This window comes from Maribacter corallii, assembly GCF_047345415.1.
In the GTDB taxonomy this organism is placed as follows: Bacteria; Bacteroidota; Bacteroidia; order Flavobacteriales; family Flavobacteriaceae; genus Maribacter_C.
Genome location: NZ_JBLFEP010000003.1, coordinates 171,809 through 229,479, shown reverse-complemented (window position 1 = coordinate 229,479; position 57,671 = coordinate 171,809). Strand labels below are relative to the sequence as shown.

The window sequence follows — 57,671 nt, the reverse complement described above, 5'->3', positions numbered from 1 at the left end:
GTGGCCACGGGTTCCGTCGAAATCATTGGCGCTGTGATAATCAGGCAACCTCTCTCGTCCTTCGTAAACTGCACATTGGGCATGGCGGAAAAATGCGAATTACCGGTATTGATCTCGCGAACGGCGATATGGGTAATGGTCTCGGTCATACCATAGGTTTCATAAACTCGTGTAGATTTTGTACCTACTTGTTGGCGCAACGGATCAGAAAGCGGGGCTCCGCCAACGATCAACGTTCTAAACTGTTCCATTTTGTTAATGGAATTTCCTAATTGTAGGGGTACCATGGCGCCGAAGTCATATTCCTTTTCAATTTGAGCTAAAGGATACGAACTGGAACGGACATAATCAAGTTCTAGACCCAATACCATCGCCCTAACCAACATCATTTTACCTGCGATATATTGGGCGGGAAGACATAAGAGTGCCCTATCACCTGCTTGTAAAGCAAAATAGGTGCCGGTGGCCAAGGCCGAATGAACCATCTGCTGTTTTTGTAGTTGAATCACTTTGGGGGTACCGGTGGAGCCCGAGGTCTTGACCGCTATCGTATTTTTTGGGTTCAACCAGTCCAGTAGAAAGTTTCCAATCGATCTTTCATATAGCTCACCTTCCTTTATCAAGCTATAGGCCACTTCCTTTAGTGCCTCTAGATTATAGCCTACCCCATTCAACTTGAATTTGGAGTGAATATCCCTATAACTCCTGTTGACTTCCATCGGCTGAAGTTGCGATTGCGTTTTTAGCAAGGAATGTTTCCTCATCGACAACTTTTCCAAAGAGGCGTTCTTTCCAATTCGTCCAGCCATATTTCTTTGAGAAAACGATCAATAAAATGGGATAGATCACCAACACTGGTACAAAGATGTCCCAACCCAAAACCGGTTCTGAGATATCACGATATATGGAATCGGTTTGAAATGCCGTCCAATCGGCCGTCACCAAAAGAGCGGTTGTCAGATTGTTGGCGGCGTGAAATCCGATGGGCAATTCCAATCCCTGATCCATAAGGGTCAAGATGCCCAGAAAAAAACCCGTCCCGATATAATAGACCATGATGCCATAGCCTAATTTTTCTACCTCGGGGTTCAAAATGTGCATTAGACCAAATAGTATCGAAGTAAAGAACAAGGGCACCCATCTATTTTTGGCCAAAAGCCCAATACCTTGCATCATATACCCCCTCAAATAATATTCTTCCATACTGGTCTGAATAGGAATCAGCACAATGGAAATGGCGGCTAGAATCAAAAAAGGCTTCAGGTTAAAATTAAATTGGTAATCTTCGGGGGCCAGTTGAATATCTATAAATACAAAGGCTATCGAAATAAGTGACCAAAGAATGAAGGCAAAAAAGATTCGGCCCCAATCGACTTTTTTTCGAGACGTGGTGAGTTCTTTAATCGGTTGTTTGTGCACTAATTTTATCCAGATAAACAAACAAGCCAGACCAATAGCAAATGTCAAGAGCATCAAAAAGAGAAAGAGGTTAGATCCCAAAGCTTCTGACATCAGTGCCACATCGCCGCTGGCCAAAATCTCCATGACGTTCGATTTGGTGAATAGGGCTGCCATGAGGGGGGCGGCACCGAATATCTGCCAACAAAAAAATATGACTCCGATACCCAAAAGATAGCGCCAAAATTCATGTTGGCTCTTATATGCCTGTTCTATATACATAGTTCTTCAATTAAATTGGTTCTCCAAGGCGTATTGTAAGGGTCGTAAGATAATGTTCCTTTTGAAACCTTCAAAGGGCTTTCGATGTTATTGGTAAACAGGCTTCCTGTGCCCAGGCCTTGGGGCAAGGCGTTCTTTAAGGTGAACGTCCATTGTGCGATGGCGTTCAAACCGATATTACTTTCCAACGCGCTGGTGACCCACCATCCGATATTCAGTTTACTGGCCAAGGCAATCCACTCGGCACTACCTTTATATCCTCCGACCAGACTTGGCTTCAAAATGATAAATTGGGGTTTAATATGGCGTAGTAGTTTTGCTTTATGTTCTACGTCAAAAATCCCGATAAGTTCTTCATCTAAAGCAATATTCAAAGGGGTCTGAGCACATAGATCACTCATCGCCGATAACTGTCCTTGTCGTATCGGCTGCTCAATCGAATGCAGATCCAATTCGGCCAGTGTCTTAAGTTTGGAAAGGGCATCCGTTTTCGAAAAAGCACCATTGGCATCTACCCGTAGTTCTATCTCTTCTTTAGGAAATCGGTCTCGAATTGATTTCAAGAGACTGACCTCCTTGTCAAAGTCGATCGCTCCGATCTTCATTTTGATACAACCGAAACCTTCTTGTAATTTTTGCTGTATCTGCTCCTTCATGAAAGCTTCATCGCCCATCCAGATGAGTCCGTTGATCTCAATGGAGCGTTTGCCTTTTGTGAAGTCCGAAGGAAAAAGTTCAAAAGGGTGGTCCGAAGCCAATGATAAAAAGGCCTGTTCTATGCCAAATTGAATACTTGGAAATTTCCGCAATGCTTCCCATAGGGCATCCTTTCCTAAATGGATATGGTCACACACCCACTTTAAAGTCTCCTCATACTCAGGCACATCATCAATACTCAATCCCCTTAAAATGCCACATTCCCCTATACCATACCGTTCATTGTGGTTCACTATTAAAAACCAACTTTCCTTTTGCGTGAGCACTCCGCGTGAAGTTCCGCTAGGTTGCTTAAAATCGAGAACGTATTTTTTATAGGTGGCCTTCATTGGATAGCGTCAAATTTAACCATATTTTGGGCCATAAATCAGATAACATGGCAAAGATCGACGGCAAAACAGTATGGATAACCGGGGCCTCTTCAGGAATCGGCGAAGCATTGGTCTATGCCCTGGACAAAAAAGATTGCAAGCTCATTATTTCCTCTAGGAAAAAAGAGGCCCTGGAACGCGTGAAATCGAATTGCATCCATAAAGAGAACATCGCCATCGTTCCCATGGATCTGGCCGATATCACCGCTATGCCCGAAAAGGCCAAGCAGGCATTTGAAGTATTCGGTAGCATTGCCATTCTAATTAACAATGCCGGAATCAGTCAACGCTCGGAAATTGCCAAGACCGATATCAGTGTGTACAAAAAACTCATGGATATCAACTATTTGGGCACGGTCGCCTTGAGCAAGTCGGTACTGCCCTACTTCATACAGAACTCAAGTGGGCATTTCGTGACGGTTTCCAGTTTAATGGGAAAGTTCGCTGGTCCGCAACGTTCGGGCTACTGCGGCGCTAAACATGCACTACACGGTTTTTTCGACGTGTTACGAATGGAGCATGAAAGCGATGGAATCGATGTCACAATGATATGCCCCGGGTATGTGCAAACCAACATAGATAAAAACGCCCTAACTGCGGATGGAAGTCCACAACGTACGCATGATGCCGAAAACCAAAACGGATTACCGGTAGACGTATTCGCAAAGAAGATGATACGGGCAATAGAACGAAAAAAATACGAGGCGTATATGGGTGGCAAAGAGGTAATGGGGGTCTATGTGAAACGATTGTTTCCTAGACTCTTGCACCGACTTGTACTGCGTAGCACGAAATGAAAATGGGGATTATTTGAAATTGAACCAAAATCGAACGCCCTCAGAGGTTTTATCGATATTCAATTTAGATTGTAATTGGTTGACCAAACGGTTCATCAATCGTATTCCCATAGAGGCATTCGTTCGCTGATCGGTATCTTCCGGCAGTCCTACTCCATTATCGGTATATTCGAAAAAACCATCTTGGTTCGCTATCTTACGTAAGTGGATATAGATTTTTCCGTTATCTTCATTTTTGGGGAAAGCGTACTTGAACGAGTTCGATACCAGTTCATTGAGAATCAGTCCGAAGGGAATGGCCCTATCAATATCCAGCTCGACATCCTCTGCATCTACGGTGATATTAATATTGTGTCCTCCTTTTTTATAAACGGATTGTACACTATTGATCAAACTCTCGATATATCCTTGCATTTCAATGACCGATAGATCATCATGTTGGTAGAGTTTTTGATGGATCAAGGCCATCGCCTTTACCCTACTCTTTCCTTCCTCTAAAGCCTCAATAGCGGCCTTGCTTCGTGTGTTTTTGGTTTGCAGACTCAAAAGACTTGATACCATTTGAAGGTTGTTCTTAACCCTATGGTGAATCTCTTTCAATAGGGAATCTTTCTCCACAAGCGAGTTCTCTATAATATGCTTTTGTTCTGCAATAAGACGTTGGTTCTTTATACTTTTCAGATAGGCATACACTAGCCCGGCAAAACCCAATAAGGTAAAAATCAAGGAAATGAACACCAAACTGATTTTCTCATCTTTGGCAATCATGTCGCTTCTTGACTTCTCAAGGGCGGCGCGTTGTTCTTCCATCATACGCTGGGCGTTGGCCTTATCTTCACCCACTACGGCGGCCAACTGTTTCTCCCATAGGTCAGACTTGTTCTCTTCTACGGAATCACGAATGCGCATGTTTCTCTTGTAATACTCCGATGCGGTCGCGAAGTTATCGGTCTTATCATAGTACGAAGCCAATAGCCGATTCTTTTTAAGGACATTTTCCAATTTAATGGGTCTCGTACCATCACTGAGATAGTCCGTAGCTTTTTCAAAATCTTCCAATTGTAGATAGCACAGTGCGATTTCCAATTTGTTTTCGACCAGATCCGTGGAGTACTTCCCGGCATTGTATACTTTGATACTATCGATGCTCCTTTCCAAATAGGGCAAGGCCTCGGTGTATTGCTTTAACAATACATGGCATTTGCCTATATTTCCATCGATAATCGCTCTTAAGACCTTGCTTTCCGTTTCTTGTTTTTCCGATTTTTCGGTGATGACATCATTCAGATAGACATTGATGAATCCGTGGGCTTTTTTATAATTGCTGAGCGACGTCGGATACGATTTATCAAGTCTTAAAAAGGTGCCCACATTGTTCCAAAAAACAGCCTGCCCATAATAGTCTTTTTCGCTGACGTTCTTTTTCTCATTTTCAAAATAATCTTTCATGGCATCTCGGTGCAGGCCGAGATTGGAATAGATATCATAAAAGGCGATATTCTCGGTCAGACCGAGCTCTCTTTTCTCTTTTCTGATTTCCATCTGCTTGGCATAGAGTTCCAATTTCGAATAGGTAACATCCATCAATTCAAAAAGTGTGGCCCTGGTATCATCCCCTAGTGACCTCTCGTTTGCATAGAGTTCTTTGGCAATCGCCAAACTCTTGTCATAATCGCCAAGATCATGATGTATTTGAGATTGCACTAATTTATAATGGGTAATGGCTAACGAATCCTTGGTCTTTTCTGAATTGTTCAGATAGACATTAACCGCTTCCAACCAATCATATGCCGAATTTTCATTATAGCGATTTGGGGTGTTGAAGAAAAAGACAAAACGTTCTTCGGAACTTTCAGAGGCCTTGAACATGTTGAAAAAACCCTGAACGGAAACGGCATCGCTTTGCGCTAAAACTGCCGGCGCAAAGAGACCGCATAAAATCAGATAAGCAAGAATCTTGAATGGAACTTTTTTCATATCATACTAACGAACCAAACATACTATTATATCGCGGCTCTACTAAATTTTTGTTGTAAGCCAAATTTGCGATCCGGACCGTTTCCGTTGAATTCAACCTCCGGAACTCTTACAACATTGTTCTCTTTACTAGTTTTGGTTCATGACCATTTTTCAGACTCCGGGGGACTAGGTCCGTAAAAGCCAATAAATAAAGGGCTAACCTGAAAATGAAGCAATCTTCACTTGCACCTTTTTCAACCTTGTTCAATACAAAAAGTAAGATTTTGGGGATCCACTAGTTCTTTTCAAAATTATTGATAAGAATTCAATGTTGATCTACATTGTTGTGTAATGGTTATTTTTTGTTGTGAAAATCAAAAAATAACCAAAAGTGTGTACTTCATCCGATTTTTATGCATTTTATGGAAACGACAAGAAAGTCGAAGGCAAAAATCAAGGTTTAGACTATCACTTGCTTGTGGGTTGCAATTGAACCTTTATGAATTCATCGCTGAAATAATAAACTCTTTAAAGTCTTTTGAAATCGGAATCAGATTGTTGTTGATCATGATGTCTTTGGAATTGATGGCATCAATATGATCTACGTTTACAATATATGATTTATGGGCCCTATAAAATTTATTCTTAGGTAGCTTTTCCAAATAGTCCTTTAGAGGGGATCTGACCAAGAATTTTTTATCAACGGTATTCACTTCCAAATACACATTATCAGCCTTAATAAATTGAATATCCTCAAATTGGATTCGGTAGTAGAGATGTTGTTTTTTGACGAAAATGGAATCTTTCAATACTGAATTCGAAAGGGGCAACTCATCTTGGACCATTTCACTCCCTTGCTTATCAGCTTGGGTACTGTGAGTGAAGTTTGCAAGAGCGATCTCAATAGAGGTATATAGGTCTTGTTGCTCAAAAGGTTTGACCAAATAACCATTGGGTTTGACCGTCTTTGCATTTTCCACCGTAGCTCTATCGGAGTTAGAGGTGACAAAGATGAACGGAATATCGTAATTCTCTCGAATATGTTTACCCAAATCTATACCAGTTCTGTCAGAGGCGAGAATAATATCTATTAAAACAAGATCTACCTTTTGGGTTTTCAGCACCTCTTCTGCCTGCTCGTAAACAATAACGTTGTCCACGATTTCGTAGCCGATTTCTTCGAGCATAGATTGCATATCGTCAGCAATGATGACATTGTCCTCTACGATAAGTATTCTAATAGGTTGTTCCAAAGTTGTTGTGGTTTAGAAGGTTATACTGTAAAATTACAAATTAATTAAAGGTGGTATAAAACAACAGGGAGAGCAAAAAAGTGCTCAAGGCCAGTTTTTTAAGTTCTGGGTCCAATAAGACGGGTTCTTTCGCCCGATATACGTTTCTTATATGAAATGCAATAGGTACAAAGGCTATCAATACAAGCCACTGATACCAATTCGTAAAACTGCTCAAAACAAAGATGAACATGCTCAAAAAACCTGAGGTGAGCAATGCGTAGTGGTAGCGCTTCCCATTTTGGAAACCGATTTTTACGACCACTGTATTTTTATTGGCTTTCTTATCAGATACACAATCACGAAGATTATTCAGGTTAAGTACCCCAACGCTCAGCATACCAATGGTAATGGCCGGTAACCAAGCGAGTACCGTCAAGAATTTAGTGTACAAGAACATCGAGCCCAATACACCTATCAATCCGAAAAAGATAAAAACAAAGATATCGCCGAGACCTTTATATCCATAGGCTGATTTACCTACAGTATACTTTATGGCCGCCCAAATACTCACGAGCCCTAGTGCGGCGAAAAGCAGGAAATAGCCCATATTTTGGAGTCCGAAAGAAGCGTACAATAAGGCCAGTACCAGTGCCAAACTGATTAAAATGGAGATAACAATCCCGGTTTTGAGCGCTTTGCGCGTCAAGCGACCACTTTGTAAGGCACGTGCTGGTCCTATTCTATCAGAATTGTCCGTACCCTTTACCCCATCACCATAATCATTGGCGAAATTCGAGGTAACCTGAAAACTTATAGTGGTAAACAAAGCGAGTATGAATATTAGTAGGTTATTTTTTTCATAAAAATCTGCAAGGGCAGTGCCGACAATAACTCCGGAGATCGATAGAGGTAACGTTCTTGGTCTAGCCGCATTGAGCCATGCACCGATTTTTCGCAAAACTAATAAGGGTCTTCTATTTTTATTCGTTTTCCTTCTTTATACGATGCTACGAAAGCATCCTTAAAACCAATATCAACTAATTCTTTTCTAAACTTTCGCGCTTCTTCCAATGTTTGGAAATTACCAAGTGAATAGGAATAAAACGGATTCGTTTTTACGAACATCGTGTTCGTCAGCGCTTCAGAGGCCAAGGTAACATTGTTATCCACAAACGACTTTACCTGAACTGAATAAATCATTTCCTTTTCCAGGAATTTTTTGGCGAGGTAATACTCCTTTACCAAACTCAATTCTTCGTTTTGTTCCTTTAGATTATCGATCCTTGTTTTGATCGCATCAAGACTATCTATAGACACCAAAAGATTATTTTGTTGTTCCAATCCCCCGCCGCTGCTACTTAATCCTGCCGTGAAGGAAGTAATGGCTAAAGCCCCAATGAAAAAAAGAGTGGTCACCCCTGCAAGTACATTGCGTTGAATCTTACTTTTTTTAAGTTCCTTGTTCTTTATCTTTATTTGGTCTAGAAGACGTTCATTAATGATTTGGGCCTTATCAATGTCCTTGTGCAATTCCAATAAATCACTTTCTTCTATAAATGGCATGTACTGTTGGGTTTAGGGGATGTCTTAGCGCTAAAGTAATTAAAATTCATTGATGGTAATAAAATTTGTACGACCAATGTTGCAAAATTATAAATTTTCGTGGTCTAGCTAATGAAAAGTGATGTCAAACAATCATATTGAATTGATTTCCATTTGCTTATCGATGAACGACACCGTCAAAAAATGGTCCTTCTTTCGAAGTTCGGAAATCGAATTCTCTTGGCGTTCCTCAAAGTATCGGGAAGTTCTCGCCGCCAATGGCCTATTTGGTCTCGATTAAATAAATACCGTCTTTTTTAATCTCTATTTTCCGTGCTTTATACAATGTTCCGATACCCTTTTTGAAGGTCTTCTTGCTCATCTGTAGCTCTTCTTGAATTTCTTCTGGGGCAGATTTATCATTTAACCCGAGAAAACCATTATGATGTTTTAAGGTATCATAGATCTTATTGGCAGCAGGCTCCAGTATACTTTTGCCCAGAGGTTGTAGTGAAATATCGATTTTATGATCGCCACGAATCGCCTTGATTACTCCGGGCATGACATCCCCGACCGAAATTCTTTTAAAGACCTCATTGGCATAGACCAAGCCCTTGTGAAGATTGTTGATGATCACTTCCCATCCTAAATCCGTTTTTCGGGTGACAATAATTTCGACCTCCTCCCAAACACGAACCGTAAGCTCTTCATTACTCAAGAATTTTTCCAACTTATTGGAGGCCACAAGCCGATTGCTCTGCTCGTCTAAATAACAATAGACCACATACCATTGCCCCTCCCTCATCTTGTTGCGCTGTTCGCGAAAAGGAACTAGCAAATGCTTCTCCAACCCCCAGTCGAGAAAAGCCCCGAACTCATTTACTTCGACTACCTTCAACAACTGAAACTCGTTCACCATGATTTCAGGTTCCAAGGTGGTCGCCACCGGACGTTCATCATGATCCAAATAACAGAAGACGGCTATTGAATCTCCAATAGTGTAGTCTTCGGGTACGTACTTTTTCGGCAGTAAAATACCCGAATGGGTACCATCCCCTAAAAACAAGCCAACACTTGTTTCTCTGAGGATTTCGAGTGTATTGAATTTTCCCAGTTCGACCATGGGGCAAAAGTACTGTTAAATTATGGGCATAAAAAAACCATCTGTTCCTTAAACAGATGGTTTTTTGATTTGTTATAACTTCTTAATAAGCGGATTCTTTCTTGAAGTGTCTGCACAACATATAGTAAACGACCGCTCTATGCTTGTTTTTGTTTGAAGAACCATACTTGTCAAGAACACTTTTGATGGCATCCATTAAATCTGAGCTATCACTCATACCTAATTTTTTGATCAAATAATTGTTCTTTACCGTCTCTAATTCTTTTTCATCTCCTCCCGAAACTTTGGAAGCATCCAAATTGTAGATTGATGGTCCTAATCCAATAGTAACTTTTGTTAGCAAATCCATATCTGGCGTCTGACCAAATTTGTCTTTAATATCAGCCGCATACTTTTCGATCAATTCGTCTCTTTTACTCATAATAGTTAGTGTTCTTGTTATATATGGTTAATAAAAGTCTAAGATATAAAATCGAAATAACCAAGCAAAATTTTATCGTTCAAGATTCTGGGAGTAATAACCTCTAATAGGCTTGGCCCTGTTTTTTGCTGAAAAAAGCCCGGTAAAAAACTTAGCACTTCTTTCTCCGATTTCGCCACAAGGTGCGTAAAACCGTACATTTTGCATAAATGTGACACATCATAATTCTGAGTGGTCTCAAAATAACGTTCAAAATTTTCACTATCGTCTTTACCCGGTAGTATTCTAAAAATACCCCCGCCTCCATTATTGATAAGTATGATTTTAAAATCGGGCCTGATATATTCGTTCCACAAACCGTTGCTGTCGTATAGAAAACTGAGGTCACCTGTGATGAGCAAGGTCGGATCTTTATGATAGTGTGATGCACCCACCGCGGTAGATGTACTTCCATCGATCCCACTTGTTCCGCGGTTACAGAAAACCTTTACGCTAGTATCCAGATCAAAAAGCTGCATGTAGCGCACGGTAGAGCTATTGGCCAATTGCACTTGATACGCACTTGGAATATGGTTGCAAATGTGATAAAAGGCCAACATGTCGGAAAACGGAATCTGTTTCAAATACACTTCCCTCCGCTTCCGATAATCATCCCGGATGGAATTCCAATATGGAAAATAGGTGCTTGCCTTTGTTTTCGATTGTTCGAAAAAAGTCTGAAAAAAGCGATTTGGTGCCAGCTTGAAATGGCGCGTTAATGAAAAAAAAGTGTCATAGGCTTTCAGTTCATCCACATGCCAATGTTCTTTGGGTCGATACGCTCTCAGAAAAGCCTTTATCTTTTTGGAAACGATCAGCCCACCAAAAGTGAGCAGAATATCAGGGCGTAATTTATTGAACAGGGCTTCTTTCCTTGGCGATTTCTCAATTGGTGCGACGATACTATCGATACTTGGGAAAAAATTAGAATGATGCAAGTTTGAGGTCGATTCGGTTAATACAACTACCGAGGGGTCATTCCCTAAAAAATCCAAAAAACGTTGCTCAATGGCATTCGGGTGGTTCACCCCCACTAAAACCATCTTTCGTTCGGCCTTGTTCCAGAGATCGGTATAACGGTCAATGTCGGTTAAATCAATCGTATCCGATTCCGCATTGGCGATTTCGAACATCCCGTTCCGCTCTTCAACCACATCATACAACGGCTCTTCAAATGGGGCGTTGATATGTACCGGTAAACCGGTATTCAAAGCGGTATTCAAGCTTCTGTTCAATTCAGCATCATTATGGGCCTGTATGCTTTGTTGGGTCTCTTCCACTCCCCCTGCGTAAATGGACTCGCGCGCATAACGATAAATCCGGTCCGTGGCGTGAACCACATCTTGTTTTAGATTGGCCGAGTACCCGATATGCCTATGAAAAACGTCGTCTTGCCGTATGGTCTGGCCATCACCTACATCTATCTTATAACTCGGCCGATCGGCCGAAATGACCACTAGGGGTATATCGCTATAAAACGCCTCGGCAATTGCGGGATAGTAGTTCAATAAAGCACTGCCGGAAGTACATACGACCGCAACCGGTTGTCGTAATTGCTGTGCAATGCCCAATGCAAAAAAAGCAGCACTCCGCTCATCCACGATACTAAAACATTTGAAAAAAGGATCTTCGGTGAAACCAATGGTCAAAGGTGCATTTCTTGAACCCGGAGAGATTACAATGTTTTCAATGCCCTTGGCCTTGCAGTGACAAACTATGGCTTGCGCCAAGGGAATACTGGAATACTTCATCAGCACAAAAATACGACGCAAACCGCTCTTTACCCAATGCTATCCGAAATACTACTGTGGGGCCAACACTTGTAACATTGTATTGGTCTTGGCTATGGTTTCTTCCCATTCCAATTCCGCATTCGAGTCTTTGGTGATGCCTCCACCAACATAGACGATGGCCGTGTCATCTTGAAGTTGCATACAACGCAGATTCACGAAAAAGATGGTTTGTTCCATAAATGATACATAGGCCCGGTTTTCCTGATTTCTTTTGCGACCGGAAGGCCTCTTTTCGATTCGCGTATTCAGCTCCCCTAAAAATCCAGTGTAGTATGATCGATCATAAGCTTCGTTTGCTGCTATGAACTTTTTACTTAGGGCCATGGGCATACCACAAACAGCAGGGGTGGGATGCAAGGCCTTGACAAGCGCGCCCAAATTTCCTTTTTCATATATAGCGACCAGTTTGGTTCTTAGGTGAAGCAGCGTTCCTGCTTGAATGGTTTCGCGCTCACCTATGTCGAGGTTAGTTACCTTATCCTTTAAAACACTTGCGATATAGCGTGTCACCAATTCTTGCTCTTCGAGTTCCTTCGCACCCCAATTAGCAGGTACGAGTGCATTATACTTTTGGGTGCCTGCCAATGACATGGTAGTCAATCTTTGATTTTCACTTTTCATGAGAATTTCCGGGGTCGCTCCGAGCCAAGTACCTACTTTAGGATGATACCAGAGATAGCAAAAGGCGTTCTGATACTGTTCTAGAAGCCTCTGAAACAACACTAAGGGTGATAAAGTACAAATCACCTCCACCTTTCTAGAGAGCACCACCTTCTCTAGTTCATCCTCTTTGATTTTCTCGATGGCACGGTTGACCAAATCGATGTATGTGCTTTTTGAGGTCGTGTCGACCTCGAAGGACAAGCGCTCTTTTTCATCGGTTTCGACTACATCGAATCGGGCGGTCAGACGCTGGTCGCTATGCAGCAACAGTGTCGGTCGGTCGTTATCAAAGGGCGCAAAGACGAAACCTGATGTCGTGAAATTCGTTAAATGGTGTACTGCATCATCCTCTTGTAAAAGAGCCACTACCTGCTGCTCCTTAGGCATACGGTAGGCCGCAAAAGGTAAATTCTTTGCGTGATGGGCCTTTATTTCATCTAAAAACTCCCCGAACATTTATTTTCTTGGCAAGGCAATAGTGGTCAATTTACAAATCGAGATCAAGTCTCCGTCGGCATTGGTAATCTTAATATCCCACAACTGTGTGGTTCGCCCTTTATGAACTATCGTGGCACGGGCGAAAACCTCTCCATCTCGAACACTCTTTACATGGTTCGCCGAAATCTCAATTCCCCTGACGAACATCTTTTGGGCATCCAAAAATATATAGGAAGCAGTGCTGCCAACGCTTTCGGCCAACGCGACCATAGCGCCCCCGTGCAAAACACCATCGGGCTGATGAACCGACGGGGTAACCGGCATTTTTCCTACCAAAAAATTTTCTCCGACATCTATATATTCTATCTGCAAGGTTTCCATCATCGTATTCTTCGAGGAGGCATTGCAGACCTTCAATATTTTCTCCTTGTATTCGTCCATGGAACTTTTTTTGTAAAATTACGGATTACCGAATCAAAAAAAGACTTTCCTTTATGGTAGTTTTGAATATATGGGCAGACAAGAAAAACAAGTGGGTTACCAAACCACGAATACCTATGAAACCCTTAATGAGGTAACAGGGAAAACCAAAAATGTTTGGATCGTACTTCATGGCATCGGCTATTTGAGTAAATACTTTCTACGCTATTTTGAAGATTTGAATCCTGAGGAAAATTACGTTATTGCTCCTCAGGCTCCCTCAAAATACTATTTGAAAAACGAGTATAAACATGTCGGCGCCAGTTGGCTGACCAAAGAGCGGACGGAACTCGAGGTTCAAAACGTAGTTGCTTATCTGAATGCCGTATACCAGGCCGAAAACATCCCCGAGCATTGCCAATTATATATTTTGGGGTTCTCGCAAGGGGTTTCCATCGCGACGCGGTGGGTGGCCCGCGAGCAAATCAAATGTCGCTCGTTGATTTTGTATGCAGGGGGAATTCCCAATGAACTCACCCCTGATGATTTTTCATTTTTAGAGACCAACAACACTTCGGTTTCTATCCTCGTGGGAAATCGGGATGAATATCTCAATGCCGAACGCCTGCAACAAGAATCCATAAAAATGGAGAAGCTCTTTAAGGGGCGCGCCAAACAGATTATCTTTGAGGGCGGTCATGAACTAAAAAAAGAACTGATACATCAACTCATCTAAATGAAACCGTTTCCGAATCTAGTTACCGACAGACTCTTTCTGAATCAAATAAAGACCACCGATATTCCTTTGATCGTCGCTTATGCGGGAAATATTAAAATTATACAGAATACCCGAACGATGCCTTTCCCTTATTTTGAGGAAGATGCCATTGCCTGGATAAATATGGCCAATCAGGGTTTTAAGGCCAAAGACAATTACATATTCGCCATACGTTCCAAAACGGACGAATCGTTTATGGGCGGAATCGGGCTGACTTTGGATGTTTCGCAAAACCGGGCAGAGTTAGGGTATTGGTTGGCCGAGAAATTTTGGGGCGCAGGCTTTACAACTGAAGCGGTAAAGGCCATATTGCAGTTTGGTTTTGAACAGCTGAAGCTCAATAAGATCATCGCGGTCTATCTGACAACCAATGTTGCTTCCGGAAAGGTTATGATAAAAAACAACATGATCAAGGAAGCGGAATTAAAAGACCACGATTTAAAAAGAGGAAGCACTCTTGAGCAACCCGAATATGTTTCCTTGATCCAATACCGCATACTCAAAGACGAATACGAAAAAATAAAAAACACGTAGTCAATTTGGCCTGACCTCTTCGCTGCTGTAGCAAACGAAGGTTAAAGTTGAATACAGACCGTCTTTCGCTACGCATCGCATTCGATGCTTCTTGATTAGGACTATTTTTTTTGCTCCTCTACAGCCGCTTCGTGATATGTAATCCGACGGGTTTTATAGGTGTTATCGGGGGTAATGATTTCTTTTATCCAATTTCCTGTAGGGTCCAGTTGGTAGACAAACTCTTTCTTTTCAGGTATACCCGAAGTCTCCGACTCTATGTTCAGTAGCATGCCCGAGGCATCGTACTCATATTTTTCGGTACGTTCTATAGTGAACTGCTTCACTTTGGTATTGTAACTGAAGCTTGTCTTTGAGGCCAGGGCGTTCCGTCCGTCAAAAACTTCTTCAGTGGCCAAGTAAGGTTGTCCGTCCAAAAACTGTTTGACCAATACCGTTTTAGAGATGATACTGTCCTGGTCTTTTTTGAACGAAGTGCGAATCGATTTTTCTGGAACCCCATTGAGCGTGTATGTTTTGGTCAACTCTCCCTTCACCAGCTCATATGAAATCAACGTCTCGTCAATCCCCTCGTTATTCATCCTGATAATTCGACGCAGGGTATCATTCGTGTAGAAATATTCGTATTGATCTAAAAACTCCTTATCGTATGAGATGATTTTCTCGGTAATTTTCAGGTTTTCGGTCGAATCAACGGAATAGATATTCGCAATGGAAGAGGCCGGAACAAAAATCTTGTCACGGTAATTTTCAAGACGCTTTTCCATAAGCATTCCCTCAACATATGAATAATGGGTACTGTCATAATCATTGTCATTGTATCGGGTAACCGATTTCGTCAGTAATCCTTCCTCATTGAATTCATATTCCTCTTTCCCATATTTGGTGCTCACCAAACAAGACCTGACGGCCCCTTTTAGATCGAAATCTTCAACGGTAAAAATCCGAATCTCCTGTGCGTTCAACACCCCTGGCCGAAACAAGAAAGCGATAAGAAGTAAAACGATGTAGTTGTTCACCATACTGCAAAATTACTTGATATTCTTTCAACTTAGAACAAAAGGAATGCCAAATCGGTGAACTACCGCAATCGCCTGAAGAGGTGCAAACTGTTTTATCGTCTTACGATCGATTTTAGAAGCCTCGATAAAGAAAAACCCGCTAAGCCATGGCTTGCGGGTTTTGAACTATTCTTGGTCACTTCTTTTATTCAAGTCACCCTTGGTCACCACCTATGGGATTACTTGACTTCTTCAAAATCAACATCCTCAACATTATCACCTTCGGCACCTGCATCGGCAGTTGCCTCGCTCTCAGGAGCTGGACTTCCTTGCGCTTCGGCCTGTGCTTTGTACATCTCTTCCGAGGCCAATTTCCATGCCTCGTTGATTTTCTCTAAAGCTGGAGTCACCACGGCCACATCTTTGCTCTCATACGCTTTCTTTAGTTCTTCCAAAGCATCTTCGACAGGTTTCTTCTTATCATCAGAAAGTTTATCACCGAATTCCTTTAACTGTTTTTCAGTCTGGAAAATCATGCTGTCGGCCTCGTTCAACTTATCAGCCGTTTCTCGGGCTTTTTTATCCGATTCCGCATTCGCTTCGGCATCCGCTTTCATTTTGGCGATTTCCTCTTCGGTTAGTCCTGAGGAGGCCTCGATCCGGATATCCTGCGTTTTGTTTGTCGCCTTATCCGTAGCGGAAACTTTGATGATTCCATTGGCATCGATATCGAAAGTCACCTCAATTTGAGGTGTTCCTCGCTGTGCAGGTGGAATTTCGTCCAAATGGAAACGCCCAATGGTCTTATTGTCAGCCGCCATTTGACGCTCCCCTTGTAGTACATGAATCTCTACAGAGGGCTGATTATCGGCTGCCGTTGAAAATATCTGCGATTTCTTTGTTGGAATGGTCGTATTCGCATCGATCAGTTTAGTGAATACATTGCCCATGGTTTCGATACCCAAAGAAAGTGGTGTCACATCTAGTAACAATACATCCTTTACATCTCCGGTCAATACTCCACCTTGTATCGCAGCACCAACGGCTACTACTTCATCAGGATTCACCCCTTTTGAAGGTGCTTTTCCAAAGAACTTCTCCACGGCCTCTTGAACGGCCGGTATACGAGTAGACCCTCCTACCAATATAATCTCATCAATATCACTTTTTGACAATCCTGCCGCTTTTAGCGCAGTCTGGCAAGGCTCAATCGTTCTTTTGACCAAATCTTCGATCAATTGCTCGAACTTAGCTCTGGTCAAGGTGCGCACCAAGTGCTTTGGGCCTGTGGCAGTAGCCGTTACATAAGGCAAATTAATTTCGGTCTGTGCGGAAGAAGACAACTCTATTTTTGCTTTTTCTGCCGCTTCACGAAGGCGTTGCAAAGCCATGGCATCGTCTCTAAGGTCGATACTTTCGTCTTTTTTGAATTCATCGGCCAACCAATCGATTATTTTTTGATCGACATCATCACCTCCCAAGTGCGTATCACCATCAGTTGATAATACTTCAAAAACTCCATCACCCAACTCTAGGATAGAAACATCATGTGTACCTCCCCCAAAGTCAAAGACAACGATTTTTTGGTCCGTATCCTTTTTGTCCATACCGTACGCCAATGACGCAGCAGTAGGTTCATTGATAATTCGCTCAACGGTCAAACCTGCGATTTCCCCAGCCTCTTTAGTAGCCTGACGTTGTGCATCATTAAAGTAAGCCGGTACCGTGATTACCGCTCTTGAAACATCTTGGCCTAGATAATCTTCGGCCGTTTTCTTCATTTTCTGAAGAATCATTGCCGATAACTCTTGGGGGGTATATAGTCGACCATCAATATCTACTCGAGGGGTATCATTGTCTCCTTTGACTACTTTATAGGGTACACGGTCGGCTTCTTTTTTAGACTCCGAAAACTTATTTCCCATAAAACGTTTGATCGAGTAAATGGTATTATGTGGATTAGTCACCGCCTGTCTTTTGGCCGGGTCACCCACTTTTATTTCACCACCTTCAACAAATGCGATTACGGAAGGGGTAGTCCGCTTACCTTCCGCATTAGGGATTACGACTGGCTCATTACCTTCCATCACGGAAACGCACGAGTTCGTTGTACCTAAATCTATTCCTATTATTTTACTCATTCTATATGTATTTATTAGTGCGTATTATTTTTAAGAATCGCTAAGGGAATGACAAACAATATGCCAAGGATATAAAACTGACAGGTTGTCATTTTGTCGCCCTAGCACACCTCTGAAACGACAGTGGTACAAATCGATTTATTTTCATACTTTACAAAAAACTAAAGGAATCAGCATGGAATCGAACAGACGTAATTTTTTGACAAAAGGACTTTCTTCCGCTGCAGGTATTGCGGCAGCTTCCATACTACCTTTAGAACTGTTCGGTGGACAGGGTACACTAACTGAACCTATAGTATTGCCCAAAGAAAAGCGTGCCGCACCCAAAGACAGCATTCGATTCTCGGTCATCGGCATCAATCACGGACATATTTATGGTATGGTCAATTCATTGATCCAAGGTGGGGGAACCCTAGTTGCAGTCTATGCCAAAGAACCCGACCTGTTGCAGCAGTTTACGAAACGATACCCCGAGGTTCGGATTGCAAAAAGTGAAGTGGAAATCATCGAGGACAATAACATACAACTCATCGCTAGTGCGGCGATACCCGTGGATCGAGCACCAATCGGTATACGGGCGATGAAAGCGGGAAAAGACTATATGGCCGACAAACCAGGAATTGTGACTTTTGAGCAATTCAATGAAGTCAAGAAAGTACAGAAAGAGACCGGGCGCATTTATTCCATTACGTATAGCGAACGTTTGGCCAATCCCGCTTCGGTAAAAGCCGGGGAGCTGGTCAAGGCTGGCGCCATTGGTAAGGTGGTACAACTTATTGGCCTTGGGCCTCATCGTATGCGCCCCGAAAGTCGTCCCGAATGGTTTTTCGAACCTGAAAAAGCCGGGGGCATACTTTGTGATATCGGTTCGCATCAGTGTGACCAGTTTTTATACTATACCGACTCGAAAGAAGCAGAGGTCAGTTTTGCGCAGACCGCCAACTTCAATATACCGAACTATCCCGATTATCGTGATTTCGGTGATATGAGCGTACGTAGCAAACATGCGACCGGTTATATTCGAATCGATTGGTTTACTCCTGAAGGACTGGGTACCTGGGGCGATGGCAGAACCTTTATTTTGGGAACGGAAGGGTATATTGAAATGCGGAAGTACGTCGATATCGCTGGTCGTGAAGGTGGCAACCATCTTTTTTTAGTAAACCAGAAAGAAACCAAATACTTCGATTGCAAGAATGTACACATGCCCTATGGAGAACAATTGGTGAGCGATGTGGTCCATCGCACGGAGACCGCCATGACACAAGACCATTGTTTTTTGGCCACTGAATTGGCCTTAATGGGTCAAAAAATGGCTTTTCAGCTCAATACCTGAGCTAACCCTTTTCGAAAAATTTCCATAGCAATACTCTAAGAATAAACTACCTTTACCCGCTATACAATCGAATACAAATATGGAGTGTATCAGTATCTTCGATATGCTGAAAATCGGTATTGGCCCGTCGAGCTCACATACGCTTGGCCCTTGGCGCGCGGCCGAGCGTTGGATTACGGAACTCAAAGCGGAAGATAGATTCGAATCCGTAGAAAAAATCCAGATTCAGGTCTACGGGTCGTTGTCTTTGACCGGGAAAGGACATGCGACCGATTATGCCTTAATGTTAGGACTTTCAGGGGCCGATCCAGTAACGATGCCGGTAGCCGATATCCATACCATTGTTAAGGAAATCCAACAAACGAAAAAATTGATTTTTGGCGGTGAACGGGTCCTTCCGTTCGATGACCAAAAGGACATCTGCTTCAATAAAAAATTTTTACCCTTTCATGCCAATGGCCTTAAATTCGAGGCATTTCTTAAAAACGGTACTAAAAAATCAAAGAAATACTATTCGATCGGAGGTGGTTTTGTAGTGGTCGAAGAACGTAAAAACGCGAAAAAGAAAAGGGCCACCTTCAACACATTTCCCTATCCCATTCAAAAAGGTGATGAACTTTTGGAGTATTGCCAAAGGGAAAAAAAGATGATCTCAGAGCTGGTTTTGATCAATGAACGCGCGTTGCGTAATGATGGGGAAATCGATAGCCAACTACAAAACGTATGGCATACCATGCTCGAATGCATGTATATCGGTTGTCATACCGAAGGGCAGTTGCCTGGAGGACTCCAAGTACGCAGACGTGCCTTTGAAATGCATAAGCAACTTATGGCCAAGGCGGATAAGTACGATTCTCCGGAAAACTGGTTGCAGACCATTCGCGGGACCGAGGTGAAATTTCGGCAAATCTTAAAATGGGTAAGCTGCTTCGCCCTTTCCGTCAATGAGGTGAATGCCTCCTTGGGCAGAGTGGTTACGGCACCAACAAACGGTAGCGCAGGGGTCATTCCGGCAGTACTGATGTACTATATGGTCATCGAGAACCACGAGGCCGATTTCAAACAGATCAAGCAGTTCTTATTGGTCGCTGGAGAGATTGGCAGTATTTTTAAGAAAGGTGCTACCATTTCAGCGGCCATGGGAGGTTGTCAAGCGGAAATTGGGGTATCATCGGCGATGGCAGCCGGTGCCCTTACCGAGTTGTTGGGCGGTACGCCAGAGCAGGTATTGATGGCGGCCGAAATTGCCATGGAACATCACCTCGGACTCACTTGTGACCCTATTGGGGGACTGGTGCAGATTCCCTGTATCGAGCGCAATTCCATGGGCGCCATTAAGGCGATCAATGCGGCGGAATTGGCCTTGCATTCAGACCCTAAGGATGCAAAAGTTCCATTAGACAAAGTCGTTCAGACCATGTGGGAAACGGCCAAGGATATGAACTCGAAATATAAAGAAACCTCGCAAGGAGGGCTTGCCGTAGGGGTGTTCTTGAGCGATTGTTGATCGTTAAAACCTTCATGGCGAATCTGCGGCATGCTTCCGAACCAGATTCCAATAAAACTCCTTATTTTTAGCGAATCAAAATAAAAATCAATGTCTACTGCCAAAAAAGAGTACAAACGCGTAACGGTCAAATCACTCGTAGAAATGAAAAAGAACGGAGAGAAAATCTCCATGCTGACCGCCTACGACTACTCCATGGCGAAAATTGTGGATGCAGCGCAAGTAGATGTCATTCTTGTCGGTGATTCGGCAAGTAATGTAATGGCCGGCCATGAAACTACCCTGCCCATTACCTTGGATCAGATGATCTATCATGCTTCCTCGGTCGTGCGTGCCGTGCAACGGGCATTGATTGTAGTGGATATTCCTTTTGGAAGCTATCAAAGTGACCCAAAAGAAGCCTTGCGTTCCGCCATTCGAATCATGAAAGAAAGTGGTGCGCATGCCGTAAAGGTAGAAGGGGGAGCGGAAATCAAGGAATCGGTAAAGCGGATTCTTGCTGCTGGAATACCTGTCATGGGGCATCTGGGACTCACTCCACAATCTATTTATAAGTTCGGCACCTACACGGTACGGGCCAAAGAGGAAGCAGAAGCGGCCAAATTGATGGAAGATGCCAAACTCTTGGAAAGATTGGGGTGTTTCGGAATCGTTTTGGAAAAAATTCCCGCAGCACTGACCAAAGAAGTTTCCGATAGTATTTCCATACCTACCGTGGGTATCGGAGGAGGCAAGCATGCAGACGGTCAAGTCTTGGTCATTCATGACCTGCTCGGAATGACGCACGAGTTCAATCCGAGGTTCTTAAGACGGTATATGAACCTGTACGAAGACATGGGTAACGCGATCTCCCAATATGTAAATGATGTGAAAGCTAGGGATTTTCCCAGCGATGAAGAACAATATTAACTTTGGTAGTGTCCCTTTTGGATAACCCCGGTTCGGTCTTGAAAACCTCTTGAAATGTTCAAAAAAGTATTCATTCTGGTTTTGGTGCTGCTCAATATCGGTTGTGACCAGATATCTAAAAATATCGTTCGCAAAACCGTCGAATACCAAGAACACATTTCGCTCATCAGCGATAATTTCATCCTTACCAAGGTCGAAAATAAAGGCGCCATGATGGGTTTGGGTTCCGACCTCTCCCCTACACTCAAGATGGTTCTCTTACAAGGATTACCCATTGTTGTACTTTTGATCCTTCTATTCAGGATTCTTCAAAAACCCAAGATGGACAGCGCATTGGTTTTTGCGTTCGCCTGTGTCATCGGCGGGGGCATCGGTAACCTGATCGACCGAATCGCCCATGGACAGGTCACCGACTTTTTCCATATTGATTTGGGATTCGTTAGAACAGGAATTTTCAATATGGCGGATGTTTCCGTTACTATGGGAGTGCTTCTAATTCTAATTTTGAGTCTTTCCAACCGAAAATTTGAAATGTGAATTGGATAACAAGATTCTTAGAACTTTAGATTATTCGATAGTACTATGGCACAACAATCTAATTCGGAAAACCTTCAAGTACTCTACGAAGACAATCACCTCATCGCAATCAATAAAAGACCGGGAGATATCGTTCAAGGCGATAAGACCGGTGATGTGCCGCTCAGCGAATGGGTGAAGCGTTACCTTAAAAAGAAATACAATAAGCCAGGAAATGTATTTTTGGGCGTGACACACCGGCTAGATCGCCCTACTTCCGGTATTGTTGTTTTCGCGAAAACCTCAAAGGCCCTGCCCCGATTGAATAAATTGTTCGCCGAAAAACAAGCCCGGAAAACCTATTGGGCCCTAGTGAAAAATGCACCGCCACAAAAAGAGGATACCTTGACGCATTGGATGAAACGAAACACAAAGCAAAACAAATCCTATGCCCATCCAAAGGAAGTTATCGACAGTAAAAAAGCGATACTTGACTATCGGCTCATTCAAAAGTTGGACACCTTTTATCTACTCGAAATCAATTTAAAAACAGGGCGCCATCACCAAATACGTGCGCAGTTGTCAGCCATCGGTTGCCCGATCAAAGGAGATCTGAAATACGGGTTTGACCGCAGCAACAAAAATGGTAGCATTCACCTTCATGCACGACGCCTCTCCTTCATACATCCGGTGAAGAAAGAGACCCTGACCCTGACCGCACCCCTACCACAAGATCCGCTTTGGAACGCTTGTTGTTAAATTAATTATATGTAACACCTTAAAACACAAAACCATGTTGAAGAGAACCTTTTTTATAGTGAGCTTAGTATTCGTTGTTTCCTGCGGCAGTTATAATTCGATCGATTCGTTTTACAACGCCCATAAGAACGATGATCAGGTAACCGCGGTACGAGTACCCCAGTTTATGCTTTCCCTTATAGGAAATATTTCCCCGGAGATCAAGTCCTTAATCGGAAACACCAAAGACCTACGCTATATGCAGTTTCCAAGTGCAACCCCGGCCCGTACCCAGTTTCTAAACAACCAAATGAACACCATTACGGGAAATTCATTTATCGAGGTGTACCGTAAAAACGATGATCTAAGACGAAATGTCATCTCGGTACGCGAAAAGAAAAATGCGGTGAAGGAAATCTTGATTTACAACAACAATAATGTCAACGGTTCTTTCCTCTATTTCAATGGTGATTTCGACCCTGAGAAAGTGCGTCAAATGGCACAGAACGAGGATTTTCAAAAAATAGGTGAAGGTCTTATCGATCAATACAGCATGAAGAATCTCAGACCTATTGATCAGATGGAGGATAAGAATTAAACCTGACCCGCCCTTCTATACGACAAAAGGCTCTCCGCTACTACTGCGCTCAAAATCAGTAATCCTCCTATGACCGTTGATAACGCGGGTATCTCGTTGAGAAACAAAGCGCCTATAAGAATGCCGTAGACCGGTTGCACACTACTGATAATGCTGGCTGTGGTGATACTGAAGTTTTTAAAACTACGTAAGAACAGGGTATGTCCTACCGCAGTGGTCAAAACCGCCAAAGTTACGATAGCCGGCCATTGGTCGGTCATTGTAGTCAAATCAAAAAAGAAGAGCCCCGGCAATAGTACCAAACCTACCACAGCAGATTGGTAGCACATCAGCATAGAGCCATTATAGGCGGAAACCTTCCTTTTCATCACAATATTACGCAGTGCATAGAACAAAGCCGACAACATTCCCAAGCCCACGGCCATTGTATACTCATTCTTTATATCAAAATCGGGAACTAGAAAGTAAATACCAAGTAAGACCAAGGCCCCTAGTGCCAAGTGAATCCGTTGAAATTTCGTTTTCAAGATCAAGGGCTCCAGAAATGCGGTAAACATCGGATAAGTGAACAAAGACAACATACCAATAGCCACATTCGACAACTGCAGCGCATAAAAATAGGTCATCCAATGAAGACCCATAAGCACCCCACTAAATAACACGAGAAATCGGTCGGAAGGCGCGATGCGCAGTACGATCTTGCGATACTTGCAATACAGCCATAGCGCAAAAAAGGCCAGAAGCGCCCTAGCGTCAATAGTGATGTGTACCGGCAGATCGATATAGCGTCCCAAGGCACCCGAAGTGCTTATAAAAAGCATTGCCAGATTGATTTCGGAAAGATAGACGATATGTCGGCCCGGTCGCTTCAATGCCCTCCTCCTAACGGGTCAATACCTTCGCCTTTTCTTGAATGATCTCAGCTACGGGTTTGTCCTCCAAGTGACTTTCGAGCCAAGAAATGATATCCAAATACAGAAAAGCCCTTTTCTCATACGGATGGTCCTCGTATTTTTTCAATTCGGTATGAAGCTGTTGAAACGCGCTGCGCAGTTCATGTGGATAAATACTGCCTAGATTACGCAAGAACTTGATCATTTCTTTCTGGACGGCGTGCAGGTCGTTCATTTTCAACAGAAATTTGTAGGTGCTCTTCAATTGAACTTCCAAATGATAATCCATACCTGCCTCATAATGAGCAACTAGGCTTAAAACTCGAGCAAAGCACATGAGGTCTTCACGCATCTTCAAATTCTTGTTGTTGATGATTTTTTTCAGGTATTGGATACAGGTTTTGTTGTCTCCCATGCCGAAGTATAAACAAGCGATCTTGTAGTAGAGCAGCATGATATGATGCTCGTCAATGCGGTCTTTGTGTTTATTGATGCCGTACTCGATAATTTTTACCAAATACAGGCCTTTTTTGAACGTACCTTCCAAAAAGTGGAGGTTCAATTTGTTCGAATTGATATATAGGAAGGCCAGCGAACTGATATTGTCATTTTTAGGAAACTCCTTGCTCTCCACCATCGCTTCCATTTTATCAAGGGTTTGCCTGAACTGAGAGCTATATTTCACAAAAAACAAGGACTCCAATAAATAATGGTTTCCCTTTAAAAAGAAGACCGGGTTCAGATTGATCATCTCTTTGTTCTCGTAAAACAAATCCACCCATTTACTCGCATATTTATAGCACGACAGAAAGTCTTGTATCAAAAAACTGTACCATAAATGGGCCTTGTAGAGCCAAAGTTTCTCTCGAAAGCCCAAATCATCGATATCGTACTTCGGAAGTTGTTTTTTGAAGTATTTCTCGATGCGCATGATATCGTCGTCGCTTCGTGCATACCCTACCTTTAACATCCACCCGTACAACTGTAAGGAAAGATTCGAAAGTTTACTGGTCATCACGTTATGCGCAGATAGTTCTTTTGCTTGAATCGCCAACTCGTCTGCCCGATCTGGAATACTCCGGGTGATGTATTGTGTTTCGATAATCTTTTCAAACTCTACGATCTCGTAGGCCACGTTTTTTTCCTCGTTTTCAATAGCGATATTCTTGGCTTTGTCCAATAGTTTCAAACTCTGCTTATACAATCCCTTCTGATAGAGAATAGTGGCAAAATCGAGTTGCTCGCGAATTTGTACCCGAATGTTCTGGTTGACAGGGTTCAACCTCAGGCTGATGAGAATCTGTTTGTACAAATGGGCCTTTAAATTGGAGAGTTGCGACTTGGTCACGATACCATTGTCCAAAATGGTCTTTTCGTTATAGGCCTTCATTTTATCCATCAAATTAAAGAGCGCAATGAATTTGGCATCGGTATTTACACCTAGCCGCCCGACATAGAGTTTAAACTGTCGTTTTTCAGACTTTGAAAGCGACTTTACCAGCACGAACAATGCATCTTTATGCACATTTGTCATCGTAAAAAAAAGGGTTTAACGTTTTGTTTATCAGATTGTTGAATATCCCTAAAAGTAATTGCCCGTTGTAAAACATAATCGCTTTTTTAGGAGATTTCCGCTATTGGTCATATATTCGTAAGGGTGGATAAATCTACACAAATATAATGAGCAAAGATATAGTACAAATTTTTGATACCACGTTAAGAGACGGAGAACAGGTACCCGGTTGTAAATTGGATGCTGATCAAAAATTGGTCATCGCGGAGCGACTGGATAATTTAGGGGTGGATATCATTGAAGCAGGATTTCCGATTTCGAGCCCTGGAGATTTCAGTTCGGTCAACGAAATAGCGAAATTGGTCAAAAATGCGACGGTTTGCGGTTTGACCCGGGCGGTCAAGAAGGATATTGAGGTTGCTGCCGAAGCCCTAAAACCAGCAAGAATACCTAGAATCCATACCGGAATAGGAACCTCCGATTCGCATATCAAATATAAATTCAATTCGAATAAGGATGCGATTATCGAGCGTGCCGTGGCGGCGGTAAGCTATGCAAAAACGTTTGTAGAAGACGTTGAATTCTATGCGGAAGATGCCGGTAGAACCGATAACGAATTTTTGGCAAGGGTCTGCGAAGCGGTCATTAAGGCCGGAGCGACCGTGTTGAATATACCCGACACTACCGGATATTGTCTCCCAGAGGAGTACGGTGCAAAAATGAAGTACTTGAAGGAGAACGTAAAAGGCATACATAAAGCGATTCTTTCTTGTCATTGCCATAATGATTTGGGTCTCGCGACCGCGAATTCCATTGCCGGTGTAGCCAATGGCGCGCGTCAGATAGAATGCACGATCAATGGCATCGGAGAACGTGCCGGCAACACTTCTTTGGAAGAAGTAGTGATGATCCTGCGCCAACACCCAAGCCTAGGTCTTGATACCCGGATCAATAGTAAACTACTGTACGATACCAGTCAAATGGTCTCCCAAAAAATGGGGATGATCGTGCAACCCAATAAAGCCATTGTGGGTGCCAATGCCTTTGCCCATAGCTCAGGAATACACCAAGACGGTGTCATCAAAAACCGCGAAACCTATGAAATCATCGATCCCGCGGAAGTTGGGGTCAATGAATCATCTATTGTGCTTACGGCCCGTAGCGGACGTGCGGCACTGGCCTACCGTGCAAAAATTGTGGGATATGAACTCACCAAAACCCAATTGGACACGGTATATCAAGAATTTCTAAAGTTTGCCGATCAGAAAAAAGAGATTCTTGATGACGACATTCATGAAATCATCGCCGCGACCGATGTGGCGATACCAAAAGTATCTGCCCCATGAAATTGAAGATCGCCCTCTTAGGGGGTGATGGCATTGGGCCAGAGGTACTGGCGCAATCCGTAAAGTGCTTAAAAGCAGTTGAAGAAACCTTTAATCATCAATTTTCATATGAGGAAGCCCCTGTAGGTGCGGTTGCCATTTCAAATACGGGCGACCCGCTTCCTGAAGACACCCTGAAACGCTGCAAAGCCTCAGATGCCATTCTATTCGGGGCCATAGGAGCATTGGAATATGATTATAATCCTGAAGCTGTTGTACGACCGGAGCAAGGGCTCTTGAAACTGCGAAAGGAACTCGGGCTTTTCGCGAATATTAGGCCGGTAAAAGTATTTTCCTCCCTGGTCGGAAACTCCCTCTTACCCAAAAAGGTTATTTCAGGAACCGACCTGGTCATTTATCGTGAGTTGACCGGGGGTATCTACTTTGGCAAAAAGACATTGAGCGCCGATGGTACCATGGCTTCCGATCTCTGCGAATATTTTGAAGGTGAAATTTCCCGTATCGCCCACATGGCCTTTAAGGCCGCTAAAAGAAGAAGACGTAAGCTGACGCTGGTCGACAAGGCGAACGTCTTGGAAACCTCCCGATTGTGGCGAAAGGTGGTTACCGAAATCAGTGGCAGTTATCCGGAAGTAAAATTGGAATGCCTTTTTATCGATAATGCCGTCGTGCAAATGATGATGAACCCGAAACAGTTCGATGTCATTTTGACCGATAATATGTTCGGGGATATCCTCTCTGACCAAGGGAGTGTGATTATAGGATCTATCGGGCTGTTACCTTCCGCATCCGTCGGAAATGAAAATGCCATGTTCGAACCCTTTCACGGTTCGTACCCGCAAGCGAAAGGAAAAAACATCGCTAATCCGGTAGCTTCCATTCTCAGCACTGCCATGCTATTGCAACACTTTGGATTGAACGAGGAAGCCGATGCCGTGGTCAAAGCGGTCAACAAATCCTTCCGTAAAAATGTGATTACCAAAGACATTCTCGGAAGCAGTAAATACGGCACTGATTATGTCGGTGATTTTATTTCGGAGAACATCACTTATTCCGATGAAGACCTGAATCTAAACGATGAAAATATCGACTTGGGCAAATCGACGATTATTTAGCTTCCTCCTCCTCGATCAACTCCTTTACGAATGCATCGAATTCCTTTTGAAATTCCGTGAATTTCGCACCTGTAGCGGGACCGTTAAAGCCTGTGTGAATTTTCCTGACGTTGCCTTTTTTATCTATAAAAATAGTGGTGGGATACGAGAGTACGTGGTTCAACATCGGTAGCTTTTCTTGGGCCAACGCCTTATCGGATGAACCGTATTGCGCCAATAGAATGGGGTAATCGATTCCGATTCGATTCTTCAATCGTGCAATGCTCTTGAAAGCTCCCGCCTCTGTTTTGGCATACTCAAAAGCCAGGGCCACTACTTCCAAATCAAGATCAGGGTTCCTTTTCAGATACTCTACATAAAATTTACTCTCGTCGAGGCAATTGGGGCACCAGCTTCCCATAATCTGTACTAGCACCACTTTATTCGCAAAGCGATCATCCGCTAAGGAAACCTTATTTCCGTTCGCATCGGGAAAGGAAAAAGCGAGTTCATCGTACCCTTCCTTTAAGAAGGTCAGCGAATCGGCACTTGGCAATTCATACAGCTCATTGCGTTTGGCCTCGAAGCGCTCTTTGGAATGGTTACCCGAGTAGAACGCACCGTTCATGGTACTGTCCGTTACCTTGGCCGTAAAAACAAAGGCATGGGCTCCATCAAAAGCCGAAACCTTTAGAGAATCTCCGCTCATCACTCCCTCTAAATACCTGTAATCTCCGGTAGTTGTTCTGAAAGTTCCATTGACCACATCCCCAGTTTGCATAAAAATACCCTTGGCACTATATTCATCGGGGGTTCCCTTTTCGAATACGGTTTCCCAAATTCCGCTCACCTCTTTTGTGGAGGGTTTACTATTTCGAAAACGCTCCTCATTGCCAAAAGTCGCTTTAAAAGGAACAACACGATCTAAACTCTCTTTTATGAATTGGCCCTCAATGTTGTTTTCAGTGAAAGTACCGGCAATATAGCCCTCATATACAGGGAAATTGATGCGTATCGAATCGTTCTCAATACGTATTTCATCCACAAAGATTTCCTCTTCCGCATTGTAGATTTCAATTTCATAGGCATTCCCTTCTTCGTTTTTACCCAATTGAAAATTGAACGGAAGTATTTCATTGTCCATCACGGTCAATTCTGCCAACCATATGCCTTCAGATAGCGATACTTGGCGGTCCTCCTTACAAGAAATCACCACAAACACTACAAGCAACACCACTACAAGTCTTTTCATAACCTATTTTTAAGTACTGGTCGAAATAACGATAAAAAACCTACATTAAAAAATTAAAAGAATTCAATTCTGATGTGGTTGAATGTGTAAAAGCATTGTTTTATCTTTATCGGCTTTAAAAACACGCAATGCAGATATCATACAATTGGCTGAAGCAATTCTTGAAATTAGATTGGGAGGCAGAACAAACTGCTGAGCTCTTAACGGACTTAGGTCTTGAAGTTGAGGTAATTAGCCAATTTGAGTCGGTACAGGGTGGACTCAAAGGAGTGGTTGTCGGTGAAGTACTGACCTGTGTACAACACCCGAATGCCGATCGGCTGAAGTTGACCACCGTCGCTATTGGGAATGGGGCTCCTGTTCAAATCGTTTGTGGTGCACCCAATGTCGATGCAGGGCAAAAAGTACCTGTAGCCACGATCGGCACCACGCTCTACACGGCAGAAGGAGAAGCCTGGACTATTAAAAAGGGAAAAATCAGGGGTGAGGAAAGTCATGGAATGATCTGCGCCGAAGACGAATTAGGTCTGGGTGAAGGTCATGACGGTATTATGATATTGGATGACGCCCTTAAAGTAGGCACACCCTGTTCGGAAGTCTTTGAGGTGGAAAACGATATCATTTTTGAAATCGGACTCACGCCGAATCGCTCGGATGCCATGAGCCATTATGGGGTCGCCCGTGATCTGCGGGCCGGATTGCGACAGCGGGAAATCGAAAAGGAGCTGATTACCCCTCCCCTCACCAATTTCAAAATCACCGATCGATCGCTAAAAATAGATGTGGATGTCGTAGACAACGCCTTGGCCCCACGGTACTGTGGTATTACCTTGAGCAACCTCATCGTAGAACCCTCACCTGATTGGCTGAAAAATAGGTTAAAGGCCATCGGTCTGACACCAAAGAACAATCTGGTAGATGCCACTAATTATGTGTTGCATGAACTGGGGCAGCCGCTGCACGCCTTTGATGCCACTAAAATAAAAGGGAATAAAATCGTTGTCAAAACCCTACCCAAGGGTACGAAGTTCAAGACGCTTGACGGTGTCGAGCGCGAATTACACGAAGAAGACCTGATGATCTGTGATGCCGAAAAACCGATGTGTATCGCCGGTGTTTTTGGAGGTGAGTATTCCGGAGTGACCGAAGAAACCACCGCCATATTTTTGGAAAGTGCGTATTTCAATCCCGTTTCCATACGGAAATCGGCGAAAAGACATGGTTTGAATACCGATGCCTCGTTTCGATTTGAACGGGGTATCGATATCGAGAATGTGGAGTTGGCCCTTCGACGTGCGGCCATTCTGATCAAGGAAATCGCCGGGGGCGATATCACCTCTGAAGTAGTCGACCTCTATCCGAATAAGGTCAAGCCACAAGAGGTTTTTTTAAGCTTTGATAAAATCGACAGCCTGTTGGGACAGGAAATTCCCAGGGACAAAATCAAGGACATCCTGAGCTCGTTGGAAATCAAGGTGATGAACGTTACCGAATCAGGTATGGGACTTATGGTACCTCCTTATCGGGTAGATGTGCTACGTGACGTCGATGTCATCGAAGAGATATTACGGGTTTTCGGATACAACAATATTGCGATTTCGGAAAAACTGACCGCCTCTATTGCACCTACCTCGAAATTTGAAGATCATAAGTTGCAGCAGATCATCGGGGACCAATTGGCGGCACAAGGTTTTTTCGAGATTATGGCCAATAGCCTGACCTCACCGGACCATACCCAACTCACGGATAGCCATACGGAAGAACAGGCCGTTACGATGTTGAACCCACTGAGCAACGACCTCGCCATTTTAAGGCAGAGTATGCTGTTTTCGGGTCTGGAAGCCATTGCCTACAATAGCAATCGAAAAAATCAACATCTGAAGCTTTTCGAATTCGGAAAAACCTACCATCAGTTTACTTCCAAAAGGGAGGAACAAAAGCATTTAAGCCTCTTTCTGACCGGTAATCGACAAGAGAGCAGTTGGAGACAGGCCGATCGAAAAAGCGATTTTTTCTACTTGAAGACCGTTGTGGAAAATGTACTTCTTCGCTTGGGTATCGACGATATCAAGATGAATCCTCTAGGCAAGTCCGATTTCTCGGAAGGCATTTCCTTGACATCGCGGAAAAAAGAATTGGCCGTACTCGGGCTGGTGCAAAAAGGAATAACGAAGCATTTTGACATCAAACAAGAGGTCTTGTATGCCGATTTCAATTGGGACAATGTGTTGGCACTGGTCTCAAAAGAAGATATCGTTTTCTCGAGTATATCGAAATACCCCGAGGTCAAAAGGGATTTTGCCCTTTTGCTCGATGATACCGTTACCTTTAAGGCGGTACATGATATCGCCTTTCAAACCGAGCAAAAAATGCTTACGGATGTCAACCTCTTTGACGTCTACACGGGCAGTAAGCTACCGAAAGGTAAGAAGTCGTACGCCGTGAGCTTTACCCTGCAAAACAAGCAAAGCACTTTGACCGACAAGCAAATCGATAAGATCATGGGAAAACTACAGCACAAGTACGAAACCGAATTAGGGGCCGAATTGCGTTAGTAATGAAGCTTCGGGGGCATTCGAAGGAACCTACATTTATCATCGCTTTGCCGTTTCCCCGACGCATGGCAAGCCATTGTTACAGTATATAAAGGTAGTATCGCGTTAAATCTTACTTGGGCGAATAACGCTATCTATCTCGTGAATCACGCCATTGCATTGGTTGTAGTCGGCAGTGGTTATTCTAGCCGTGTTCCCGAGATTATCGGTCAAGATGATATCGAGCCCCTGCATCGAAGCCGTAATCTCATCTCCTTGAACCGTGGTGAAGCTCGCTTTGCCCGCCCCTCGGCACATTGCTTTCAAAATCTTGGACGCGGAAAAATTTCCGGCAATGATATGATAGCGCATGAGGGACTGCAATTCCTTTTTGTTTTCGGGCAATAACAGTTCGTCGATTTTGGCTTTGGACAACTTTTCAAAGGCCGTATCCGATGGCGCGAATACGGTAAACGGACCAGATTGGCCCAAGATTTCCTCCAAATCACTGGCTCGCATAACCGCCAAAAGCATCTGATGGTTTTTCGAACTTTCGGTGTTTTTCAGAATAGACTTTTCAGGATCCATGCGCATGAGCGATGGCATACTTTCTGAAGATTGGATGGGCGATTGAGCGAAGGACAAAGACGTACATAAAAGTAACATTAGGGACAAGGGAACTGCCTTATAGTGCATAGCTTCTCAGATTGGGATTCATAAAATAGGGCAAATATCGATGAACGGTAGCGATATATCGGCAAGATACGGCAATAGGACGCTTTCTCTTGTTAAGAAAATAGGTCATTCATAGAAATTAACAAAATATTAACTTTTTCAAAAGTTAAACAAAAAACCCACGAGCGCCTGAATTGCCTAAATTTGAGTAATTGCTAAAAAAAGAAGACTATGTTTTTTCAGAAAACGAACATCGAAGACAAATTACTCAGACATAAAGAACGGTTTTCCCAACCCGAGGAAATTATAGAGGAAGTCCACCGGATTCTTCAGGAACACCATGAAAATCAGGTGCGTATCGAAAATAATATCAGTGGAGGTACGGGAGACGTTAAAAACGGTTTTGACTTCGATTTGCTGGAAACGGATAAAATCTATCATATTTCACAAATCAAAAAGATCTGTATCGACTACCGACTCCGGTTTTTGGATTCCAAATACTTTAAGGGTGATATACCCCCAGAGGCGTTCCAAAAAATCGCTTCCTTAGAGAAGCAACATCAAATAGAGCTTTCGGGGTTTAAGATCATAGCGCCCTCCAAACTCTTTAAACTCAAGGATAAGGATGACCCGCTGCTCTTCGCTCCTATCGGTAATGGGTATTTCTATTTGATCCACAAATGGGGCAATGATCTTCATCCCTTGCGTAAAGTACTGATGTGGCCCTTCAAGAACATCATCAATTTGACTTCGGTGGTTTTTGTAGTCAGCTATTTGGTCACCCTTCTTGTACCCGATGGATTGTTTTCAAGAACCAATTCGAACGCCCAATTCTGGATTATTTTCTTCTTTATGTTCAAGTGTTTGGCTTCGGTGGTCATTTTTTATGGCTTTGCTTTAGGCAAGAACTTCAACCCACAGATTTGGAATAGCAAGTATTTTAATGCTTAAAACAAGATTTAGTCGATATCCTGAAGAATCGGTCGTAATCTCTTAAGAAGAATGATATTCTGTTCAATTCACAAAGAGTACATAAGGAACGCCTTCTAGATCAATATGATCTACAAAAGCGGGTTCGGGGCTAGGTTTAATGCGTAAGAGGCCACCTTCTTGTTTGCCTACTTTCTTATAGCCGATGAGGATCAGGTCGTTTTTTTCGTCATAGTTGACGGTAGTCGTGGTCTCTATTTCAAATTCAAAATCACGTTTCTCCTCGGTCAAGAAGTTTTCGTATGCATATAGGGTAACCAGATTTTTTGTAAAATCATAGACCGCAGGAATCTCCGGGTAGGTACTCACCGCATCAGCGGCTTTGGGATAATACAACTTGCCGTCCCCATCAAAACAATCAAAGGCATTCGCTGTAAATTTAGGCTCAGTACCTTCGGCATAATTGGTGAATACGAAAGAGAGGCTCGCACTATCAAGTGTCGTATGCAATTCATCGTAGCTAATGATAATCGTATCTTCCGAAGTGTTGAACACACGGCGGGCCCGAAAGCCCAAATTCATCTCATGTATTAAGGAGTTCGAACTGAAATCGAGAACGGATAGATAGTTCTCCTCCGAGAGCTCCACATCAAGGGTCATTATAAAAAGACGGTCGTTGGCTATGGCCAGGTCAAGCGGTTTCTTGTTCAAGGGAACATCAACGAAATCGAGATCGGCACTTTTGCGGTCGATGATCCGTACCCCAAAAGTGGAGGTTTTCTCATCGATCTCACGCTCATAGGCAATACAGATCTTTGTATCGGAAGTCAGCAAAGCGACCGCAGTCAGCATACAATCGTCAAGGTCATCAAAGACATCGATTTCGGCTGTTTCATCTTTGGTAAAATCGTGTCTGGTAATTCTTCCGGAACAGCCGGTTTTATGGTATTGAAAGAATTCACTTCCTTCTAAAGAGGTCAATTGTGGAATGGATTTACTGGCCAAGTTACTTTCCTCCGGATTCAAGGTGAGGAGTTCTCCATTGGCATTCAATAACTGCGGGGCGAGGGTCGCTCCTGAAGACAACATTACGGCATAATCCGCATCGATACTGGTAGGTTTCTCCTCATTGACGATACTATCGTCAGACTTGCTGCAACCTATAATCACTAGAGTGAGCAGCACGTAGATGCTATTGTAGGTTTTCATGATGTACGTATTTGGGTTCACTACAGTTTACACAGGAACCGCATACATCTTAGTACGTTGTTCCCGTATCGTCTTGTCAGACATGTATTCATCGAACGTCAAATACCTATCAATATTGCCCTTGGGCGTCAATTCTATAATACGATTGGCAACCGTTTGGGCAAATTCATGGTCATGGGTCGTGAAAAGCACCGTACCCTTGAAGTTCTTGAGCGAATTGTTAAATGCGGTAATACTTTCAAGATCGAGGTGATTGGTCGGTTCGTCGAGCATCACGGCGTTCGCTCTGAGCATCATCATTCGACTCAACATGCAACGTACTTTTTCACCTCCGGATAAAACCGTGCATTTTTTCAAGGCCTCCTCCCCACTGAAAAGCATTTTCCCCAGAAACCCGCGAATATGTACCTCTTCACGCTCTTCCTCTGTTTTGGCCCATTGCCTCAGCCAATCGACCAAATTGATATCCTCGGTAAAAAAATCGGAATTATCGGCCGGCAGGTACGACTGATTTGTGGTCACTCCCCATTGAAAAGAGCCATTATGAGCTTTTCGGTTATTGTTGATAATTTCATAAAACGCGGTTGTCGCCCTAGAATCCCGTGAAATCACGGCCACTTTGTCTCCTTTGGCCAAATTGATATTCACTCTTTCAAAAAGCACCTCGCCATCCTCTGATTGCGCGGACAGGTTTTCAACGTTTAAAATTTGATCTCCGGCTTCACGCTCCCGTTCAAAAATAATCGCCGGGTAACGGCGGCTTGAGGGCTTGATATCATCGACCTTTAATTTTGATAGCATCTTCTTACGTGAAGTCGCCTGCTTGCTCTTGGCCACATTGGCACTAAAACGGGCAATGAACTCTTGTAGTTCCTTGGCCTTTTCTTCAGACTTTTTGTTTTGCTGCGCGCGCTGACGTGCGGCCAACTGGCTACTCTCGTACCAAAATGTATAATTGCCCGAATAGTGATTGATCTTTCCAAAATCGATATCGGAAATGTGCGTACAGACCGCATCGAGAAAGTGACGGTCATGCGACACCACGATGACGGTGTTGTCATAATGGGCCAAGAAATTTTCGAGCCAGCCAATAGTCTCATAGTCCAGGTCGTTCGTGGGCTCATCCATGATCAATACATCCGGATTACCGAATAGGGCTTGTGCCAACAACACCCGTACCTTTAGTTTGGAATCCATATCGGCCATGGCGGTGTAGTGAAAGTCTTCCGAAATGCCCAAGTTTGAAAGTAAGGCCGCTGCACCACTTTCGGCGTTCCAACCGTCCATTTCCTCGAATTTAACCTGCAACTCCCCTATCTTATCGGCATTTTCATCACTGTAGTCGGCGTAAAGCGCATCGATTTCTTGCTTCAATGCGAACAAAGGTTTGTTCCCCATAACCACCGTTTCGAGCACGGTAGCTTCGTCATAGGCATTGTGGTTTTGCTCCAAAATCGACATCCGCTTTCCCGGTTCGAGGTGTACATGGCCAGAGGTAGGGTCTATCTGTCCGGAAATAATCCGCAAAAAAGTGGATTTTCCGGCGCCATTTGCACCAATGACCCCATAGCAATTTCCTTGGGTGAACGACACATTCACCTCATCGAACAATACGCGCTTTCCAAATTGTACGGATAGATTTGAAACAGATAACATAACACTAGTCTTTACACCTGTATAGCCTCAGGTAATTCGGTGCAAAAATAGAGAGTTTAAACCTAATTTTCTACAATTAAAGCCGTAGTTTTTACAACGGATTTCGGATTGGGGGATTCAGGTATCCCAAAGGGTACGTAATGGACCAGCGTTAACGTAAACCCCTAATTTTTAACGCGCTATTAACAGCAATCGATATACGGGTTTCTTAGTTTTGTTCGTTAGCTAGCATATAGTGTTATATGATTAAAAACTTACTTTTTCTATTTCTTATCGTACTGGCAGGTTGTAATGGAGAAGAAAGAAAATCCCCCAAGGTTTTTTTTGCGGGACAGATTATCAACCCCACCGACGCTTATGTCGTGCTTCTTAAAGGAGAAAAGGTAATCGACTCCGCCAAGTTGGACGAGCGGAACAGATTTTCCTTTGAATTGGATTCCATTACCGCAGGCTTGCACCACTTCAATCACGCCCCTGAATATCAGTATGTTTATCTAGAGACCGGTGATAGCCTGATGGCGCGCCTGAATACTATAGATTTCGATGAATCATTGGTTTTTTCAGGAACGAACTCAAGTGCCGAATTGAACAATTTTCTATTAGACCTGTTCTTGTCCAATGAAAAGGAGGAAAATGCCATTCTCAAAAAATTCTATGGGTTAGAGCCACAAGAGTTCGCCCATCATGTTGATTCGTTGCGCGCTGAAAAACTAGAGAATCTTGAAAACTTGATTTCCGAAGTGGAACTGTCCGATAGCGCTGAGGCTGTTGCCAAAGCCAGTATCGATTACACGTATTTCAATTACAAAGAGGAGTACCCGTTTGCTCATCGCAAGCATACCGGACAGAATGTACTCAAAAATATTCCAAAGGATTTTTATGACTATCGCGAAGCGATCAGTTTTACCAATCCCCATTTAAATTACTTGAGGCCTTACTATGACTTCATGCAGGCCCATATCAAGAACCTCTCTTTCTCTACCTGTGCATCTTCCTGTGAGATCAAAGGCGGGCATGTGCGGAATCAATTGCATTTTAATAGGCATAAATTAAGTCTTATCGACAGCCTTGTACAGGAAAACGAGCTGAAGGACAATCTATTTCGGAATGTGGCCTTCAATTACTTGCTGGCGGCCAATGATACCGAAAAAAACATAGAGAGTTTTATTACCGATTTTCATTTGCGATCCGGAAACAATAGGCATATCAAGGAAATCAACGAACTCTATGAAGGTATTCAGAATGTGCAACCTAAGAAAAAAATACCCAATGTCTTGGTAAGCAATATGGCCGGTGAAAAGATTTCACTACAAGATATTTCAAAGGATGGCAAGGTGGTGTTCTACTTCTGGACCGGTGACGACAGAGGCCATTTCAAAAGTATCCTCAAAAGGGTGGAGCACTTGTCAGAAACGAAAAAGGAGTACACATTCGTGGGCATCAACATCAAAACGGATGACAGCACCTGGCGCGGAATGGTCGATTCTTACGGACTTGAGAGCGAAAAGCAGTTCAAAGCCGACAATTTTGAAGAAATCACCAAGGCGTTGATCATTCATCATCTCAACCGATGTGTGATTACCGAAGATGCGACCATTATCGATGCCTTTTCAGATATGTATACCGCTTCCTTATAAGACGTAAAAAAGCCCTGGTTTATTTGAATATCCAGGGCTTTTTTGACTTCTTTATCTTTCGATTCTATTTCAATTTCCTTTTTGATAATCGGCCAAGAATTTGGCAAGTCCGCTATCGGTAAGGGGGTGCTTTAATAAACCTTCGATCGACGACAACGGTCCTGTCATGACATCGGCCCCGATTTTGGCACAATCGATAACATGCATCGTATGGCGCACCGAAGCGGCCAGAATCTGCGTCTCAAAAGCATAATTATCATAAATATGTCGGATCTCGGCGATAAGATTGAGTCCGTCGGTAGAAATATCATCGAGTCTACCGATAAATGGTGACACATAAGTGGCTCCGGCCTTCGCCGCTAATAACGCCTGACCAGGTGAAAAAACCAAGGTACAGTTGGTGCGTATGCCCTTATCGGAAAAATATTTCAAGGCTTTTATACCATCTTTTATCATCGGTACTTTGACCACGATCTGCTCGTGCAACTCGGCCAGCTCCTCCCCTTCTTTGACCATCGCCTCAAAATCGGTGGAAATCACCTCGGCCGAAACATCCCCTTCTACGATAGTACAAATGTCTACATAGTGTTTCAAGATATTATTTCTTCCGGTAATCCCTTCCTTCGCCATCAAAGAAGGATTGGTGGTCACTCCATCAAGAACTCCCAACGCCTGGGCCTCACGTATCTGATCCAGATTGGCCGTATCGATAAAAAATTTCATATTGCTATTCGGTTTATATTAAAAATTGATGCTACAAAGGGAATATTACCCTAATACACCCGCGAAATTACAACTTATAATGCTTCAATAACATTTTCTCAAAGACTTTATCGGGCAACGCCTTCTTTAAGATCAATGAAAATTTCTGGGTAAAGGTTCCTACTTTATAGTGCACCTTAGGGTGTTCGGTCTTGATGATCTTTAGAACCATCTTGGCGACCAGAATCGGGTCTTCGCCACGGTCTACGTGCTCATCTATCTGTTGTAATACGGAGCCATAGGACTTCCGGTATGGAGAAGCATCAAGCAGTGGAGTGTGATACCTTCCGGCCGCAATATTGGTAGCGAAATCGCCAGGGGCCAAATTGGTGATGGCTATACCAAAATCCTTGGTTTCCATTCGCAAGGCTTCGGTGGCAATTTCTAAAGCGCCCTTGGTTGCCGAATAGATTCCCCGATAGGGCAAGCCCATATAGCCGGCGATGGAAGTGATATTGATAATGAGTCCGGCTTTTTGCCCGCGCATTTGCGGCAAAACCGATTTGATTACATGAAGGGGCCCATTAAAATTGGTATCAAAGGCAGCTAAAATCTCTTTAGCAGGCGTTTCTTCAATAGGGCCGGTAATACCCACACCGGCATTGTTGATCAATACATCTAAACGGTGTTCTTTCTTGAGTAATTGGGTTATCGCCTTTTCGACCGAGGCAGGATCACGAACATCCATTTCAAGCAGCGGAAAGGTATGGAAATCTGGGTATTTGTTCAATGAACGCGTCGTACCGTATACCGTATATCCTTTGGCGACCAAATACGTTCCGATAGCCTTACCGATACCGGAAGAACCACCCGTAATCAGTACTGTTTTATTCTCCATAAGGATTACAAAATTAGGGATAAATCGATCGCCGAAAAAATTAGATTGCAAAGTCGTTCCTCAAAATATATCGTGAAAAACCTTGAATTTCGGGTACAAAAAAAGGCAAGCTACCTACATCGCACCGCTACAACCATATACCCTTGCTGCGTTCCCACCCTGGGGGATTCTACAGGAGCTGGTCGTGTAGGACTTGCCAGATGCAAAGATACAATGTTTTAAAACTTTCACAATCCTTTTCGCATTCCTTTTTACATTCTTAATTTTACGCCGTGGTGTTTTCGTCGAATGAGCGAATATCCATTGTGACCTATGACCAGTAATCGGGGTCATACCAGACCAAAATCTAAAATAGTGACTTTAATGAATTTCATCAAATTAGTACGGCATAGTTTTCTGATCTTCCTGTTGGCCGCTTGCGGCGGGGAAAAAAAAGCGGTCCTCTTCGAAATACAGACCGAAGGCAATAGTTTTCGGCAAAATGAACAGATTGCGATTTCCATTAAAAATGAGAAGGGAAAGGAAATCAAGGGAGTTACCTATTCCATTGATGGTAAGGAATTGGCATACAACGACGGAAAGGTCGTCTTAGACATTCCTAAACTAGGCAATAAAACGCTTAAGGCAAGTGTTTCATACGAAGATACCCAAACCGATATCACAAAGGGCATCAAGGTATTGGCCGAAAATGCGCCCCAATTGTACACCTACGAAATCGTAAACGAATTTCCGCATGACAATAACGCGTATACCCAAGGGCTTGAGTTCCACAACGACACCCTCTATGAAAGCACGGGGAAGAAAGGGCGATCGTTCGTAAGAAAGGTCGATTTTAAGACAGGAAAAGCCCTAGATCAAATTGATTTGGACAACACTATTTTCGGAGAAGGGATTACCATCTTAAATGGAAAAATCTATCAGTTGACATGGCACAGCGGTATGGGCTTTATTTATGACCTGAACACCTTTGAGAAACTAGATAATTTCCAATACGGCGAAAGCAAGGAAGGTTGGGGCTTGACCAATGATGGAAATAGAATCTTTAAGAGCGATGGCACCGAAAAACTATGGCTATTGAATTCGGATACGCTAAAGGAAGAAGACTATATCGAGATTGTCACCAACAAATCAATTTTCGACAATGCGAATGAATTGGAATACGTCGATGGAAAAATCTATGCCAATGTCTGGCAAAAATCCGGTGTTATGATCATAAATGCCGATAGTGGGGCCATTGAGGGTGTGGTCAATTTTGGCGGATTGAGTGCGAAAGTGACCAAAGGCGAAAATTGGAGCGACACCGATAATGTGCTCAATGGCATTGCCTACCATCCGACTAGAAAAACGTTTTTCGTCACAGGGAAGGATTGGGACAAGCTGTTCGAGGTCAATATCATAAAGAAGTAGTCACCAACATGGAATATTTTGAAAAGACCCTGACCGTAACCGAAGATGATCTCGATGATCTGCATCACGTCAATAACGTACGTTATGTGCAATGGATCCAAGACATTTCTAAGGCGCACTGGCAAGCTAAAGCCCCGATTGAAATGCAAGAGGGTGTAGTCTGGGTGGTGATGAACCACCACATCAGTTATAAAAGCGCTGCGGTTTTGGGTGATGTCATAACCATGCGCACCCATATTGCCGAAAGTCGAGGCGCTACCTCCATCAGGGTAGTCGAAATGTATGCTGCTAAAACAAATCTTCTTTTATTACGTTCAAAAACCGAGTGGTGCCTGTTGAATAAAGAAACGTTACGGCCCACAAGAATATCCGACGCTATAAAAAGCGTTTTTACGAAAGAGGTCACCTAATCCATCCGACGTGGTGCCCGATACTAATTAAACACTTAATCGGTGATTCAGAACATGCGCTCCTCATTTCTCCTTATCATACTCTTCCTTATCGGGATACTCTGGAGTTCATGCCGAAAGGATCTTGAATATGCTGCAAGCGCCGGCAATCTTGAGTTTTCAAAAGACACGGTATTTCTTGACACGGTGTTTACAGGAATCAGCAGTAGCACCCGTACCTTGAAAGTGTATAATCGAACCCGGGACGATATTGAAATACCAAGCATTCGCCTTGCCCAAGGACAGAACAGTAGCTACCGTCTGAACGTTGATGGCGAGGCAGGGAAAGAATTCGATAACATACCCCTATTGGCTCGAGACAGTCTTTTTATCTTCATTGAATCTACCTTTGAACTTGGAGAAACGGCACCGTCGGAATTCTTGAACACCGAAGCGATCCAGTTCGATACCGGAGCCAACCTGCAGGAGGTGCAATTGGTTACTTTGGTCAAGGATGCCGTTTTTTTGTTTCCACGGACCACGGCGAACGGCACTAAGGAAACAGTGGATCTTGGCCTTGATCCAGACGGCAACCAGATCACCATTGAAGGGTTTTATCTTGACGATCAGCAATTGGTATTCACCGATGAAAAACCGTATGTGGTCTATGGCTACGCCGCTGTACCCGAGGAAAGGCAATTACGTATGGAAGCGGGCACCCGTGTCTTTTTTCACAAAGATTCGGGAATTCTGGTCGGCTCCGGCGCGACTATTCAGATTAATGGGCAATTGAGTGACAATCAAGAACTCATGGAAAACGAGGTGATCTTCGAAGGAGATCGGCTTGAATCGGCCCTTGCGGAAGTACCGGGCCAATGGGGCGCTGTATGGATCGCCTCGGGCAGTGTCAATAACACGATCGACCACCTCACGATACGCAACGCGACTACCGGTATTTTGGTCGAAGGTGACGGTTTGCTCGAGACCCCTACCCTACAGTTGAGGAACACTCAGATCCTGAATAGCGCCAGTAACAATCTCTGGGCGAGATCGGCCTATATCCAGGCCGAAAACGTAGTCTTGGGCGGTGCAGGAAACAGCGCTTTGTACTGTAATCTGGGGGGCACCTATTCCTTTACCCACTGTACGATCGCCAATTTCTGGCAAAACGGTTTCAGAGCCGGAGCAGCCTTGGAAATCGATAACTTCAACGCTTCGGAATCGGCCGATCTCCGTACGGCCGATTTTACCAACTGTATCATTGATGGCAATACGTTTTTGGAATTGAGCCTGCGCACTAATGGTACGAACGACTTCAACTATTCGTTCACCAACTGTATGATCAAGTTTCGCGACAGTGGAAACCAGTTTGAAAATGACCCGTTGTATGATTTTGACAATAGAGCACTGTACAGTGAGATCCTACTGAACGAGGTACCCAACTTTTTTGACGCTTCCGGGGCTGATTTCAGAATCGCGGAATTCTCGCCCGCTCGTGACCGTGCCGATTTTGAAGGTGCTGCGCAAGTTCCTTTGGATCTATCGGGGAATGACCGTACCGGTTCGCCCGATATCGGAGCCTATGAAGTAGTTATCGAAAACTAACGCACTACTGCCGCCTTTTTTGTATCTTAGAAAGTAGAAGTTTACCTCCGAAAGTCATCGGTACTCCCCCCCTCCTCCGTTTTTGAATTTCTACCGAAGAAATGAGGCAGCGCAAAAAACATCTTCTTATATTTCATAATTTGTAAGATTTTTCTTTCTTTTAGAAAAATTTATAACCTATTCGTCCTGAAACCTCCATTTTTATAAGGTTTTTGTAGGGTTTCTTTTGTTCAACTAATACTAATTTTGAGATGAAACTACTTGGAGATATGCAGTTTAGCTACACCATAATCAATTCTGATGTTTCTTCCAATTTGCAGCTACAGCTTTTTTTGGAAGAATATGGTGATTTTGTTTGCGCTTCTATTTCAAAGAATTGTAAAGAAGGGTTGAACGCTATTCTCAAGTTTTCCCCTGATATCGTTTTTATCAACCTTAATGATAGTCCAGAGTCTTCGTTTCACATGACCAGTGAGCTACATCAATACGATAATAAGATTCCCATTGTGATCGGAATCTCAAGTAGTAAGGACCATGCCTATGAGGCTATCAAGAACAATTTTTTCGACTATTGGTTGCTGCCCTATGATGAATTCGATATTCGCAAATCATTGTTGCGACTCAAAAAGATAATGCCTGCAGAAGAGACGCCGCCGACCCTTTGTCTCAAATCTTACCGTGACTTCCAATATTTGAATACCGATGATATTCTGTATTTACAGGCCGATAATAACGCAACGGAATTTATCATGAAAGATGGCACGGTCAATAACGCCTTTAAGACATTGAAGACCTTCGAACAACAATTACCTCCAAATTTCGTTCGTATACATCAGAGCTATATTGTCAATATCAACTACATTTCAGGGATTAGTTACGGAAGAGGCCTCTGCACTTTAAAGTTGCGCAAACTGCAACTTCCCTTTTCAAAATCGTACCGTAACAATATCGATGAGCTCAAAAACCTGCTTACAAAAAACACCATTTCCACACTGAATTAAATCGATTCTCTTAAAATCGGTTCAAATACTCGCAGACTACTACCATTCACTAGCAAAATGCTTAAGAGGTCACCCTAATGACGGGGTACCCTTAGATTTACCCTATCGAAAAATAATCAAATAACCCCTTAAAATTATGAAGATGAAAAAAGTAGCAAGTATTTTGGCAGTTGTTGTATTTAGTGTAGGTCTACTTTCATGCGAAGCAGAAAGTACCGCAGAAACGGATACACTTTATGAATTGAACGCAAGTGATGGTGATGAAACCCAAACGGAAGGAAGGGACAGCTAGACTATATTAAAAATTCGAAGCCCTAAACATTTTGTTTAGGGCTTTTTTTATACCTTGTATCTAACAAACGTATATCCCTTTGCTATCAAAAATCAGCGGCATCTCTTCTACTTCCTAATTGCGTTTCTTCTGAGCAGCTCTTGTAAGGAGGTTAACCGTAATAGGACTATATCTAATCAATCACAAACCGATAGTATAGGAGTGTTGATTAAACAGGGTCGGGATAAAAAGAATTCTTTTGAAGAACGCTCGGCCTATCTTGAAAAGGCGGAAGCCTTATCAAAAAGCATGAAGGACTCCTTAAAGGTAAAGTACTTCTCCAAACTGTCCCTTGCTTATCTTCGATTGAAAGACTCCTCAAAATTTAGAAAGGCTAATACAACAGCTTTGGCTTTAGCAAAAAAAATGGGGGACTCAACTGCCAAAGCTGAGGCACATTGGGATTTGGCCGAATTTCTAAGAGCGAATTCGGTAGCGGACAGCGCCTACTATCATTTTGCTTCTGCTCAAAAACTTTATAATGCACTTGGCGAAAATGATTATTCAGGCCGTATGTTTTACAATATGGCCATTGTACAACTTGATGTCAGGGACTATACGGGAAGTGAAATCAATACGGTTAAGGCTATTGAACTATTAAAACCAATAAATGCCAATAGGCAATTGTACCGGTGCTATAACAATTTAGCGATTATTTCAAGGGAATTCAAGAATTACAATCAAGCATTGACCTACCATCAAGAAGGTCAGCAATATCTTAAAAAGAGTAAATCAAGGGACGCTTTGGAAATAGGATTAAAAAACAATATTGGTTCCACTTACAAAAAACAAGGCGATTTTATGGCAGCCAAAATTCTTTTTGAAGAAGTGGTGACTGTAGATAGTATCTATTTTAAAAACCCAAGATTGTATGCCAGGTCTATCAATAACCTGGCTTATAGCAAACTTAAATTGAATGAGGAGTCGGAATTGCCCGAACTTTTTTATAAAGCAATGCATATTCAAGACAGTATCGGCGATACTTTTGAATTGGCACATACGAACTATAATCTTGGGGAATATTATCTTAAACAAAAAGATACTGCAAAAGCCCTTGGCCTCTTGAATAAGGCCCACGACCTTGCCAAGCAAAGTAGCAACTATAGCCGTTTATTGGAAACGCTAAAGTTGCTGCCTAAAGCAAATCCGAAAAATGCAAGAGACTATGTGCAGGAGTACATTGCTTTAAATGATAGTCTACAGACGGAAGACCGTAAAATACGTAATAAATTTGCCCGTATCCGTTTCGAAACCGATGAAGTGGTCGCCGAAAACGAATTGTTGGCACGCCAACGGCAATTATGGACCGGTATCGCCCTGACCCTGCTCTTATTAGGTATCGCCGCTTTTGTTATTATCTCCCAACGCATCAAAAATCAAAAACTGAAATTTCAACAAGAACAGCAGACCAGTAACCAAGAGATTTTGGATCTCTTGCTTTCCCAGGGCGAAAAATTACAGGAGGGCAAACAAATCGAACAAAAACGCATTTCGGAAGAACTACACGATGGTGTGCAAGGCAGGCTGCAAGGCGCCCGCATGATGTTACTGGGCTTGAACAAGCGTGATGACGACGATGCCAAAAGTGAACGGTCAAGGGCTATTGTCATGCTAAAGGACATACAGGAAGAGGTACGATCGATTTCTCATGAATTGAGCCATGCAGCCTATCAAAAAATTCATAACTTTATACTGTCATTGGAAGATTTGAAGACAACAATCGAAAAGTCTGCCGATATTACGATCGATTTCAACTATGCCGAGCATTTGGATTGGGATGCGCTCAATAGCGATATCAAGATCAATCTCTACCGCATTATTCAAGAAAGTCTTCAAAATGCCGTGAAGCACGCCCAATGTACACATATTGATTTGCAATTAACGGCAGATACAGCCACAGTAGGGGTTCGTATTACTGACAACGGCAAAGGATTCGTTGTCAAAAAAGGAAAAAAGGGTATCGGAATGCGAAATATCGCTTCTAGAACAACAAAAGTAAACGGTACTTGGAACATTGAAAGTGAGATCGGAAACGGCACGACCGTGTCCCTGACCATTCCGATCATTAAAAAAGACACTAGAAAAGAAGCCAAGAAGGAATCCGAGAATCTACAAAACGCATAGATGAACGAAGAAGACGAAGAACAAAGGATCATACGTATTTTGGCCATCGATGATCATGAGATGACCACCACCGGGTATAAATACATTCTTGAAGCGGAAGACTTCGATGATTTTAAGGTACGGGTCGACATTGCAACAAGTTATGAGGCCGGTAAGGAGAAAATCGAGTTTTCGGCGCGCTCCTTGAACTACGACATCATTTTATTGGACATTCAACTATTTCCGACCCATGAGCGCGATATTCGCAGCGGTGAGGACCTCGGGGTATTGGCCCGTGAAATCGTTCCGGAATCAAGAGTGGTCTTTATGTCATCATATAGTGATAACTTACGAATTAACAGCATCTTCAAATCAGTCGATCCAGACGGGTACATGGTCAAATCGGAAATCGATGAAAAATCACTTCGAACCATGGTCGAGACGGTCATTGACAAACCACCCTATTATACCGCGGGTGCCTTTACAGCCATTCGAAGAAGAATGAAAAACGATCTTGTCATTGACGAACTGGATAAAAAGATACTGTATTATATCTCCATCGGCACACGTACTAAAGATATCGCTCCCCTTATATCCTCCGCGACCACCACGGTCGAGTCGAGAAAACGCCAGTTAAAAACCCTCTTCGGGATAGAAAGCGGTAACGATATTGCCCTAATTGAAGAAGCGCGGCGCAAAGGCTTCATTTAAATTGCACTTTTTTTGTTTTCAATATTTTTTAACTATTTGATTTTCAAATATTTAAAAAATATTGAATCATCGACCTACGAAAACCTCCGTTTTTATGCGGTTTTCCTATGGTGGCGGGTCATGGTTAAAAAGTACATTTGATAGAAATGCTAATTTCTTATTACCTAACATGCCATCAAAGCACGAGAATTTCAGGAATAACCCTTCGGTCAGACTCAATAGGAGCAACCGTATTGAAGGCTTATGCTCTTTTAAGAAGGACCTAGAGAAATACTTTTTTTCACAGGTCGCCATACATGAATGCATCGAGGATTCGGAATCCGCCAAACTGGTTTTGGAGATTAGCTGTAATTTCGGTATTACCGAAATGTTACATCATTTGAATATCGGTACGTGGGGAAATTTCAATAGTCCCGACCTTAACTTTTCAGAACTACTGGAGACCCTTAAGGAAAGTAACGACTTTGATATTGAGATAGAAGAGCTGTCTTTTTTCATGAAGGATACGTCTATCATCATCAACAAAATTTATGATGAAAGTATTCCAGAGCAGCTGGAAGCTATTTTACAGTCCTTAAGTGAGAACTTTGTACACTTTACGAAAGGAGTGACCGAGATTCCCTATGAAATCTATGTTCCCATTTTTGAAGAGAGCCTTATCGAAAATGATATGACCCTGATGAAGAATATCATATACGGCAATCACGACATTCAAGATTATTTCAAGTATTGGGGACTGTATTTTTATTCCGACGATGGGGCATTGATCTACGACCTCAAAAATACCGCGATCATTTCAGGTGATTTGCATATGTTGAACTGGTAGCCCAACAACCCAATAACGATTAACGGATAACACAGTCGAGCCTTTCGGGCCCAAGTTTCTATTCGCTAGGCACTGAACAAGGGCCTGCCCTTCATCAATTCATTGACCTTGGTACGAACATTAGCGATAATGGATTCATCTTCAGGATGGGTCAAAACCTCATCTACGAATTCGACAATGGTGGCCATATCCGCTTCCTTTAGGCCCCTTGTTGTAATGGCCGCCGTACCAAAACGGATACCAGAAGTAACAAAAGGGGATTTATCATCAAAAGGAACCATATTTTTATTAGCGGTAATATCGGCCTGTACCAAAATTCGTTCGGCATCTTTTCCGGTAATGTCCTTATTTCGAAGGTCGATCAACATCATATGGTTATCCGTTCCTCCTGAAATCAAATGGTAATCCTTGGCTACAAATGCAGCAGCCATTGCGGCCGCATTTTTCTTGACCTGTAGCATATAGTTTAAAAAATCATCGGTCAACGCTTCTCCAAAGGCAATGGCTTTCGCGGCAATGATATGTTCTAACGGGCCTCCTTGGTTGCCCGGGAACACAGCCAAATCCAATAGCGCGGACATTTTTCTTAGCTTACCGTTCTTCAGCGTAATCCCAAAGGGGTTTTCAAAATCCTGACCCATCAAAATGAGTCCGCCCCTAGGGCCTCTCAAGGTTTTGTGTGTCGTGGTCGTAACGATATGGCAATGTGGAATGGGATCGTTCAAAATACCTTTGGCAATTAGGCCGGCGGGGTGTGCGATATCCGCCAATAGAATGGCACCAACGCTATCGGCAATTTCACGAAAGCGCTTGAAATCCATGTCACGCGAATAGGCCGAAGCCCCCGCAATGATCATTTTCGGTTGCTCTCGCGTTGCGATTTCTTGAATATGGTCGTAATTCAACACACCGGTTTCCTTTTCCACTCCGTAAAAAACAGGATTGTAAAGTCTTCCCGAAAAATTTACAGGCGACCCGTGGGTCAGGTGACCGCCGTGGGAGAGGTCAAAACCTAAAACGGTTTCTCCCGGTTTCAAACAGGCGTGGTAGACCGCGGCATTTGCCTGAGATCCCGAGTGTGGCTGTACATTGGCATAGGCCGCACCGAAAAGTGCCTTCGCACGATCAATAGCCAACTGTTCTACTTCATCGACCACCTCACAACCGCCATAATATCGCTTTCCGGGATACCCTTCAGCATACTTGTTGGTAAGTACCGAACCCGCAGCCTCCATTACTTGCGGACTGGTAAAATTTTCCGAGGCGATAAGTTCGACTCCGTTGAGTTGTCGTTCCTTTTCGGCTTCGATCAAATCAAAAATTTGCTGGTCTCTTTGCATCTTGCACTATTCTGTTAAATGAGCGGTAAAAATACAAATTGCCGTCCTTTAATTAGTGGAAAATAATATATTTGATACGTTATTTATCAAATACAAATTAACAATTCGTCCATGCCCGAGAATACGAACGATCCTGCTAAAAAATCTTGGCTCGAAGTAGCCCAAGATTCCGACTTCCCCATTCAAAATATACCCTTCGGGGTTTTTCTGACCCGAGATGATATCATCACTATCGGTACACGGATCGGCGATTATGCCATTGATTTGGGGGCCTTACACCAGCTGGGTTATTTTGAGGGTATACCGCTGACCGATGATATCTTTCTACAGGACACCCTGAACGATTTCATATCGGATGGAAAAAAGACCTGGCGCGCAGTGCGCAATAGGATAAGCGAATTATTCGATATTGAAAATCCAAGCCTGCAACAAAATGAAGATCATAAAAAGGTCGTTTTGTTCGCTATGGACGAAATTGAAATGAAACTACCGGTTCAAATCGGTGACTACACTGATTTTTATTCAAGTAAGGAACATGCCACGAATGTAGGTACCATGTTTCGCGACCCGGAAAATGCCTTGATGCCCAATTGGCTGCATATACCGGTGGGCTACCACGGTCGTAGCTCGACCATTGTGCCCAGTGGTATTCCGGTACGTAGGCCTGTCGGGCAGACCTTCCCGAAAGGGGCGGAACATCCCGTATTCGGTCCTTCACGTCTGGTCGATTTTGAATTGGAAATGGCGTTTATTACGACCGATGCCAATGCCTTGGGAGAAGCCATACCGATTGCCGAAGCGGAAGACTATATTTTTGGAATGGTACTCTTCAATGATTGGAGTGCCCGCGACATTCAAAAATGGGAATACGTCCCCCTCGGCCCGTTTCTGGCCAAGAATTTCGCTTCTTCCATTTCCCCTTGGATCGTTACGATGGATGCTTTGGAGCCCTTCCGCGTGGAAAGTCCCAAACAAGATCCTGAGCCCTTTCCCTATCTCAGACACCAGGGAGCGAACAGTTATGACATTCACTTAGAAGTTGCTATTGCCCCTGAAGGCGAAGAAGCGACCACGGTAACCCGATCCAACTTCAAGTATATGTATTGGACTATGGTACAACAGCTGGCGCATCATACGGTCAATGGCTGTACGATCAATAGTGGCGATATGATGGGGAGTGGAACAATATCCGGACCTACCCCCGACTCTTATGGTTCTATGCTCGAACTTTCTTGGCAAGGCACCAAACCGGTACCACTAAAGAACAATATCGAGCGAAAGTTCATTGCCGATAACGACACGGTCATCTTGAAAGGATTCTGCGAAAAAAGCGGTAGTCGGATCGGTTTTGGAGAGGTGTCCACTAAATTACTTCCCGCGCGCGAAATAGATTAGGCATTTTATTGATTTAAATGGGCATTTGAACGGTATTATACGAATGTTCATCGTTTTACGTTTACGAGACATACCATTTTGGCATGGCTGTTGAAATTGTATCCCTAAATCATAAAATCCCTAATTATGAAAAAAATACTACTATGTATCGGTATTACCACCTTGTTCATAGGGTGTAGTGGCGCTAAGAGAACACAAGAAGCGCTGAATTCAGGTGATTATTCACATGCTATTAATACGGCAATTAACCGTTTGACAGATAATAAGGTCAAAAAAGGCAATCAAAAGTTCATTCTCTTGCTTGAAGAAGCATATCAAAAAAATACGGAGAGGGAATTAGGGCAGATCGCTTTTATGGAGAAAGATGGCAATGAATCCCATTATGAGGCTATTTTTAAAACATACACGAACCTGAGAGACATTCAAGAGCGTATTAAACCCCTATTGCCCTTGCGCCTAATGGAAGAAAGTAGGGTGGCACAATTTGAATTCAATGACTATGAAAACGATATCATTGACTACAAGGAAGATCTCTCTGAGTTTCTTTATGACAATGCCGAACATCTATTAAGCAATGCCGTTCATAAAATGGATTATCGCAAGGCTTATGATGATTTCGTATATCTCGAGGAGATCAATCCTGGTTTTGAGGATACACGAGAAAAAATAGCCGAAGCACATCAAAAAGGTATTGACTATGTCACGGTGGACGTGGTCAATAACTCTCAACAGATCATTCCGGCACGTTTATCGGAAGAACTGCTGAATTTCAATACTTACGGACTTAATGAACTGTGGGTCAAATACCACACGAACCCTTTGACCAATGTGGATTACAGTTACAAGATGCAAATTTCCTTTGAGGATATCTCCATTTCACCGGAGCAGATCAGGGAAAAGTTGATCAGCAAAGAAAAGCAAGTGAAAGATGGCTTTAGATATGCCCGTGACGAAAACGGGGCTATTGTCAAAGACAGTCTCGGAAATAAGATCAAAATAGATAAGTTCAAAACCGTACGATGTGATTTCGAACAATTTATTCAAACGAAATCAGCTCAAGTGGCAGGACAAGTACGCTTTTTCGATTTGAATACCAAACAGGAGATTCACAATTACCCTTTGGCCAGCGAGTTTCTATTTGAGCACAGCTATGCGAATATAAACGGGGATCGAAGAGCCTTGGATCAAGATCTTTTACCCTTATTACAACTTAGGGCCGTTCCTTTTCCAACGAACGAGCAAATGGTATATGACGCCGGTGAAGACCTGAAGGCCCGTATTAAGGATATTCTGGTCAGCCAACGATTCAATCGACCACTCGCCCGATAGTTCGGCGCACATAAACGTCTTAAAAAAAGAGGCCACCGGATTCGATGGCCTCTTTGCTTTGACAACTTCACAGATTTTTTTCAATGACCGCTTCGACGGTCTACTTCAAGCTTCCTAGACGTACTTTGTTAGATCAACTTCGGTTATCGCACCATGTGAAGCATGGGCGACCACGGTTCCGTTTTTAATTACAAGTAGCTGGGGCGATTGATGCAGTAACTGAAATTTATAGCCGACTTCATTAGAAACTTCGCGATACGCATGAAGATCCAAATAGTACAGATCTATTTGTGTTTCGGGTATGGCATAACTACCGGTAAACATATTCATGACCATTCTGCTGATACCACAAGTTGTAGAATGCTTGAAAATAACCTGAGGTTTTTGAAGCGATCCATTAGCTATTTCCTCCAACTGCTCTAAGCTGGTCAGTGGAATCCATGGAATATGCTTTTCCTCTTTTCCACCATCCTTATTACCGTTTCCGAATAATCCTCCAAATAAACCCATACATTGATTTTAGCAATAAGTCGTACGATATCCCTATACTTACACCTGTCGAAATGTCTTGCTATTCACGATTTTAGCAGACATTTTGTCCTGTTGTTTGCATTGGTAAGATTCTTGACCTAAGTGTATTCAAAAATACTCAATACACAAATAAAGAAAAGATATGAACCCTAATAATTTCACGATAAAGTCACAAGAAGTGCTACAAGGCGCTCAACTATTGGCCCAAGAAAAGGGGCACCAACAAATTGAAAATGAGCATCTTTTCAAATCCATCCTTCAGGTTGATGAAAACGTACTCCCCTTTATCTTAAAAAAATTAAATACAAATACCGCCTTGGTAACGCAAATTCTGGATAAGCAATTGGAGAGTCTGCCAAAAGTTTCCGGCGGTGATATCATGTTTTCACAAAACGCCGTGAAAACCTTAAACGAGAGTACGATCATCGCCAAAAAAATGGAGGACGAATACGTCTCCATTGAGCATTTGATGCTGGCTATACTGAAGTCAAAAAGCAAGATCTCACAGATTCTCAAAGATCAGGGAATAAATGAAAGTGATCTTCGTCAAGCTATTGAAGAGTTGCGAAAAGGCGGAAAGGTCACCTCACAGAGTGTAGAGGACACCTATAACGCTCTGGAGAAGTATGCACGTAATCTCAACGAACTTGCGGATAGCGGAACACTTGACCCAGTTATCGGCAGGGATGAGGAAATACGAAGGATTCTTCAAATTCTATCGCGAAGAACCAAGAACAACCCCATATTAGTAGGCGAACCCGGTACAGGTAAGACTGCTATCGCAGAGGGCTTGGCACATCGTATCATTCAAGGCGATATTCCCGAAAACCTGAAAGATAAGGTCATCTATTCCTTGGATATGGGAGCGCTTATTGCAGGGGCCAAATACAAAGGCGAGTTTGAAGAACGACTGAAATCCGTTATTAAGGAAGTGACCACCTCAGACGGGGATATCGTGCTCTTCATTGATGAAATTCACACCCTAGTAGGTGCCGGCGGTGGCGAAGGGGCAATGGATGCCGCGAATATTCTGAAACCTGCATTGGCGAGAGGCGAATTGCGGGCCATAGGTGCGACCACCTTGGATGAATATCAAAAGTATTTTGAAAAGGACAAGGCCCTCGAACGACGATTTCAAAAAGTAGCGGTAAATGAACCCGATACCGAAAGTGCGATTTCAATTCTCCGGGGAATCAAGGAAAAATACGAGGCCCATCACAAAGTACGCATAAAAGATGAAGCGGTAATCGCAGCGGTTGAGCTCTCACAACGGTATATCACCAATCGGTTCTTACCCGACAAAGCGATAGACCTCATGGACGAGGCAGCATCTAAATTGCGAATGGAAATCAATTCCAAACCCGAGGAACTCGATGTTCTTGATCGTAAGATCATGCAGCTCGAGATTGAAATAGAAGCCATTAAACGAGAAGATGACAAGGCAAAATTAAAGGTACTAAACGTTGATCTCGCCAATTTCAAGGAAGAGCGAAATGAGCTATATGCAAAATGGGAAAGCGAAAAGTCGGTGGTCGACACCATCCAAAAAACAAAGTTGGATATCGAGAACTTCAAACTAGAGGCAGAACGTGCCGAACGCAATGGTGATTATGGTAAAGTGGCCGAACTGCGTTATGGTAAGATCAAGGAAAGTCAAGAGCGACTCGAGACCCTTCAAAAAGAGCTGCAGGCCCAACAGAATGAAGATACCTTGATCAAGGAGGAAGTCACAAACGAGGACATTGCCGAAGTCGTCGCCAAATGGACGGGGATTCCCGTTACTAAAATGCTCCAAAGTGAACGCGAAAAACTGTTGCGTCTTGAAGAGGTATTACACCAGCGCGTTATTGGTCAAGAAGAAGCCATACAAGCGGTTTCAGATGCGATCAGAAGAAGCAGGGCCGGATTGCAAGATGCGAACAGGCCTATTGGCTCCTTCTTGTTCTTGGGTACTACAGGAGTGGGTAAAACGGAGTTGGCCAAGACCTTGGCCGCCTACCTCTTTGACGATGAAAACGCTATGACCAGAATCGATATGAGCGAGTATCAGGAAAGTCATTCGGTAAGTCGTTTAGTAGGTGCGCCTCCGGGGTACGTCGGATATGATGAAGGCGGGCAACTTACCGAAGCAGTCAGACGTAGGCCGTACTCCGTAGTGTTATTGGATGAAATCGAAAAAGCCCACCCTGACACCTTCAATGTACTACTTCAAGTATTGGATGAGGGAAGGTTGACCGATAACAAAGGGCGAATAGCCGATTTCAAGAATACGATCATCATCATGACCAGTAACATGGGCAGTCATATCATTCAGGAAAAATTCGAAGACAGCAAGGACGTTTACAGTGCAACGGAGGCCGCAAGAGTGGAAGTATTGGGACTCTTAAAACGAAGTATACGGCCCGAATTCTTGAATAGAATCGATGATATTATCATGTTCACACCGTTAACGCTTGAGGATATCAACAAAATCGTACGGCTACAATTGTCACAATTAAAAAAGCTATTGGCGAAACAACATATCACCATTGACGCGACAGAAGAGGCAATCACCTATCTTGCCACCAAAGGTTATGACCCGCAATATGGGGCTCGTCCAATAAAAAGAGTGCTACAGAAAGAAGTACTGAACTCACTCTCAAAAGAGCTCTTGAGCGGCACCGTGAAAGCCGACAGCATTGTGCTCATCGATTCATTCAATGACACCTTGGTCTTCAGAAACCAAAGTGAGCTGGTGAACTAAGAAACGTTAGATCAAGATATCGGCATCCTTTTCGGAATCCCCGAAAGGGATGCCTTTTTTTTTGGCAATAGATACCATACAGTATATAGTTTTTTTATATTCGTAGAAAATAGCAAAACAGTACATGTCGACCAAAGCCGAAAGAACCTCTGCTTTCATTATAGAAACCGTAGCTCCCGTGTTCAATAAACACGGCTATGTCGGCACCAGTATGAGCGACCTTACCGAGGCGACCGGACTGACCAAAGGTGCATTGTACGGAAATTTCGAAAACAAGGAAGCCCTTGCCTTATCGGCCTTCGAATACAATAGCCAACGCTTGTTGGAAAAACTCGATGAAAAATTGAGTGTAGCAGGTACAGCGCTGGACAAGATTTTCGAACTCACCAAATTCTTTCGCAACTACGACATATTTACCCAGGAAATGGGAGGTTGCCCGGTACTTAATGTTGGGGTGGACTCGCAGCATAACAATCATTTGCTAAGTGCGGCGGCGAAAGAGACTATTAAGACCATTGAAGGCAAAATCGCTCTCGTCTTAGAGAACGGGGTCAATAATGGGGAACTTAAATTACCCGTAACACCGTTACAATTCGCAAAACAATTATATACTATGCTGCAGGGAGCCGTTGCCATGGCGACGATGACCAGAGACCGTAAGTATTTAATGAATACAGTTGCTTATTTAGATCAATTGGTCAAGAAAGAACTAGGTCGATAGTTTCCTTGATTATTCCCCTACCACTCTGAAAATCCAGGTTTTTCCCTCGTACTTTCCATCGAAATTGGAATCGCGTGCCCTTCGAGCTTCCCCAATGGTGTTATAGCGCTTGAGATAAGCGTAATTGTAATTGTTCGTACCCCTAAGGAAAGATCCCGGCTCAATACCTTTTGCCTTGAGGTCATCCATAAAGGCATTGAAGTACTTTTTGGTGCCGAAAACATTCGCGATGAGATAGAACCCAGGTTCTAATCCATCCTCCGTTACAACTTCTTCATACTTTTCACCTGCCTGGGGCGTGACCTTCTCAGCTGCTGCGACTTGCGTATCCGCTTTTTGCTGTGCTTCGAGCGCTTCTTTCGCCTTGCGAATCGAATCTTGTCGTTTTTCACGCAATTGCTGAGCTACAATCAGTTCATTTTTGGCTTGTACATCCCTGATGGAGTCTGTCCGTTTCTGCGCCGCCATTTGCTCTTGTTGGGCAATCGCTTCCATTTTCTTGACCTGATCAAGCGAGTCTCTCGTTTTTTGGGACTTTGTCCGTTCTGCTTCGGCCAGGGCTTCCGCTTTTTTCAAGGCCTCTGCGGCCGCTTCCTGTTCGGACTCCTTGTCGGCATCTATTTTTGCCTGTCTCTTCTGTTCTCTTTCCTGCAGGGCCAACGCCTGTTTTTCTTTTTTGAGTTGATCAAGCGAGTCTTTCCTCATTTCCTTGGCCAGCGCCTTTTCTTGAGCAGCTTGTTTTCTGGCTTCCTTTTTGTCCGCCGGAGTGGCTTTTTCAGCAGCAGGGTCCTCCACGTCATTCGTGGCATCGTCAGAAGCGATCTGTTGTGCTTTTTCCAGTTCCTCCTTCATTTTAGCGGCTTCCTCCTCCGCTTTTGCTTGTGCGACATCATCCGTTAAGGCATCAAGCACATTGACCATCGGTTGGCGACGTTCTTCGGGATTTCCCAAAAAGAAAGAGGCGACGATTTCAAAAGAAGCATCTTTGGAGTTCAAGGAAGAGCTGGTACCGAATTCGACCAAGGCCCCTAAGGAAAACCTATTGAAAAAAGAGCCTCCAATACCTGCGGAGATTCCGTAAAAATTGTTGTAGCCCGCCTGTGCCCAATATCTTTTGGTACTGAACAATGCATTTGCACCTATTTGATTATCCTGTTCGGGTATGGTCCTCAGATAAATAGACGGTCGCAAAAAAGCAGTGGGATCAGAGGCGAGCATCGGGAAATCATAGGACGCCATCCCCATAAAAATCTTGTCTGCGGTTTCCGTATTGGCCCCTTGGTCGGTAACATTATAATCAAATAGGTTTTCGGAAGCCAGGCTCAGCGAGAAATTTTCCACAGATAAATTAAATCCCGGTGCCAATTGAAGAATGAAATCATCCCCTGCATCCAAGGGAATCGGAAATATATCAGGGTCGGGCAGAAAACGAGTATCGGCCAATTGTTGCTGAAACCCAAAGAGGTTCGCACCGAAAGATACCTTGACAAGGGGATTAAACCGAATCTCATAGGCATAATTCAGTACCCCTCCCGTGTTGAAATAGATTCCGGTATTGTGTTGAAAGAACCCTGCTCCAAAACCTGATTTCTCATTGATCTTGCGGGAATAGTTCAAGAAAAGTGTGGTAGGGTCGGCATCGAT

At 43.3% G+C, this 57,671-nt stretch carries 52 protein-coding genes and 1 other RNA gene (2 of these 53 running past the window's edge); 27 read left to right on the top strand and 26 right to left on the bottom strand.

Annotation, left to right across the window (positions count from 1 at the left end; all coding sequences use genetic code 11):
- The 3 genes in view from ACKWCA_RS11010 to ACKWCA_RS11000 are tightly spaced (each overlapping or abutting the next) and all read right to left on the bottom strand, a layout consistent with a single transcriptional unit that may run on beyond the window.
- On the bottom strand, positions 1-764 hold the 5' portion of the coding sequence (locus tag ACKWCA_RS11010) for an AMP-binding protein (RefSeq protein WP_413978251.1). 355 nt of this gene lie to the left of the window's left edge; 764 of the gene's 1,119 nt are visible here — the first part of the coding sequence; the start codon lies at positions 762-764; its stop codon lies off the left edge, out of view.
- Positions 697-1,680 carry a CPBP family intramembrane glutamic endopeptidase gene (locus tag ACKWCA_RS11005; protein ID WP_413978250.1) on the bottom strand — a complete coding sequence of 328 codons (984 nt, stop codon included), beginning with the start codon at positions 1,678-1,680 and terminating at the stop codon, positions 697-699. Before ACKWCA_RS11005 ends, ACKWCA_RS11010 begins: the two co-directional genes overlap by 68 nt.
- Positions 1,671-2,726 (bottom strand): o-succinylbenzoate synthase, encoded by a 1,056-nt coding sequence (locus tag ACKWCA_RS11000; protein WP_413978249.1) that lies wholly within the window; start codon positions 2,724-2,726, stop codon positions 1,671-1,673. The genes ACKWCA_RS11005 and ACKWCA_RS11000 overlap by 10 nt, the downstream gene beginning before the upstream one ends.
- A 47-nt stretch (positions 2,727-2,773) precedes the next feature.
- Between ACKWCA_RS11000 and ACKWCA_RS10995 the strand changes: the two genes are divergently transcribed.
- A complete protein-coding gene (locus ACKWCA_RS10995) occupies positions 2,774-3,565 on the top strand; it encodes an SDR family oxidoreductase (RefSeq protein WP_413978248.1) in 792 nt (263 codons plus the stop codon).
- Between the two features lie 9 nt (positions 3,566-3,574).
- Here ACKWCA_RS10995 and ACKWCA_RS10990 read toward each other — a convergent pair whose 3' ends face one another.
- From ACKWCA_RS10990 to ACKWCA_RS10975, 4 genes are all read right to left on the bottom strand, one after another.
- Positions 3,575-5,542, bottom strand: a complete 1,968-nt coding sequence (locus ACKWCA_RS10990) for a sensor histidine kinase (RefSeq protein WP_413978247.1) — start codon at positions 5,540-5,542, stop codon at positions 3,575-3,577.
- A gap of 479 nt (positions 5,543-6,021) precedes the next feature.
- Positions 6,022-6,777: a LytR/AlgR family response regulator transcription factor gene (locus tag ACKWCA_RS10985; protein WP_413978246.1), complete on the bottom strand. Its 756-nt coding sequence runs from the start codon at positions 6,775-6,777 to the stop codon at positions 6,022-6,024.
- Between the two features lie 40 nt (positions 6,778-6,817).
- Positions 6,818-7,717: a 1,4-dihydroxy-2-naphthoate octaprenyltransferase gene (gene menA, locus ACKWCA_RS10980; protein WP_413978245.1), complete on the bottom strand. Its 900-nt coding sequence runs from the start codon at positions 7,715-7,717 to the stop codon at positions 6,818-6,820.
- Between the two features lie 2 nt (positions 7,718-7,719).
- Positions 7,720-8,322 carry an SPOR domain-containing protein gene (locus tag ACKWCA_RS10975; protein WP_413978244.1) on the bottom strand — a complete coding sequence of 201 codons (603 nt, stop codon included), beginning with the start codon at positions 8,320-8,322 and terminating at the stop codon, positions 7,720-7,722.
- A 121-nt stretch (positions 8,323-8,443) separates the two neighbouring features.
- On the opposite strand from ACKWCA_RS10975, the gene ACKWCA_RS10970 reads away from it, so the two are divergent.
- Positions 8,444-8,602 carry a hypothetical protein gene (locus ACKWCA_RS10970; protein WP_413978243.1) on the top strand — a complete coding sequence of 53 codons (159 nt, stop codon included), beginning with the start codon at positions 8,444-8,446 and terminating at the stop codon, positions 8,600-8,602.
- Here the strand turns inward: ACKWCA_RS10970 and ACKWCA_RS10965 are convergent.
- The 5 genes from ACKWCA_RS10965 to ACKWCA_RS10945 form a co-directional block, all read right to left on the bottom strand.
- Positions 8,585-9,424, bottom strand: a complete 840-nt coding sequence (locus tag ACKWCA_RS10965) for a CvfB family protein (RefSeq protein ID WP_413978242.1) — start codon at positions 9,422-9,424, stop codon at positions 8,585-8,587. The two genes, ACKWCA_RS10970 and ACKWCA_RS10965, sit on opposite strands and share 18 nt — an antisense overlap.
- 82 nt (positions 9,425-9,506) lie before the next feature.
- The gene (locus ACKWCA_RS10960; protein WP_413978241.1) at positions 9,507-9,845 is read right to left on the bottom strand and encodes a DUF2853 family protein; all 339 of its coding nucleotides are present in this window, start codon (positions 9,843-9,845) and stop codon (positions 9,507-9,509) included.
- Between the two features lie 38 nt (positions 9,846-9,883).
- Positions 9,884-11,635: a 2-succinyl-5-enolpyruvyl-6-hydroxy-3-cyclohexene-1-carboxylic-acid synthase gene (gene menD, locus ACKWCA_RS10955; protein WP_413978240.1), complete on the bottom strand. Its 1,752-nt coding sequence runs from the start codon at positions 11,633-11,635 to the stop codon at positions 9,884-9,886.
- Between the two features lie 51 nt (positions 11,636-11,686).
- A complete protein-coding gene (locus ACKWCA_RS10950) occupies positions 11,687-12,796 on the bottom strand; it encodes a chorismate-binding protein (RefSeq protein ID WP_413978239.1) in 1,110 nt (369 codons plus the stop codon).
- Entirely contained in the window at positions 12,797-13,219 is a 423-nt protein-coding gene (locus ACKWCA_RS10945; RefSeq protein ID WP_413978238.1) for a PaaI family thioesterase, read from the bottom strand. It lies immediately after the preceding gene.
- 70 nt (positions 13,220-13,289) lie between these two features.
- On the opposite strand from ACKWCA_RS10945, the gene ACKWCA_RS10940 reads away from it, so the two are divergent.
- Both ACKWCA_RS10940 and ACKWCA_RS10935 read left to right on the top strand, forming a co-directional pair.
- Positions 13,290-13,934 carry an alpha/beta hydrolase gene (locus tag ACKWCA_RS10940; RefSeq protein ID WP_413978237.1) on the top strand — a complete coding sequence of 215 codons (645 nt, stop codon included), beginning with the start codon at positions 13,290-13,292 and terminating at the stop codon, positions 13,932-13,934.
- The gene (locus ACKWCA_RS10935) at positions 13,935-14,510 is read left to right on the top strand and encodes a GNAT family N-acetyltransferase (RefSeq protein ID WP_413978236.1); all 576 of its coding nucleotides are present in this window, start codon (positions 13,935-13,937) and stop codon (positions 14,508-14,510) included.
- Between the two features lie 101 nt (positions 14,511-14,611).
- Here ACKWCA_RS10935 and ACKWCA_RS10930 read toward each other — a convergent pair whose 3' ends face one another.
- Both ACKWCA_RS10930 and dnaK read right to left on the bottom strand, forming a co-directional pair.
- A complete protein-coding gene (locus ACKWCA_RS10930) occupies positions 14,612-15,532 on the bottom strand; it encodes a hypothetical protein (RefSeq protein ID WP_413978235.1) in 921 nt (306 codons plus the stop codon).
- A 218-nt stretch (positions 15,533-15,750) separates the two neighbouring features.
- A complete protein-coding gene (gene dnaK / locus ACKWCA_RS10925) occupies positions 15,751-17,652 on the bottom strand; it encodes a molecular chaperone DnaK (protein ID WP_413978234.1) in 1,902 nt (633 codons plus the stop codon).
- A 175-nt stretch (positions 17,653-17,827) separates the two neighbouring features.
- Here dnaK and ACKWCA_RS10920 point away from each other — a divergent pair, with 175 nt between their 5' ends.
- The 6 genes from ACKWCA_RS10920 to ACKWCA_RS10895 all read left to right on the top strand — a co-directional run bounded on the left by ACKWCA_RS10920 (position 17,828) and on the right by ACKWCA_RS10895 (position 23,256).
- Positions 17,828-18,988: a Gfo/Idh/MocA family protein gene (locus ACKWCA_RS10920; protein WP_413978233.1), complete on the top strand. Its 1,161-nt coding sequence runs from the start codon at positions 17,828-17,830 to the stop codon at positions 18,986-18,988.
- A 79-nt stretch (positions 18,989-19,067) separates the two neighbouring features.
- Positions 19,068-20,495, top strand: coding sequence for an L-serine ammonia-lyase (locus ACKWCA_RS10915; RefSeq protein ID WP_413978232.1), 1,428 nt, complete (start codon positions 19,068-19,070; stop codon positions 20,493-20,495).
- A gap of 90 nt (positions 20,496-20,585) precedes the next feature.
- Positions 20,586-21,404: a 3-methyl-2-oxobutanoate hydroxymethyltransferase gene (panB, locus tag ACKWCA_RS10910; RefSeq protein ID WP_413978231.1), complete on the top strand. Its 819-nt coding sequence runs from the start codon at positions 20,586-20,588 to the stop codon at positions 21,402-21,404.
- A 54-nt stretch (positions 21,405-21,458) separates the two neighbouring features.
- Complete coding sequence (gene lspA, locus ACKWCA_RS10905) at positions 21,459-21,941, top strand: signal peptidase II (protein WP_413978230.1); 483 nt, start codon at positions 21,459-21,461, stop codon at positions 21,939-21,941.
- 45 nt (positions 21,942-21,986) lie between these two features.
- Positions 21,987-22,679, top strand: a complete 693-nt coding sequence (locus ACKWCA_RS10900) for an RluA family pseudouridine synthase (protein WP_413978229.1) — start codon at positions 21,987-21,989, stop codon at positions 22,677-22,679.
- Positions 22,680-22,713: 34 nt separating this feature from the next.
- A complete protein-coding gene (locus tag ACKWCA_RS10895; RefSeq protein WP_413978228.1) occupies positions 22,714-23,256 on the top strand; it encodes a DUF4252 domain-containing protein in 543 nt (180 codons plus the stop codon).
- On the opposite strand, the gene ACKWCA_RS10890 is transcribed toward ACKWCA_RS10895, so the two are convergent.
- Together ACKWCA_RS10890 and ACKWCA_RS10885 are read right to left on the bottom strand one after the other, a co-directional pair.
- Complete coding sequence (locus tag ACKWCA_RS10890; RefSeq protein ID WP_413978227.1) at positions 23,253-24,077, bottom strand: DMT family transporter; 825 nt, start codon at positions 24,075-24,077, stop codon at positions 23,253-23,255. The genes ACKWCA_RS10895 and ACKWCA_RS10890 overlap by 4 nt on opposite strands.
- Before the next feature lie 61 nt (positions 24,078-24,138).
- Entirely contained in the window at positions 24,139-25,683 is a 1,545-nt protein-coding gene (locus ACKWCA_RS10885) for a hypothetical protein (protein WP_413978226.1), read from the bottom strand.
- 146 nt (positions 25,684-25,829) lie between these two features.
- Between ACKWCA_RS10885 and ACKWCA_RS10880 the strand changes: the two genes are divergently transcribed.
- Positions 25,830-27,008 carry a 2-isopropylmalate synthase gene (locus ACKWCA_RS10880; RefSeq protein ID WP_413978225.1) on the top strand — a complete coding sequence of 393 codons (1,179 nt, stop codon included), beginning with the start codon at positions 25,830-25,832 and terminating at the stop codon, positions 27,006-27,008.
- Complete coding sequence (leuB, locus tag ACKWCA_RS10875) at positions 27,005-28,123, top strand: 3-isopropylmalate dehydrogenase (protein ID WP_413978224.1); 1,119 nt, start codon at positions 27,005-27,007, stop codon at positions 28,121-28,123. Before ACKWCA_RS10880 ends, leuB begins: the two co-directional genes overlap by 4 nt.
- Here the strand turns inward: leuB and ACKWCA_RS10870 are convergent.
- Entirely contained in the window at positions 28,116-29,354 is a 1,239-nt protein-coding gene (locus ACKWCA_RS10870; RefSeq protein WP_413978223.1) for a TlpA disulfide reductase family protein, read from the bottom strand. The genes leuB and ACKWCA_RS10870 overlap by 8 nt on opposite strands.
- 128 nt (positions 29,355-29,482) lie before the next feature.
- Here ACKWCA_RS10870 and pheT point away from each other — a divergent pair, with 128 nt between their 5' ends.
- Positions 29,483-31,909: a phenylalanine--tRNA ligase subunit beta gene (gene pheT, locus ACKWCA_RS10865; RefSeq protein ID WP_413978222.1), complete on the top strand. Its 2,427-nt coding sequence runs from the start codon at positions 29,483-29,485 to the stop codon at positions 31,907-31,909.
- Between the two features lie 105 nt (positions 31,910-32,014).
- On the opposite strand, the gene ACKWCA_RS10860 is transcribed toward pheT, so the two are convergent.
- Complete coding sequence (locus ACKWCA_RS10860; protein WP_413978221.1) at positions 32,015-32,584, bottom strand: fasciclin domain-containing protein; 570 nt, start codon at positions 32,582-32,584, stop codon at positions 32,015-32,017.
- 210 nt (positions 32,585-32,794) lie between these two features.
- Between ACKWCA_RS10860 and ACKWCA_RS10855 the strand changes: the two genes are divergently transcribed.
- On the top strand, positions 32,795-33,514 hold the full coding sequence (locus tag ACKWCA_RS10855) for a hypothetical protein (RefSeq protein WP_413978220.1): 720 nt from the start codon (positions 32,795-32,797) through the stop codon (positions 33,512-33,514).
- Positions 33,515-33,577: 63 nt separating this feature from the next.
- Here ACKWCA_RS10855 and ACKWCA_RS10850 read toward each other — a convergent pair whose 3' ends face one another.
- Both ACKWCA_RS10850 and ACKWCA_RS10845 read right to left on the bottom strand, forming a co-directional pair.
- Positions 33,578-34,702 (bottom strand): hypothetical protein, encoded by a 1,125-nt coding sequence (locus ACKWCA_RS10850; protein WP_413978219.1) that lies wholly within the window; start codon positions 34,700-34,702, stop codon positions 33,578-33,580.
- 27 nt (positions 34,703-34,729) lie between these two features.
- Complete coding sequence (locus ACKWCA_RS10845; protein WP_413978218.1) at positions 34,730-36,358, bottom strand: ABC-F family ATP-binding cassette domain-containing protein; 1,629 nt, start codon at positions 36,356-36,358, stop codon at positions 34,730-34,732.
- A gap of 242 nt (positions 36,359-36,600) precedes the next feature.
- On the opposite strand from ACKWCA_RS10845, the gene ACKWCA_RS10840 reads away from it, so the two are divergent.
- The gene (locus ACKWCA_RS10840; protein WP_413978217.1) at positions 36,601-37,995 is read left to right on the top strand and encodes a TlpA family protein disulfide reductase; all 1,395 of its coding nucleotides are present in this window, start codon (positions 36,601-36,603) and stop codon (positions 37,993-37,995) included.
- A 69-nt stretch (positions 37,996-38,064) separates the two neighbouring features.
- Here ACKWCA_RS10840 and fsa read toward each other — a convergent pair whose 3' ends face one another.
- From fsa to ffs, 3 genes are all read right to left on the bottom strand, one after another.
- The gene (gene fsa, locus ACKWCA_RS10835; protein ID WP_413978216.1) at positions 38,065-38,718 is read right to left on the bottom strand and encodes a fructose-6-phosphate aldolase; all 654 of its coding nucleotides are present in this window, start codon (positions 38,716-38,718) and stop codon (positions 38,065-38,067) included.
- A 67-nt stretch (positions 38,719-38,785) separates the two neighbouring features.
- Positions 38,786-39,595, bottom strand: a complete 810-nt coding sequence (locus ACKWCA_RS10830; RefSeq protein WP_413978215.1) for an SDR family oxidoreductase — start codon at positions 39,593-39,595, stop codon at positions 38,786-38,788.
- Positions 39,596-39,695: 100 nt separating this feature from the next.
- An RNA gene (gene ffs, locus ACKWCA_RS10825) (signal recognition particle sRNA small type) lies at positions 39,696-39,794 on the bottom strand.
- Positions 39,795-39,958: 164 nt separating this feature from the next.
- On the opposite strand from ffs, the gene ACKWCA_RS10820 reads away from it, so the two are divergent.
- The 8 genes from ACKWCA_RS10820 (at position 39,959) to ACKWCA_RS10785 (ending at position 47,968) form a co-directional block, all read left to right on the top strand.
- Positions 39,959-41,002 (top strand): glutaminyl-peptide cyclotransferase, encoded by a 1,044-nt coding sequence (locus tag ACKWCA_RS10820; RefSeq protein ID WP_413978214.1) that lies wholly within the window; start codon positions 39,959-39,961, stop codon positions 41,000-41,002.
- Positions 41,003-41,010: 8 nt separating this feature from the next.
- Positions 41,011-41,412, top strand: a complete 402-nt coding sequence (locus ACKWCA_RS10815) for an acyl-CoA thioesterase (protein ID WP_413978213.1) — start codon at positions 41,011-41,013, stop codon at positions 41,410-41,412.
- A gap of 42 nt (positions 41,413-41,454) precedes the next feature.
- Entirely contained in the window at positions 41,455-42,996 is a 1,542-nt protein-coding gene (locus ACKWCA_RS10810) for a hypothetical protein (protein ID WP_413978212.1), read from the top strand.
- A gap of 251 nt (positions 42,997-43,247) precedes the next feature.
- Positions 43,248-43,997, top strand: coding sequence for a LytR/AlgR family response regulator transcription factor (locus ACKWCA_RS10805; protein ID WP_413978211.1), 750 nt, complete (start codon positions 43,248-43,250; stop codon positions 43,995-43,997).
- Between the two features lie 142 nt (positions 43,998-44,139).
- Positions 44,140-44,289: a hypothetical protein gene (locus ACKWCA_RS10800; RefSeq protein ID WP_413978210.1), complete on the top strand. Its 150-nt coding sequence runs from the start codon at positions 44,140-44,142 to the stop codon at positions 44,287-44,289.
- Between the two features lie 201 nt (positions 44,290-44,490).
- On the top strand, positions 44,491-46,452 hold the full coding sequence (locus ACKWCA_RS10795) for a tetratricopeptide repeat-containing sensor histidine kinase (protein WP_413978209.1): 1,962 nt from the start codon (positions 44,491-44,493) through the stop codon (positions 46,450-46,452).
- Positions 46,453-47,142: a response regulator gene (locus tag ACKWCA_RS10790; RefSeq protein WP_413978208.1), complete on the top strand. Its 690-nt coding sequence runs from the start codon at positions 46,453-46,455 to the stop codon at positions 47,140-47,142.
- 169 nt (positions 47,143-47,311) lie between these two features.
- The gene (locus ACKWCA_RS10785; protein WP_413978207.1) at positions 47,312-47,968 is read left to right on the top strand and encodes a hypothetical protein; all 657 of its coding nucleotides are present in this window, start codon (positions 47,312-47,314) and stop codon (positions 47,966-47,968) included.
- A 65-nt stretch (positions 47,969-48,033) separates the two neighbouring features.
- Here the strand turns inward: ACKWCA_RS10785 and glyA are convergent, their stop codons facing one another.
- Positions 48,034-49,308, bottom strand: coding sequence for a serine hydroxymethyltransferase (gene glyA, locus ACKWCA_RS10780; protein ID WP_413978206.1), 1,275 nt, complete (start codon positions 49,306-49,308; stop codon positions 48,034-48,036).
- Between the two features lie 111 nt (positions 49,309-49,419).
- Between glyA and fahA the strand changes: the two genes are divergently transcribed.
- Positions 49,420-50,703, top strand: a complete 1,284-nt coding sequence (gene fahA, locus ACKWCA_RS10775; protein WP_413978205.1) for a fumarylacetoacetase — start codon at positions 49,420-49,422, stop codon at positions 50,701-50,703.
- 126 nt (positions 50,704-50,829) lie between these two features.
- Positions 50,830-52,032, top strand: coding sequence for a hypothetical protein (locus tag ACKWCA_RS10770; RefSeq protein ID WP_413978204.1), 1,203 nt, complete (start codon positions 50,830-50,832; stop codon positions 52,030-52,032).
- 114 nt (positions 52,033-52,146) lie between these two features.
- Here ACKWCA_RS10770 and ytxJ read toward each other — a convergent pair whose 3' ends face one another.
- A complete protein-coding gene (ytxJ, locus tag ACKWCA_RS10765) occupies positions 52,147-52,542 on the bottom strand; it encodes a bacillithiol system redox-active protein YtxJ (protein ID WP_413978203.1) in 396 nt (131 codons plus the stop codon).
- A 163-nt stretch (positions 52,543-52,705) separates the two neighbouring features.
- On the opposite strand from ytxJ, the gene clpB reads away from it, so the two are divergent.
- A complete protein-coding gene (gene clpB / locus ACKWCA_RS10760) occupies positions 52,706-55,306 on the top strand; it encodes an ATP-dependent chaperone ClpB (protein ID WP_413978202.1) in 2,601 nt (866 codons plus the stop codon).
- Between the two features lie 124 nt (positions 55,307-55,430).
- On the top strand, positions 55,431-56,027 hold the full coding sequence (locus ACKWCA_RS10755; RefSeq protein ID WP_413978201.1) for a TetR family transcriptional regulator C-terminal domain-containing protein: 597 nt from the start codon (positions 55,431-55,433) through the stop codon (positions 56,025-56,027).
- 9 nt (positions 56,028-56,036) lie between these two features.
- Here ACKWCA_RS10755 and ACKWCA_RS10750 read toward each other — a convergent pair whose 3' ends face one another.
- Positions 56,037-57,671, bottom strand: the 3' portion of a protein-coding gene (locus ACKWCA_RS10750; RefSeq protein WP_413978200.1) for a PorP/SprF family type IX secretion system membrane protein. Its footprint extends 195 nt past the window's final position; only the last 1,635 of its 1,830 coding nucleotides appear in the window; its start codon lies off the right edge, out of view; it ends in the stop codon at positions 56,037-56,039.

Excerpts from the sequence above, each read along its gene's own strand:
- ACKWCA_RS11005 (WP_413978250.1), bottom strand. The coding sequence starts at position 1,680 with ATGTATATAGAACAGGCATATAAGAGCCAACATGAATTTTGGCGCTAT.
- ACKWCA_RS11000 (WP_413978249.1), bottom strand. The coding sequence starts at position 2,726 with ATGAAGGCCACCTATAAAAAATACGTTCTCGATTTTAAGCAACCTAGC.
- ACKWCA_RS10995 (WP_413978248.1), top strand. The coding sequence starts at position 2,774 with ATGGCAAAGATCGACGGCAAAACAGTATGGATAACCGGGGCCTCTTCA.
- ACKWCA_RS10990 (WP_413978247.1), bottom strand. The coding sequence starts at position 5,542 with ATGAAAAAAGTTCCATTCAAGATTCTTGCTTATCTGATTTTATGCGGT.
- ACKWCA_RS10975 (WP_413978244.1), bottom strand. The coding sequence starts at position 8,322 with ATGCCATTTATAGAAGAAAGTGATTTATTGGAATTGCACAAGGACATT.
- ACKWCA_RS10970 (WP_413978243.1), top strand. The coding sequence starts at position 8,444 with ATGTCAAACAATCATATTGAATTGATTTCCATTTGCTTATCGATGAAC.
- ACKWCA_RS10965 (WP_413978242.1), bottom strand. The coding sequence starts at position 9,424 with ATGGTCGAACTGGGAAAATTCAATACACTCGAAATCCTCAGAGAAACA.
- ACKWCA_RS10960 (WP_413978241.1), bottom strand. The coding sequence starts at position 9,845 with ATGAGTAAAAGAGACGAATTGATCGAAAAGTATGCGGCTGATATTAAA.
- menD (WP_413978240.1), bottom strand. The coding sequence starts at position 11,635 with ATGAAGTATTCCAGTATTCCCTTGGCGCAAGCCATAGTTTGTCACTGC.
- ACKWCA_RS10950 (WP_413978239.1), bottom strand. The coding sequence starts at position 12,796 with ATGTTCGGGGAGTTTTTAGATGAAATAAAGGCCCATCACGCAAAGAAT.
- ACKWCA_RS10945 (WP_413978238.1), bottom strand. The coding sequence starts at position 13,219 with ATGGACGAATACAAGGAGAAAATATTGAAGGTCTGCAATGCCTCCTCG.
- ACKWCA_RS10940 (WP_413978237.1), top strand. The coding sequence starts at position 13,290 with ATGGGCAGACAAGAAAAACAAGTGGGTTACCAAACCACGAATACCTAT.
- ACKWCA_RS10935 (WP_413978236.1), top strand. The coding sequence starts at position 13,935 with ATGAAACCGTTTCCGAATCTAGTTACCGACAGACTCTTTCTGAATCAA.
- ACKWCA_RS10930 (WP_413978235.1), bottom strand. The coding sequence starts at position 15,532 with ATGGTGAACAACTACATCGTTTTACTTCTTATCGCTTTCTTGTTTCGG.
- dnaK (WP_413978234.1), bottom strand. The coding sequence starts at position 17,652 with ATGAGTAAAATAATAGGAATAGATTTAGGTACAACGAACTCGTGCGTT.
- ACKWCA_RS10920 (WP_413978233.1), top strand. The coding sequence starts at position 17,828 with ATGGAATCGAACAGACGTAATTTTTTGACAAAAGGACTTTCTTCCGCT.
- ACKWCA_RS10915 (WP_413978232.1), top strand. The coding sequence starts at position 19,068 with ATGGAGTGTATCAGTATCTTCGATATGCTGAAAATCGGTATTGGCCCG.
- panB (WP_413978231.1), top strand. The coding sequence starts at position 20,586 with ATGTCTACTGCCAAAAAAGAGTACAAACGCGTAACGGTCAAATCACTC.
- lspA (WP_413978230.1), top strand. The coding sequence starts at position 21,459 with ATGTTCAAAAAAGTATTCATTCTGGTTTTGGTGCTGCTCAATATCGGT.
- ACKWCA_RS10900 (WP_413978229.1), top strand. The coding sequence starts at position 21,987 with ATGGCACAACAATCTAATTCGGAAAACCTTCAAGTACTCTACGAAGAC.
- ACKWCA_RS10895 (WP_413978228.1), top strand. The coding sequence starts at position 22,714 with ATGTTGAAGAGAACCTTTTTTATAGTGAGCTTAGTATTCGTTGTTTCC.
- ACKWCA_RS10890 (WP_413978227.1), bottom strand. The coding sequence starts at position 24,077 with ATGCTTTTTATAAGCACTTCGGGTGCCTTGGGACGCTATATCGATCTG.
- ACKWCA_RS10885 (WP_413978226.1), bottom strand. The coding sequence starts at position 25,683 with ATGACAAATGTGCATAAAGATGCATTGTTCGTGCTGGTAAAGTCGCTT.
- ACKWCA_RS10880 (WP_413978225.1), top strand. The coding sequence starts at position 25,830 with ATGAGCAAAGATATAGTACAAATTTTTGATACCACGTTAAGAGACGGA.
- leuB (WP_413978224.1), top strand. The coding sequence starts at position 27,005 with ATGAAATTGAAGATCGCCCTCTTAGGGGGTGATGGCATTGGGCCAGAG.
- ACKWCA_RS10870 (WP_413978223.1), bottom strand. The coding sequence starts at position 29,354 with ATGAAAAGACTTGTAGTGGTGTTGCTTGTAGTGTTTGTGGTGATTTCT.
- pheT (WP_413978222.1), top strand. The coding sequence starts at position 29,483 with ATGCAGATATCATACAATTGGCTGAAGCAATTCTTGAAATTAGATTGG.
- ACKWCA_RS10860 (WP_413978221.1), bottom strand. The coding sequence starts at position 32,584 with ATGCACTATAAGGCAGTTCCCTTGTCCCTAATGTTACTTTTATGTACG.
- ACKWCA_RS10855 (WP_413978220.1), top strand. The coding sequence starts at position 32,795 with ATGTTTTTTCAGAAAACGAACATCGAAGACAAATTACTCAGACATAAA.
- ACKWCA_RS10850 (WP_413978219.1), bottom strand. The coding sequence starts at position 34,702 with ATGAAAACCTACAATAGCATCTACGTGCTGCTCACTCTAGTGATTATA.
- ACKWCA_RS10845 (WP_413978218.1), bottom strand. The coding sequence starts at position 36,358 with ATGTTATCTGTTTCAAATCTATCCGTACAATTTGGAAAGCGCGTATTG.
- ACKWCA_RS10840 (WP_413978217.1), top strand. The coding sequence starts at position 36,601 with ATGATTAAAAACTTACTTTTTCTATTTCTTATCGTACTGGCAGGTTGT.
- fsa (WP_413978216.1), bottom strand. The coding sequence starts at position 38,718 with ATGAAATTTTTTATCGATACGGCCAATCTGGATCAGATACGTGAGGCC.
- ACKWCA_RS10830 (WP_413978215.1), bottom strand. The coding sequence starts at position 39,595 with ATGGAGAATAAAACAGTACTGATTACGGGTGGTTCTTCCGGTATCGGT.
- ACKWCA_RS10820 (WP_413978214.1), top strand. The coding sequence starts at position 39,959 with ATGAATTTCATCAAATTAGTACGGCATAGTTTTCTGATCTTCCTGTTG.
- ACKWCA_RS10815 (WP_413978213.1), top strand. The coding sequence starts at position 41,011 with ATGGAATATTTTGAAAAGACCCTGACCGTAACCGAAGATGATCTCGAT.
- ACKWCA_RS10805 (WP_413978211.1), top strand. The coding sequence starts at position 43,248 with ATGAAACTACTTGGAGATATGCAGTTTAGCTACACCATAATCAATTCT.
- ACKWCA_RS10800 (WP_413978210.1), top strand. The coding sequence starts at position 44,140 with ATGAAAAAAGTAGCAAGTATTTTGGCAGTTGTTGTATTTAGTGTAGGT.
- ACKWCA_RS10790 (WP_413978208.1), top strand. The coding sequence starts at position 46,453 with ATGAACGAAGAAGACGAAGAACAAAGGATCATACGTATTTTGGCCATC.
- ACKWCA_RS10785 (WP_413978207.1), top strand. The coding sequence starts at position 47,312 with ATGCCATCAAAGCACGAGAATTTCAGGAATAACCCTTCGGTCAGACTC.
- glyA (WP_413978206.1), bottom strand. The coding sequence starts at position 49,308 with ATGCAAAGAGACCAGCAAATTTTTGATTTGATCGAAGCCGAAAAGGAA.
- fahA (WP_413978205.1), top strand. The coding sequence starts at position 49,420 with ATGCCCGAGAATACGAACGATCCTGCTAAAAAATCTTGGCTCGAAGTA.
- ACKWCA_RS10770 (WP_413978204.1), top strand. The coding sequence starts at position 50,830 with ATGAAAAAAATACTACTATGTATCGGTATTACCACCTTGTTCATAGGG.
- ytxJ (WP_413978203.1), bottom strand. The coding sequence starts at position 52,542 with ATGGGTTTATTTGGAGGATTATTCGGAAACGGTAATAAGGATGGTGGA.
- clpB (WP_413978202.1), top strand. The coding sequence starts at position 52,706 with ATGAACCCTAATAATTTCACGATAAAGTCACAAGAAGTGCTACAAGGC.
- ACKWCA_RS10755 (WP_413978201.1), top strand. The coding sequence starts at position 55,431 with ATGTCGACCAAAGCCGAAAGAACCTCTGCTTTCATTATAGAAACCGTA.